The following is a 57,164-nucleotide window of genomic DNA, read 5'->3' on the forward strand; positions in this document are numbered from 1 at the left end:
GGATCGCCGCCAACACGTTCCAAGAGGTGGGTCTGTTCAGCGAAGCGGCGGACTACCACGACGTCGTCGCCGAGAACTTCCCCAAGTCGCAGCACCACAAGGACGCGGCGTTCAACTCGGTGCTGCTCCGCACCACGGTCGGTGAGACGCAGAAGGCCATCGACAGCGGCAACCGCTTCCGCAAGACCTACCCCCGGGACGAGAGCACCGAGGAGGTCACCTTCCTGATGGGAAAGGCCTACGAGAAGGCCGAGAAGTGGAAGGATGCCGCCGGCATCTACGAGCGCTACACGGGCAACGCCAAGACGCCGAGCGGGCAGATCGAGGCCTACGTGCGGCTCGCCACCGTGCGCGTGAAGCTGGGGGAAGAGAAGAGCGCCGGCACTGCGCTGTCGCGCGCCATGGACACCTACAAGCAGCGCAAGGGCCAGCTCGACGACAGCGGCAAGTACTTCGCGGCCAAGGCCAAGTACATGCAAGGCGAGCGCATCCTGGCCGAGTTCGAGGCCGTCAAGATCGAAGGCGACGTCAAGCAGCTGAAGGACCGGCTGAAGAAGAAGGGCGAGCTCTTGAAGAAGGCCGCGGACACCTTCCTGGGCACGGCCGAGATGGCCGTCGCGGAGTGGACGACCGCGTCGCTCTACCAGATCGGCTTCACTTACGAGACCTTCACCAAGTCGCTGTTGAATTCGCCGCCGCCGCCCAGCTTGGGCAAGGACGACCAGGAGCTCTACAAGCAGCAGATCGACGAGTTCGTCGTGCCCATCGAGGAGCGAGCCCTCGAGGCCTACGAGAGCGGCTGGAAGAAGGCGCTCGAGCTCGGCATCTTCAACAGCTGGACGGCCAAGATGCGCGCCGCGCTCGGTCGCTTGAACTCGGAGCTCTACCCGCCGCTGAAGGAGATCGGCTTCGAGCTTCAGAGCAAGGGTCCCTCGCCGCTGCCGGCGCTGATCGATGGCACTCGGCGCACCAAGGAGAACCGCAGCGAGCCCTACCTGATTCCGCCCCCCGAGCTTCCCGAGAAGAAGGACAAGGACGAGAAGAAGGACGAGAAGAAAGACGAGAAGAAGGGCGACAAGAAGGCCAAGGACGAGAAGAAGGACGAGAAGAGCGCCGACAAGAAGCCCGACGAAGAGAAGAAGGACGAGAAGGCGGACGAGAAGCCCACGCTCACGGGCAAGGGCGTGAAGAAGGGGGGTAAGAAGTGACCGGCAGGGTCTCGCTCCGCTCCCGCCTCTGCCTCGCGGCGGTCATAGCGCTCTTCGCCTTGGCTTGCGGAGGCTCCGCCAAGGTCAAGCAGGCGCCGGCGCTGCCCCCGGCCAACCCGCAGGCGCTCGGCAAGATGGCGCAGGCGGTGCAGAGCGCGAACGAGAAGCAGAAGGCGATCGCCCTCCTCCGCGACGCGGTCAAGATCGATCCGAACCTGTGGGAGGCCCGCTACAACCTGGGCGTGCTCCTGGCGCAGGTGGGCGACCTGACCGACGCCGAGCTCGAGCTCTCGAAGGCGCAGGCGCTGGCCCCGAACGCCGAGGACGTGGTCGTCGCCCTGGGCGAGGTCAGGCGGCGTCTCGAGGACCCGAAGGGCGCCGTCTCCGTGCTGGAGCCGTTCTGCAAGGCGAACCCCAAGGCGGTCGCGGCTCGCATCGAGCTGGTGAGCGCGCTGCGCGAGGCCGGCGAGGTGGAGCTGGCGATTCGCTACGCCCGTGAGGTGCTGGTCCGGCGCTCCAACGACCCGAACGCTCTGGCGGAGCTCGCCATGAGCCACCTCGAGCGCGGTGAGGTCGACGCGGCGGAGCTGTTGGTCAAGGAAGCCGAGAAAGCGGCGCCCAACAACGCCATCGTGGCGCGCACCTCGGGGTTGGTCTCGCTCAAGCGTGGGGACGACGCGGTGGCGTTCAGGCAGTTCGCCAAGGCGAGCGAGCTCGACCCGAAAGACACGACCGCGCGGCTCAACACCGGCACAGTGCTGCTCCAGGCCGGCATCTACGACAAGGCCGTCGAAGAGTTCCGCGGCGTGCTCGCGGTGAACCCCGACGACACCATGGCGGGCGTCGGCTTGGCCGCGGCGCTGCGCGGCACCGGCAGCCGCGACAAGCAGGGGCCCTATCTGGAGGCCGAGAAGATCCTGAAGCAGGTGCTCGAGCGCGAGCCCAAGAACGTGTCCGCGCTGTTCAACCTGGGCGTGCTCTACGCGGACTTCTTGAAGAAGCCGGCCGAAGCCAAGCCGCACCTGACGAAGTTCCTGGACTTGTCACCCAAGAGCCATCCCGCCCGGCCCGAGGCCCAGAAAATCTTGAGCGGGACGAAGTAGCGCCCCGCTCACTTGATCGGGGGCGGCAGGTCGGGGACGCACTCGATCGACACCGATGTGCTCGAGGGAGCCCACGCCAGGCTCAGCGGATCGAACTGGAGCCCCGCCGGAGAGGTGATCTTGCTCATGTTGGTGAAATCGGCCTGCGTCACCACGCCTTGGTAGTCCATGACCGCGAGCAGGCCCTTGCCGTGCACCGAGACGAACTCGCCGAGCTCCTTCGACCAGTCGTTGGTCCAGGGGATGCGGAACCCGCAGAAGACCACCACGTCCCACTCCTGCGCGAGCAGCGCAGCGTTGCCCTTGTACTTCGCCGGCAGGTCTTTGCCCTCATACGAGAGCTCGGCGGGCAAGGGGTTGTCGATGATACCGCCGGGCTTGCACAGGTACTCGTCGCCGAACGCGAGCACCTTCGGCGGGGTCTTGGTCTGACCCAGGTAGCCGGTGACGTTGAAGGCCGCGAGGAGCTGCGGCAGGCGCGTCGAGTCGCACCAGGCGATGACATGTCCTTTGCCCCAGCGGTCCATGGCGAAGACGCGATGGTTCTGCCCGCCCACGTTGATGAAGCCTTCGCCGTCCACCTGGAACCCGGGCAGGATGGAGATGGCGCACGACTGCTGGGTGTCGATGCTGAATTCGAGCTTGCCGCAGGCGCAGCCAGGGTCACCCGGGACGCCGCCGTCCGGGCAGGAGAGCGCGTCGCTCGGGGAGTCCGGCAGCGACACGTCGAGGCCGACGCCGCCGCCGCTGCCGCCGCTCGGGTAGCCCCCGCTGCCGCCGGCGCTCGAGCCCCCGACGCCGCCCGTCCCGCTGCTCGTACCGCCCGCCCCAGCGGGACCGCCGCCAGAGTCGCTGGTGCCACCGCAGCCGTAGCCCGGGAGCGCCGCCAGAGTCAGCCCCGCCAACGCCAATACCCACCAGCCTGCGCCCATGCTCCCAGGAGTAGCAGCGAATCCCGAAGTGTTCTACCGACACGGCGTGGAACCGGGGAAGCTCCCGTCGCTCTCCAGCTACCTCGAGCGCTTGCCGCGGGGGCTGGACTCGTACCCGGACGTCGTGGTCAAGGCGTCGGTGTACCGCGACTCGCTCGCATCCCTCTCGCTCGACGATTGCCTCGGCGTGCTGCCGGACGAGCTGCGCGAGCTCGTCACGCACCCGCTGCCGGTCACCGCCTGGGTGCCGGAGGTGCGCTCGCTCTCGATCCTGATCGCGGTCCGGGACCGGCATTTTCCCCAGACCGAGGCCGGCGTCGACGCCTACGAGGAGTGGGTCTTCGAGCGCAACTACCGCTTGCTGCGCCGCCCGCTCTACCGCGCGCTCTTCATGTTGTTGAGCCCCGAGCGCCTGATCTCGGGAGTGGAGCGGCGGTGGAGCGCGTTCCGGCGTGGGACCTCTCTCCGGGTCGTCGAGCGCTCCGAGGGGCGAGCGGACCTCGCCATCACTCATCCCGAGAACCTGTTCGACCACACCGTGCGGCGGGGGATGTGCGGCGCGTTCCGAGCGGCATCGGTAGCGGCTGGGGCCCGCGACGTGACCGCGGAGGTCGTGGACGTGGCAGAGCGCGAGACTCGGGTCCGCGTCTGCTGGCGCTAGGGCCCCTTCATTTTTCCACCCGCCTCTCGCCCCTGCCTCCACTGAGCCCGCAGCCGAGGAGAGGCAGGCCAGATGAAGACCGGGAAAACCAGGGGAATGGTGGGCTTTTTGCGGTTCGGCGCGGTGATGGCGCTGCTCTCGGGCCTCGGGGCGGCCTGCGCCAGCTCGGAGGACGAGCTCGGGGCGAACCAGCCGGGAGGCCCCAAGATCGACTTCTGCTCGACCGGCGGCGACGGCTTCACCTGCAGCGGCGCGGTCGCCGTCGACTGCTCGGACAAGAGCAAGAAGGTGGACTGCGCGGCGCAGGGAAAGACCTGTCATCAGGGAGTCGGCTGCGTCACCTGCACTCCGGGTACGGGGAGCTGCGAGAACGGCAAGGCCAGCGTGTGCCGCCCGGACGGGGCGGGCTACCTGAGCTACGACTGCGACGAAGCTCAGGGCATGGCCTGCACGCCCGGGGGCTGCATGGGCGCCTGCGCCTGGGGCTCACTCGGGTCGAGCTACCTCGGCTGTGACTACTACCCGACAGTGACGCTGAACAACGGGCTCTGGAAGGGCTTCGAGTTCGCCGTGGTGGTCTCCAACGTGGGCCAGAAGCCCGCCAACGTGCTGATCACCAAGGGCAGCGAAGAGGTCCAGAAGCTCACCCTCGAGCCGGGCAAGCTCGAGGTCGTGCGCCTGCCCTGGGTCAAGGAGCTCAAAGGGCCCGACCCGAACTTCATGGGTCAGCCCCAGCCGCCGGGCAACAGCTCGCTGGTGAAGCAGGGCGCGTACCGCGTGCGCAGCGACCAGCCCATTGCCGCCTACCAGTTCAACCCCCTCGACTACGAGATCGACCCCATCCCAGCCGACTGCCCCGATCCTGCGGACTCTCCCGGCTGCTTCTCGTACTCGAACGACGCCTCGCTGCTCCTGCCGGCGCACATGCTCAGGGAGCGCTACACCGTGGCGACCTGGCCGACCTTGGGCTGCAAGGCGGCGTTTTACACCATCACCGCCACGCACGACGACACGGAGGTCCAACTGAAGACGCGCGGGAACATCGTCCCCGGGGGCGGGTTCGACTCCACGGGTCAAGGTTACGCCAAGCTGAACAAGGGCGACGTGCTCCAGATGATCTCGACGCCCACCGGCGGCCCCTTCTGCTTCGACTCGCCTGGCAGCGACGTTACGGGCTCGGTGGTCGACGCCTCCAAGCCCGTGCAGGTCATCGCCGGCCACGGCTGCGCCAACATCCCCGCCCCGGAGACTCAGGCCTGCGACCACATCGAAGAGGTGATGTTCCCCGACGAGACCCTGGGCAAGGAGTACGTCGTCGCGCCACCAGCCACGCCGAGCGGTCCGAACCCGGAGGCGCAGCAGACTCTGCGGATCATCGCGGTGCAGGACGACACCGAGGTCAGCTTCGACCCGCCCGGCGTCCACGAAACCATCGTGATTGGTCGGAACAGCCCGCCCATCGAGCTCCGCTACCTGCGGGACAGCGTGCGCGTCAAGGCCGACAAGCCGCTGATCGTCGCGCAGTTCATGCAGGGCACGGACAAGAACGGGGACGAGAGCGTGAGCGGCGATCCGGCGCAGTCGATGGCCATTCCTACCGGGCAGTACCGGAACGAGTACACCTTCCTCGCTCCGGAGAACTACACCTCGAGCTGGGTCGACGTCGTCGCCAGGGTGGGCGCCAAGGTTCAGGTCGACGAGCAGGTCGTGAGCGACTTCGCGCCCATCGGCGAGAGCGGCTGGGGAGTGGCCCACGTGAAGCTCGGACCGGGCAGCGTTCACCACGCGAAGGCCGAGAAGGCCTTCGGCATCACCGTCTACGGCTACGGCGACTGGACCAGCTACATGTACCCGGGCGGCCTGAACCTGGGGACCATCAACCCGAGCGTGAAGTAGCTCACTGGATCTGCACGAGCTGATACAGGGTGTAGTCCCAGGCGTAGAGCTTCTTGGCGACCGAGTCGAAGCCGAGGCCGTAGGAGCTGGTGCTGGTGCCGTAGTTCGCCAGGATGTCCGCGTAAGGCGTCGTGCCAGCCGGGTTGCACACGTAGTAGACCTCGCTCTTGTTCCCCTTGAAGTAGAGGAAGTCCGCGGTGCCGTCGCCGTTGGTGTCGTGCGCGTGAATGGCGTTCGAGTAGCTCGAGGTGGCCAGGTCGAAGGCGTTGGTGATCAGCGTGACCGTCTTGGTCGTCCGGTCGACGCGCACCAGGCGCTTGTTCGTGCCGCAGGCGGTGTAGAAGTACTTGTCGTCCACTGCCAGGCCGCTGCAGTAGGCCTCGCCGGTGAAGGTGCCCTCCGCCGTCGCCGTGTTGGGGAAGGTCGGCGGCGCGGCGTTGGCGGACCAGAGCTCGTGGTTCGCGGTCGCCAGGGACTCGGTGGTCATCAGGTAGACCTTGCCCTTGTAGGTCACGCCCGAACGGATGTAGTCGCCCGGAACCTGCGGGAAGGTCACGAAGTCCTGGGCGGCCCAGTTCGCGCCGGGGATCAGCTTGTAGACGTAGCCCGTGGTCCCCGTCAGCGTGTACTCGTTCGTGAACGGATCGTTGCCGTTCATGAACATGTTGTAGCCGAGCCACGACGTGGAGACGCCGGGCGCGGTCTGCTGGATCCACGTCCCCTTGCTCATGCGCCAGAGCGTGCTGGTGTTGCCCAGGTACACGTAGCCGTTCGGATCCTGATCGGCGGCCACGTAGTACCAGAGCCCGCTCGGTCCGGCGACCTTGGTCACGCCGCCGCCCAACATGCCGCCGGTCCCGGGGGCGCACGGCGGGGTGATCACCGTGAAGCCCCAGGTGGGCTTGGTGACGGGCTTCGAGCACTTGCTGTCCGTCAAGCCGGTCACGTCCACCGTGACGACCTCACCCGCCGGGAAGGTGATCCCGGGGTTGATGTTCATGGTCTTGTTGGAGTTCGTCCAGGTGACCGCCGAGTTCGGGGCGGTGAACGTGAGGTTGGTGCCCTTGTTGCCGGTGACCTTGACGGTCCAACCGGTGGTCAGGACCGGCACGTCGAAGTCGGCGCTCAGCGTGGGCTTGAGCGTGCTCGTGGTGGCGCCGTTGCCCGGCGTCAGGGTCACCGCGCTGGCCGAGAACGTCGTGCAGTCCACCTCCGCCAGCGTGATCACCAGCGGGTTCGACAGCGGGGCCGTGCCGGAATTCAGCTTGCCGACGTAGAAGAAGTAGGTGGTCCCGCTGGTGACGTTCAGGCTGCCGCTGGTCGAGGTGAGCGAATAGTCCTTGAGCCCGATGCAGGTGAGCGGGCTGCCCACCGTTCCGCAGGTGCCGCTGGAGACCGCCACCACGTAGTAAGAGCTCAGCGGCTTCTCGACGGTGAACTCCAGGCTGCCGGTGAAGCCGGCCTGGTAGACGAGCACCAGGTCGGGGCCCATCACCGTATAGGTGGAGGTGGAGCAGCTGGAGGGGATCGGGCTCAGGTAGTCGTTCTTCGTGGCGGTCCAGTTGATGGTGTTCTTGCCGGCCTTGATCGGCACGACTCCGCCGCAGTCTTCACCCGTCAGGTTACCGGCGACGCAGGAGTAGTTGCTGCCGCTCTGCTCGCACTTCTGCCCTAGCGGGCAGGTGGTGGCGACTTGCCAGTCCTGACAGCCGTTGATGCCGACCTTGCACTCCTGAATCAGGTTGGCGTTGCACTTCTTCTCGTTCAGCGTGGGACAAGGATTCGTGCAAATGCCCTCGCATTTGGCCTTGCCCGCCCCGGCCAGCTTGCAGAACTTGCTGGTCGCCGAGCAGTCCTCGGTGGCCGTCCAGTCCAGGCAGCCGTTGGTGTCCGTGGAGCAGGTGGACAGCACGTTGCCCACGCAGTTCTGCGTGCCGACGGCGCTGCACTTGTTGTTGCATGCAAACGTGCACTTCGCCACGCCGCCCGGGGTCGTGCAGGACTGGCCCTGCGCCGCGCAGTCAGTGGTGGTCACCAGCGCGAGACAGCCATCGGCGCCTTGCTCGCACGTGCGCAGCACGTTGCCGCTGCACTGGGTGTCGCCGGCCTTGCTGCACTGGTTGTTGCAGGCCGCGCCGCACACGGCGATGCCGCTGGTGGCATCGCAACTCTGTCCCTTCGCCGTGCAGTCGTCGATCTGCTTCCACTCGTTGCAACCCTTGGCGGCGTTCTTCTGGCAAATCTCGATGGCGCCGGCGTTGCACTGAGTGCCGCCGATAGTCGGGCAGGCGTCGACGCAGGTCGAGGTGCAAGCCGCGTTGCCGCCCGTCGCATCGCACTGCCCGCCGCTCAGAGCGCAGTCGGCGGTCTGAGCCCAAGCGCGGCAGCCCGAGGCCCCTTGTGTGCAAGTCTGGAGCACCGTCCCCTGGCACTGCGTGTCGCCCACGTTGACGCAGGTGTCGGTGCAGCAGGTGTTGGGGTCGAGCTGGCAGCTGGTGGCTTGGCACGACAGCGCGCCGCCCTTGAAGCCGAGGATCTGGCAGGTGATTCCCCCCAAGTCCTTGCCGTCGCAGGCCTCGGCTCCGTCCTTCACGCCGTTGCCGCAGGTGCCGCCCTGGTTCCCGCTGTCACCACCGGAAGCGCAAGCGACCAGGACATACCCACACAGCGCGGCGAACACCGCTGCCAAAGCTCGTTTCACGATAAGCCTCCTAGCCCGACCAACCCCAAGCGTAGCTCAGGCGCCGGGGCCCTAGCAGCGCCCGCACGATCCGGCAATGGTTTCCGAGGCTCAGGCCCCGTGGGAGCGCAGCGCGAGGACGCGCTGGAGCAGCTTCTGGCCTGCGCCGCTGGTGGCGGCGGGCGCCTGGCGGACGGCGTGCTCGGCCTCGGCGCCGATGGCAGAGAGCGCCCGAGCGTCCCGCTCCAGGGCCTGCTCGACGGCGTCGGGCGCCCAGCGCCCGAGGTCTTCCAGCGACTCTGCAATGCGCGGCAGGAGCGCGGTCACGACCCGCTGCGACGGGTAGCTCCGAGACAGCCCGAGCACCAAGCGCCAGTTCACGCCGGCGGCAGCCTCGAGCAGCTGCTCCCGCGCCGTGTGGCCGACGAGGGGCAAGAGACCTTCCAAGAGCAGGTCGAGGCGCGAGACGGGCTCGGCTGCCCAGCGAGGCACCAGGCGTCGCCGGCGCAGGTCGTCCAGCAGGGCGTCCCGGCGCGCCTCCCCGACGCGACTCAGGAAGCGCGCGAAGAACGGCTCGAGCGCCGGAGCGGACAATGTGCCTTGGGCGAGCGCGTCGAGCGCCGGGCTCGGTTCGGCGCCGGCCTTCTCGGCGGCAAAGACGGCGGCAGCCACCAGGAGGCCCGCGCGCGTGGCGTGCTCCACTTCCGTCGCGAGCGCGACCGCCCTTCGAGCCACGCTCTCCGGATCGCGGGCGACGGCGTTCTCCAAGAGGTCGAGCGCGAGCTCGATCTCACCGGCGAGCGCCAGGGCTGCATCGACGGCCACACCTCCGGGAAGCTCCAGCGCGCAGAGCGTCTTGCGCAGCGAAGGAGAGGCCAGGGACGGCCTCTCGCCGACGAGCGCGAGCAAGCGCCCGAGCCGTGGGTCCAGCGCGGGCGCGCGGTCCGGTCGCGACGTGAGCAGCCAGAGCAGGGTGGGCAAGGCCCGAGCTGCAGCCGCGTCACAATCGAGCGCGCCTGCCCGTGCGCGCTCGAGCAGCGAGAACAGCAGGCGTTCCACCTCGGGGGCGTGGGCGGGGAGGCGCGCGCGCAGCGCCAACACGCCGAGCGAAGCCAGATCGCCGTCGTTCCAGGGAATGCCGGCGACCGGCGCGCAGTCCGTTGCGAGCAGGCGTTCGATCCCGGCGAGCGCCGCCAGCGAAGGCTCGTCACCCTGCCCGTAGAGCGCGATGCACGCCGCATGGCACACGGGCGGTGGCTCGCTCAGCTTTGCGGCGAGGAGCGGCGCCGACGCTTCTTCGTGCAGGTAGTGATCCTGCAGCGCGAGGGCGAAGAGCAGGCTGGAGATCACCCTCGGGTCGCGCTCCCGGTCGAGCGCCCGTGCGAGCGCTCTCTGCACGCGCGCCGCGGAGTGCGCGAACCACGACACGCACATGGCCGCGTTGCTGCGCACCAGAGGGTCTGGGTCCGCGAGCAGCGTGAGGAGCGCTGGCAGGGCGTGCTCCACCGCGGCGTAGCGCTCGGCGAGGGCCGGCGCGCGATCGAAGTAGCCGCTGAGCAGCGGCGCCTCGAGGTCGAACCCTTGGAGCGCCCAGTGGGCGGAGACCGGAACGCACAGGTCGCTCAAGAGCCGGACCAGGAACGCGCGCTCCGGGGCGGCGGGGTCGCAGGCTTGCTCGACCAGCGCACCGACGTCCAGAGCGCACAGCTGGTCGAGCCCCCGGAGGAGGTGGGCGCGAGCATCCGCGCGGATCGCCGCGTCGCCGGCGCGGAGGTCGGTGAGCGCGCGGGGCGCGAGCCTCTGGCTCGGAGTCCGAGCGCCGTCGCGCTCGAGCTTGGCGGCGAGCCTGGGGTAGCGGCGCGCGAGCAGCGGGCGATTCGGCCTGCCGTCGAGGCACATGCCCTCATCCTCCCCGAACGGCGCGTCGTCGATCTCGACGTCCGGCAGTCGCGCCAGGAAGTCGTCGCAACCGGTGCGCTCGAGCCAGGCCGCGCGGGCCGCGGACAAGAGCTCCGGCAGCTCCGGGGTACGCTCCCACTCGAGCTCGGCCAGGCTGTCCGGGTCGGCGAGCACCCGAGCGAAGGCGCCCGGGCCCTGGGCGATCAGCCAGGCACGAAGCTCCGCGAAGCGCTGCTCGGAGCAGGTTCCGAGCACGAGGTAGGCGGCTCCTGCGAGCTCGGCCCGGTCCGACAGCGCGAGCTTCTGCTCGAGCTCGTGCTGAAAGCCAAACAGGGCGGCGTCTTCGAGCTCGACCAGGAGCGCGCCGAGTGAGTCGGCGAACTGTCCGCGCGTTTCGCGGGCTCGGTCGATGAGCTGCCAGAACCGGGGCTCGTCCAAGGTCCCTCAGCGCTTCTGGAACAGGAGCAGGTAGTTGAAGCCGCGCAGGAAGAAGCCGCCTTCGTCGGCTGCCTTGCGGTAGTTGCCCATCTGCAGGGTCTTGTTGTGGCGGGCCACGGCGACGATGTCGTGGGGAGTGAAGTGCCGCTTGGCCAGCTCGAACAGCTCGAACCCCAGCGGCCAGAAGCCCTTGTCCTTCTTGAAGACGTCGCACACGTAGATGGCCAGCATGCGCTCTGCCCTCAGCACGCGCGCACACTCGTCGAGCACCAGGCGCATGGCGCGCTGGTACCGACCGTCGGCCTTGAGCTTCCCGATGCAGCGCTCGTCATCGGAGTATTCGAGGTTGTCCGCGTAGGGCGGGTCCATGAAGATCAGATCGATGCTCTTGGCTTTGAGCGGCAGGCTGCGGGCGTCGGCGGCCTGGATGTCCGGGCGTGTCGGCGAGAGGTCGAAGCCCAGGCCGTTGCGTCCGAGATCGCGACACACGTCCAGAGTCGTGCCGCTGCCGCAGAAAGGGTCGAGGACCTCGTCACCGGGCTTGCTGAAGCGGTGGACGACGTTCCAGACCACGTAGCTCGGCGTCGCGCCGCGGAACGCCGAGCTGCCCTGCTGCTCGTTGCCGTAGTGCTGCGACGGATACTCCCAGAGCGTGGTGACCTCGGGCCTGAGCGGCGGCTTGACCAGGCGGGGACGGCGGGACGTTCGGGAGCGCATGACGATCGAGCGAAGGCTACTCCCCCCGGGCTCAGGCCGCCTCGCGCTCGACGCGGGCCATGGCGCGCGTGCGCGCGCGGCTGGCCCACCAGGCGATGGAACGGAAGACCACGAACATGAGCGCGGCCGCTCCGGCGGAGAACGCGCACCCGAAACAGGTCTCCATGCCGAAAGAGCCTAGCGCGGCGATGGCGGCGCGTCAGGCCTCGGTGGAGGTCTCGGCCTCGTGGGCGGTGCGCGCCGCGTCGGCGTCGGGCCGCCTGGGCAGCAGCGCCGCGCCCAGCCCCAGCCCGCCGATCGCCGCGACACCCGAGCCGACCAGGACCGCGAGCTTCGCGGTCTCGAGCGTGGCTCCCGCGGGGAAGGCCAGCCCCGCCACGAACAGCGACATGGTGAAGCCGATGCCCCCGACCAGGCCGACGACCAGCACGCCGCTCCAGCGAACGCCGCGGGGGAGCATGGCGAGCCCGGCCCGCGCGGCGAGCCACGACGCGCCGGCGATGCCGATGGTCTTGCCGGCGACCAGGCCCAGCGAGATGCCCAGGAAGAGCAGCACGCCGTTGCCCGAGATCGACACCCCGGACAGCGCGACGCCCGCGTTGGCGAGGGCGAACATGGGCATGATGCCGAAGGCGACGCTGCCGTGGAACTGGCGCTCCAGCCGCTCCACGGGGGAGCCCTCCTCGCCCGTCCAGGCGCGCACCGGCGTCATCAAGCCGACGGCGACGCCGGCCAGCGTGGGGTGGACGCCCGCCCGGTACGCACCGGACCAGACCACCAGCGCCGGCACGACGTAGGCCAGGGGCGCACGCACGCCGAACCCCTGCATGACGACGATGCCGGCGATGCCAGCGCCGGCCAGCGCGAAGCCGAGTGGCTCGAGCCCCGACGAGTAGAACACGGCGATCACGATGATCGCTCCCACGTCGTCGATGACCGCGAGGGCCAAGAGGAGGACCCGCAACGCAGGTGGAACCCGGCGCCCGAGCAGCGCCAGCACGCCCACGGCGAAGGCGATGTCCGTAGCCATCGGAATGCCCCAGCCTCGCGCCGTGTCGTGCCCGTGGTTCAGGCTGGCGAATATTGCGGCGGGGACGAGCATGCCGCCGAGCGCAGCGACCAGCGGCAGCGCCGCGCGCTTGAGCTGGCTCAGCTCGCCTTGGTGCATCTCGCGACGGATCTCCAGCCCGACGACGAAGAAGAAGATCGTCATCAAGCCGTCGTTGATCCAGAAGTGAAGATCGCGCTCGAAATGGAACGGCCCGACCTTGAGCCCGATGGGCGTGTGCCAGAGCGCGCTGTAGGCGCTGCTCCAAGGGGAGTTCGCCCAGACGAGGGCGATGACGGCCACGCTCAAGAGCAGGATCCCGCTCGCGGCTTCGATGGCCAGGAAGCGCTCGACCGGGCGCAGGATGCGGCGCGCGATGCGGCGCGCGGGACGCCAGGTCCCCGGCTGGCGGGTGCTGGTGGCAGACGTGTCGGTGATGGACGGGGTGGACATCGACGCTCGCGTTCTCCGCGCGGCTGGCGGCCCGACCAGCCCAATCCTGCAGCGGCGCCTCCGCTGCACCCGTTCGAACCACCACTATTTGGGCTTGGACCGTATCGGGTCAAGCCTCATCTGGAGGGAAAATCGAGGCCCCGCGCCACTTCTCGTCGCGCAGGGCCCGATTCTGGCTCGACGCCGCGCTCAGTTGCAGAACCAGTTGTTGCTCACGCACACGCACTGCAGGCCGCCCCAGGTACAGACCTGGCCGGCACCGAGGTTGCAGCTGCTGCCCGGCTGGGGTGGTGCCGTGGGGCAGGAGCTTCCCCCACCGCAGGACCACTGGCCGTTGTTGCAAGTGCATTGCGCGTTGCCGTACATGCAGCGGATCCCCGAGAGCACGCCGCAGCTACCGGTCGGCTGGGTCGTGGGACAGGTCCCGCAGTCCCAGTCGCCGTTGAAGCACATGCACTGCTCTGTGCCGTAGAAGCACTGCGGGGTGTCGTTCCCGAAGCTGTTGCAGTTGGAGTCGTTCGCCGGCTTGTTCGTCGGGCACGGGTCGCAGTCCCAGCTGCCACCGAAGCACGTGCACTGGTTGTTGCCGAACGTGCAGTTCATCAGCGGGTTCTGACACTGACTGCCGCCCTGCGGCTGCGCAGTGGGACAGGTCGCCGTGCCGCCGCCAGTGCCGCCGGTGCCGCCGGTCGCGCCACCAGTGCCGCCGGTCGCGCCACCAGTGCCGCCGGTCGCGCCACCAGTGCCGCCGGTGCCAGCGGACGCGCCCGCGGCGCCGCCAGTCACCGAGCCCGCGGTGCCGCCGGTCGCCGAGCCAGCGGTGCCACCGGTCGCCGAGCCCGCAGTGCCACCGGTCGCCGAGCCCGCGGTGCCGCCGGTCGCCGAGCCCGCGCTGCCACCGGTCGCCGAGCCCGCCGTCCCGCCGGCCGCCGCGCCCGCGGTGCCGCCGCTGCCACCTTTGCCGCCGCCGGTGCCACCCTTGCCGCCGGTCGAGCTGGCGTCCTCTTCACTGTCGCCGCCGCAGGCCGTCGCGACCAGCATCGCCGCGAACACGCTCGCGAGTCCCATTCGAGAAAGCTTCGCCATCCAATCCTCCTACCCGCGCAGGAAGGTAGCGCGAAAGCGCCTCCCGGCAAAATCCAGAAGCAGCAGCGAAGCTCCGTGCCACCCGGGCCTGGCGCGGAGCTTCGGCGCGCTTGGCTCAGTTACAGAACCAGTCGTTGTTCACGCACGTGCACTGCAGCCCGCCCCAGGTGCAGATCTGGCCCGTCGGGGCGTTGCACGTGCTGCCGGGGCTGGGCGGGTTCGTGGGGCAGCCGGGCTGGCTCGTGCACTGCCACTGGCCGTTGTTGCAGGTGCACTGGGCGGTGCCATAGAGGCAACGCATGCCGGTCAGGGCCCCGCAGCTGCCCGTCGGCTGGGCGCTCGGACAGGTCCCGCAATCCCAGGTGAAGTTGTAGCACATGCACTGCTCGCTTCCGTAGAAGCACTGGGCGCCCGTCGATTGACACGCCGCCGGGGTGTTGGGCTTGGAGCCGGGGCAGGGATCGCAGTCCCACTGGCCGCCGAAGCACGTGCACTGCTGGTTGCCGTAGGTGCAGTTGGTGAGCGGAGTGACGCCCGTACACTGACTGTTGTCCTGCGGCTGACTGCTCGGGCAGGCCGCGGTGCCGCCTCCCGTCCCGCCGGTTCCACCGGTCGCGCCGCCGGTTCCGCCGGTTGCGCCGCCGGTGCCACCGGTTGCGCCGCCGGTTCCGCCGGTCGCCGCGCCGCCCGCGCCGGCCATGCTGCCGCCCGCGCCGGCCGAGCTGCCTCCCGCGCCGGCCATGCTGCCGCCTGCGCCGCCCGCGCCGGCCGCGCTGCCGCCCGCACCAGCCGTGCTGCCGCCGGAGCCGCCGCTCGCGCCGCCCGAACCGCCGCTGCCGCCCTTGCCGCCGCCGGTGCCTCCAGTGGATTTACTCTCTTCTTCGCTGTCACCACCGCACGCGACTGCGACCATCATCGCCGCGAGCACGGTCGCGATACTCGTCTTCGTGAGCTTTGCCATCACCGCCTCCTGCCCAAGCCCGAGGAGCTTAGCCCGTCGAGGCCCACCAGCGCCACCCCGCAGCCGGCCACATCCGTCCGGAATGACCCGGAATTGTCCCGCAGGTTTGACTCGGTCGCGGTCCTTCTGCCAAACCTTCCGGGCTCGTCGCGGCCTCTTCGAGCGTTTGGCCGAAGACCGGAGCACCCGAAATGTTCGGACCCCACTCGAGAATCCCTGCCGCCATCGCGCTGGTCGCGTCGGGCCTCGGGCTCACCTTCGCTTCGAGCTCGACCCTCGACTACGCTGCGCACCTCGATCGCCGCCTCCACGATCTGCACTGCAGCTTCGTGCCCGGCGCCCCCCCGACGGACGCCGCCGAGGCGTGTCGCACGGCGATGTACAGCCCGTACGCGGCCTTCTTTCGCGACAAGTACTGGGGCGGGATCCCGATCTCGCTGTTCGCGCTCGGCGCCTTCGCGTTCTTCGCCGGTTTCGCGCTCTACCTGCTCTTGGCCGGCGATCGGGCGCCCCGCCGCGCGGTGGGCTTCTTTGCCTGCGTCGGCGTCACCCCGCTCCTGGTGTCGGCGGTGATGGCGGTCATCAGCGCGACGCAGCTCGGATCGTTCTGCAAGACCTGCATCGGCATCTACATCGCGTCGTTCCTGCTCGCGCTCGGCGCCCTGCTCGGCGCGCTCGGGCTCCGGCGCGACGCGCACGTCGATGCACCGGTTCGGCCGCAGGGCAGCTGGCTCGTCCCGCTCGCGTTCCTGCCGGCGCTGGGCGCCGTCTGCCTGGTACCCGCGGCCGTCTACGCCAGCACCGTCCCGGACCACCGACCCTACCTCGACAAGTGCGGCACGCTGAAGAAGGACCCGGTCGCCGGCGACTCGCTCTTGCGGATGACCGGCACGAAGCCGGTCAAGCCGGCGCTGTTCTTCGAAGACCCGCTGTGCCCCACTTGCCGGGCGTTTCACCAGCGCTTGGACGCCGAGGGTGTGCTCGAACGCCTGGACGTACAGCTGGCGCTGTTCCCGCTCGACAGCGAGTGCAACTGGATGCTCTCGACCGCCATGCACCCAGGCGCGTGTGTGGTCAGCAAGGCGGTGATCTGCGGCAAGGATCGCGCGCGTCAGGTGCTGGAGTGGGCCTACGACGAGCAAGACGCGCTGACCCGCGCAGGCAAGGCGGGGGCTCCCACGCTGCGCGCGTTGCTCGAGAAGCGCTGGGGCGCCGGCACGCTCGAGTGCATCGACTCGAACGAGACCAAGCAGACCCTGAACAAGCACCTGCACTTCGCCGCGGACAACGCCGTCGCCGTGTCCACGCCCCAGGTTTTCCTGGGAAAGCAGCGGATCTGCGACGAGGACACGGACATGGGGCTGCGCTACACGTTGCGCATCTTGGCCCCGGAGGTGGTCGAGTGAGCAGCATGGCTCGGGTCATCGCGCCGGCGGCGGGAGCGATCGTGACCCTGCTCACCCTGGGCGGGCTGTCCCTGTCGGTCAGCGCGGGCGTCAAGAGCGCGGGGCAACGCCTGACCACGCCCGAGGCGGAGAAGCCCAAGGTGGCGACGGCGGAACACGCCGAGGTGCCGTATTGCACACCGCGCTTCAAGCAGGTGCTGGAGCGCGTGCTGCACTCCTGCGGGCTGTCCGGCGGGGAGAACCGCAGGGGCTGCAAGCCGGCGGACGTGAAGACCTTCGCTTCGATCGACGACAAGGACTTCATCGAGCTGTTCACCCCGCTCAAGGAGCGGGGCGGCGTCGTGCTGTTCGACACCGCCAAAGACGAGCTCGACGCGGAGGCGAAGAAGCTCCTCACCGACCGCTGGACCGATCGGAAGGGAGCACGCTACTTCTTCGTGGTCGCCCGCGCGTCGAAGACCGGATCGGCCGACAAGAATCGGGCGCTCTCGCACCGCCGCGCCAACTCGATCATGTATTTCCTGAAGGAGATCTCCAAAGATCCGGAGATCGAGAAGAAAGTGGGGCTGCTCTGGCTCGGCAACGAGTTCGCGCAGCTGCCGAAGGAGTACTGCACGTGGCCGAACTCCCGCGCCGGGAAGAAGTGCGACGACGAATCCATCAACCGCTCGGCGTTCGTGTCGTGGGTGGACTGCCGCTTGTAGCGCTCGGCGCGCTGCTCGCCGTCGCCTGCACCGAGGACAAGAAGCGCGAGCCCAGCGCGACCGGTCAGCGCAGCCAGGCGGTGGCGGCGACCGCCGAGCCCGCGAAGAGCGCGGCGCCGTCGGCCGCGCCGGCGCTGCCGAAGAAGCCGCCACGGAAGCTGTGCGCCGGCGAGCTGGGGAAACCCGGGCGCAAGCTGCCCGAAAAGGCCATCTCCCGGGCCAAGGCCGCCGGCGAAAAGGACCTCCCGGCGAAGCTCGCGGGGAGCGCCGGGGCCTGGACCTGGGTGAACTTCTGGGCGGCCTGGTGCGTTCCCTGCAAGGAGGAGATGCCGCGGCTGCTCGGCTTCGAGAAGAAGCTGGGACAGAAGCTCCGGCTCGTGTTCGTCACCCTCGACGACGACCCGCGTCAGCTCGACGAGTTCCTCGCGGCTCAGCCTCAAGGCGGCGTGCGCGCCAGCTACTGGCTGAAGGAGGGCAAGGAGCGGCAGGAGTGGCTCGAGGCCGCGGAGATCGAGGAGGATCCCGAGCTCCCGACGCACCTGCTCCTGGACCCGGAGGGCAAGGTGCGCTGTCGGGTCAAGGGCGCGGTCGAGGACTCGGACTTCGCGTCGCTCGCCGAGATCGTCGGGGGCTGAGCGATGGCGCGCGTTGCGCTGCTGACCGGTGCGACAGGAGCCATCGGCCGGGCGATCGCCCGAGGGCTCGGCCGCGAGCCGGGCGTCGAGCTGGTCCTCGTCGTGCGCGACCGCGCGCGGGGCGAGCGCCTCGTCGGGGAGCTCGCCGCCGAGGGCCTGACTGCCCGGCTCGAGGTCGCGGACCTGTCTCGCAAAGCCGCGGTGCGTGAGCTGGCCGAGCGCTGGGAGGGCCCGCTCCACGTCCTGGTGAACAACGCGGCCGTCGCGCCGCTGGCGCGGGAAGAGACCCCCGAGGGCATCGAGCGCCAGCTCGCCACCAACGTGCTCGGTTACCTCTGGACGACCGAGTTGCTCCGCCCCGCCCTGCGCCTGGGCGCGCGCGACGCCGGTGAGGCCCGCGTCGTCAACGTCGCGAGCTATTGGGCGGGTGACCTCGCGCTCGACGATCTGGAGTTTCGGCGGCGCCGTTACGACAACGACAGCGCCTACCGGCAGTCGAAGCAGGCCAACCGCATGCTGACGCTGGTACACGCCGACATGCTCGCGCCCGATCAAGTCAGCGTGAACGCGTGTCACCCCGGCGACGTGAATTCGACCCTGTCGAACGCGCTGGGATTCGGCGGCAGCGAGAGCCCCGAGCACGGCGCCGACACGCCGGTCTGGCTCGCCGTCAGCGCCGACCTCCGCGGCGTGACCGGGGGTTACTTCGAGCGGCGCGCTCCGGCGCGCTGCCGCTTCGCGAGCGACCGAGCGGGCATCGCGGAGCTCTACCAGCGCTGCGCGGGGTACTGAGATGCGTTCACTCGAGCTCGAGCTGCCGCGCTTCCTGGAGGCGCCGCTTCGTGCGGGTCACCCCTGGGTGTACCGCGACCACGTCCCGCGGGAGTTTCGCGCGCCCGCGGGCGCCGTGGTGCGCATTCGAGCCGGCAGCTTCACGGCGTTCGCCCTCTGGGATGCCACGTCGCAGATCGCGCTCCGGGTGTACTCGACCCGGGAAGCACCGAGCGCCGCCTGGGTGACCGAGCGCGTGCGGCAGGCCTGGGAGCTGCGCGCGCTGGTGCGGTCCGAGCGCACCTCGGCGTTCCGCTGGATCTTCGGCGAGGGCGACGGGCTGCCGGGCGTCGTCGTCGATCTCTACGGCCGCTTCGCGGTCATCGCGCTTTACGCCGAGGGTCTCGAGCAAATCGCGGACTGGGTGGCACAGGCCCTGCGGGAGACGACGGAGCTCTCGGGCGTCGTCCGGCGCAAGCGCGAGTCCGAGGAGCGCCTGGAGCTGGTCTGGGGTCGAAAGCCGCCGCCCGACCTGCTGGTCGAAGAGCACGGCGTGCGGCTGCGAGCGGACCTCGAGCTCGGCCAGAAGACCGGGCTGTTCCTGGACCACCGGGAGAATCGCCGCTACCTAGGCACGCTCTCCGCGGGCCGGAGCGTCCTGAATCTGTTCTCGTACACCGGTGCGTTCTCGCTCCATGCCGCGCGGGGCGGCGCCAGCCGCGTGACGAGCGTCGACGTGGCGGCGCGCGCCATGGACACCGCCCGGGAGAACTTCCGGCTCAACGGCCTCGACGCCGACGCCCACGACTTCGTCGTCGCCGACGTGTTCGAGTACCTCGAGCAAGCGCGCCGCGCGGGAAAGACGTGGGACCTGGTGATCTCCGACCCGCCCAGCTTCGCGCGCAGCAAGCAGCAGCAGAAGCAGGCGCTCCGGGCCTACGCCAAGCTCAACTCGATGGGCCTGTGCGTGACCGCGCCCGGTGGCCTGTACGCGGCGGCGAGCTGCACCTCGCAGGTCGGGCCGGACGCGTTTCGGCAGACCTTGGCCGAAGCCGCCGAGCGCGCCAAGCGGCGCCTCCAGATCATCCACGAGGCGGGGCAACCGCCGGATCACCCGGTGCTCGCCCAGCACCTCGAGGGCAGGTACCTCAAGTTCGTGGTGGGGCGAGCGCTAACGCCGGCGTGACAAAAGGAAGAAACCGCACCGGCGGCGGGGTGGACGTCCGTCGCGGGTGCGGCTCTTCGGGACTCGGGATCGGCTCGGGCTTCAGGCGCCGAGCGCGCCACCTCCTTGGCTCTTGGCGACCGGCTCACGGTTAGCGCGACGCTTCGTCGGGCTTTCTTTGGGCTTGGTTCTCATCGGGCTTGGCTTGTCTTGTTTTTTGGGGACGAGCGCGTCGAGACGGCTTGCCGTGGGTCGGTGCGGTTTTCGTAGCGGTGAATTCGGGCGGGAGGTCAGTTGAGCTGGGCGAGCACCTCCGTTCTGCTGCCGTCTGGGCGGTCCATCGAGGCGATGACCACGTGCTGGCCGGCGCTCATGCGCACGCCGGCGTTCACTCGAGCCTCGGTGGAGGGAGCTTTGGGGACGCGCACGCTCTTCCTGACGTCGAAGCGGAGCGGGGCGGACGCGCCGCGACCCTCGCGGTGCACGGAGATCCGCCACTCGGCGTCGCCAACCTGCGTGTCGATGCGGGACGACGAGCCGAGCTCGCCGAGGGGGAGCGTGAAGCGCTCGATGCGAGCGGGCGAGCCGGCGACGATCTCGCGGATCTCGATGGAGACCATGGTTGGGCTCGAGGTGCTCGCAACGGCTGCGGGTGCCGGACGTGTCGGGGGTGCCGGCGCCTTCAGCTGCGCGGGGACTCGCGGGCGCGAGTAGGCGGCAGGCTTCGTCGCTGGCGGCGGGAAGCGGCGGGACCAGGGCAAGACGTCGGGCTCGCGCGCCGGCGCCACTGCGGAGCGCGGGGGGGGAGGGTCCGCATGGGCGTCGGGCGCGCCGAGCGAGAGGGCGGCGAAAGCCAACGGGGCTGCCAGTGACGACACGATGTGGACCGGGCGAATGCTCATTCAGTGCTCCTTGGTTGCGTGATTTCGACTAGAGCAACGCCCGTGCCACGCCGCGGTCATCGCGCAATGCGCGGGAAATCGCGGAAACTCGCCCGCGCTGCGCCGCGCCGAATTGTCACGCTGTCGCCGGCCCGCGGCGCGCGCTGACGGGCTGGCAAAGTGCTGCTCAGAACACGTAGCGCAGCGAAACGCCGCCGGTCCAGGCCAGCGCCTGCTCGCCGCCGCGATCACGCCCGAGCACGTCCTGGTAGTTCTTCACGCCGCCGTTCAGCGCCAACGCCATGTGCGGATTCACTTGGTACCACTCCAGGCCGAGCTGCCCGCCCCAGTACAGGCCGAGGCGGTCGGCGTTGCGGTAGCCATAGTAGAAGAGCACGTCCTCGCTGATCTCGGCGGCGCCCGCGCTGCCCTGCACGTAGATGCCGAAGCGATCCGTCGGCTTGACGGTGAGGCGCAGGCCGCCACCGAAGCCGTACAGCGCATAGGTGCGCGGGTCCGGCGGGCGGTTCGCGTAGGAGGTATTCGAGAACACCAAGTCACCTTCGGCGAACACCATCAGGAACGACAGCGGCTCGAAGCCGAAGTGCAGATGGAACCAGGGTGAGGTGGGGGAGACGTTCTTCAGCGGGCCCAGGTGCCCCATGGCCCCGATGGTGGACTCGACCACGAAGCCGTGTCCGCGGGGCGGAGGCGGCGGCGCCTCTTCCTGGTCGTCGGCCTCCACCTGATCCCGGCCAGCTTGCGGGTCGCTCGAGAGCCAGGTGTCGATCTCCGCCTCGGTCATCTGGCGGCGCTCGGGCTCGTCGGCGGCCCGGGACTGCCCGGCCCCGAGCGCGAGCGAGAGCGCCGAGAGCGGGACCAACGCGAGACGGGAGAGGCGCGGCATACGAGGCGGGCCGCACGTTAGCGCGCCCGCCCCCGGCCGTCATCGGGCTTGTCCGGGGACAAAAAGCCGAAGCCCCACGCCTTCTGCGGCGCGGGGCCTCGCTTCGGCCCATTACGGGCCGTTCGTCGGGCTCACTGAGTCTTGGCGCGGTAGTGGATGCCGCAGCGGTAATAGGTACCTTGGATGTTGGCGTCCTTGCTCGAGGCGCTGAGCTTCACGATCAGCTTCGACTGGCCCGTCGGGGTAGTGAGCTGGCTCAGGACCGCGTCCTGCGTCGCGGTCTCCACGATCGAGCCGCCGGTGACCGCGGAGCCGTCCTCCTTCAGCAGGGCCACGGTGAAGTTGCGCAGGCCCGAGCCCGAGCGCTCCGCGCCGCACGCCACCGACACCGTCTCCCAGGCCGTCGACGGCACGTTCGCCGAGAAGTGATCGACGTCCGTGGTGCTGGTGATGTCGCCCTCGATGAAGTAGCTGCCGGGCTGCGAGGTGGCTACGGTGAGGGCCTCCGCCGTGCCCAGCGTGTCGTTCGCCGACTCGTTCTTCTCGACGGGGTTGCCCGCGCCGAAGCCCGACAGGTCGAAGTAGAAGTCGTTGCTGCCGGTCGGGCTCGCCGCGCGCTTGTAGAACGCGACGTACTCCTTGCCCGCGATCAGCGGCACGTCGATGCTCTGGCCCTGGCTCGACTTGGTGTCCTTCTTGGAGAAGTCCACCTTGGCCAGGACCACGGTCGGCGCGGCCTTCTCCGCGATCCAGATCTCGCTCGGCGAGGTCGTGGAGCCGTTGCCGTCCACGCCGCCCTCCTGGGTGTAGAGGCTGCCGTTCAGGCGGCTGCCGCTGGCGACGGTGATGTCCGTCGGCACGGTGAAGCCGTAGGCGTCCACGTCCGTCGCGCTGCCGAAGGTCCCCATCACGGTCGTCAGGTAGTAGCTGCCGGCCTGGTTGGGGTTCTTCTTGTAGGTGAGCGGAGTGGCCTGAGTCTCGTTCTCGTTCGGCTCGACCTCTTTCACCTCGCCCTGGTCGGTGAATTTGATCTCCGTGATGTACATGCTGTAGTTCTTCTTGGTGATCTTGGCGACGGGCGCGCAGTTCGACGCCCCGCCCTTCTCCCAAGCGGTGCACTCGACCACGCGCACGTAGTAGGTGCCGTCCGCCGGCAGCACGGTCATCAGGAACGGGTCGTTGCTGGTGCGCGGGTTCGGATCGTCCTGCTCGGCGATCTTCTTGCCCGTCGAGTCGTACATCGTGATCACGAGATCGACGTAGGTCGGGTCGAACTTGTCCGTGCCGGTCTTGGCGGCGGTGATGATTTGCAGAGCCTGGCCCGCCTTGCCGTCGAACTTGTACCAGTCCTGATCCGTGGCGGCCGGATCGAGCGCGCCCGCTACCGAGTCGTTCTGCGGATCGGTGCCGATCTTGGTCTGCGTCGCCGTCTCCTTGGTGTCGTTGCCGTCGGGCTTCGCGCCGCCCGTGCCGCCCGCGCCGCCGGTGCCGCCCGCGCCGCCGGTGGTCCCTCCGGCGCCGCCGACGCCACCGCCGACGCCGCCCGCGCCGCCGATGGGCCCGCCGCCGATGCCGCCCGAGCCGCCGCTGCCGCCGGTGCTGGAGCTGCCGCCGCCGTCGTCACCGCCGCAGGCGGTCACGGTCGTGAGCCAGCCCGCGCTGGCGATCAGAAGTGCAAGAGAGGTCCTGGTCTTCGAAGTCATGTTCAATCCCCGTTCGGTTGTCGTGGCGCGGCGGCGTCGTCCCCGAGCACCTTCGCGGCCGGGCAGCATAGAGGGGCGCCGCAGCTTTTCAAGGCGAGCGGGTTTCTCGCGCCCCGACGCGGATTTACCCGCGTCTGGACGCACGTGGGTCCGGCGGCAGGTCCCGCTCAGCCCATGAAGTCGCGCTTGGCGCTGAGGCTGAAGAGGGGGAGGCCGGCTTGCCGAATCGTCTCCGCGCCGCCCTCTTCTCGGTCGACGACGGCGAGGATGCCGATCACCTTCGCCCCCACCGCCTCGAGCGCCTGCACGGCCTTCAGGCTCGAGCCGCCGGTGGTGATCACGTCCTCGAGCAGGGCGACCCGCAGCCCGGGGCGGAGCGACTTGTCGCCCTCGACCAGCTTGGCGCTGCCGTGGTCCTTGCGCTCCTTGCGCACGTAGAGCGCAGGCAGCGGCCGACCCGCCTGGAAGCTCACCAGGCTGACCGCGCTCGCCAAGGGGCAGCCGCCGAGCTCGACTCCGCCGACGGCGTCGCACTCGGGGAGCTCCGCCAGGGCTTGGAACATCAGCTCACCCACGAGCGCGTGGCCCTCGGCGGTGAGCACGCTCTGCTTGCAGTCGATGAAGAAGTCGCTCTCGCGACCGGAGGCGAGGATGACCTTCTTCTTTTCGAAGCTGCGCTCGCGGAGCAGCGCCACGAGCCGCTGACGCTTGCCCTCGTCGATCACGAGCGCTTCGCCTTCTTCTTCCCTCGAACGCCCTTGCCCAGCGCGGGCACGACCGGCGCGGGCGGTCCCGCGGGCGGATCCGCCGCCGCGATCGGGACCGAGACCTGCGCTGGCGGGGGCGCCGGTGCGGGCTTCGCGGCCGCGGGCGCCGTCGCCGGCTTGGGGGTCGCGGTCAACGCGGGCTTCGCCTTCACGCCGCTGAAGCTCTCGCCGACCCGTCGCGTGGGCACCACCGCAGCGCGGCGCGGCGCGGTGGGCTCGCCCTCCGTGCGCACGCTGCCGCGCACGAGCGCGCCATCGGCGATGCCGATGCGCGGCGCGACAAGATCGCCGACGACGCGGGCGCCGCGCTCCAGCATCACGGCTTCGCTGCCGGTCAGGTCGCCGGCGACCTGGCCGGCCACCAGGATCTGCGCGCCGCTGACGCTGCCGTTCACGGCGCCGTCTTCGCCGATGGCCACGTCGCCGTCCACCTGGACGTCGCCCTCGACCCGGCCACGGATCTCGATGGAACCGGCGCCGCGGACGTTGCCGCGGACCGCAGTGCCCTGCCCGATGATGGTTGCTGCCGCCATCGCCCCGTCACACGTCCATGTCGACGCTGCCCTTGAACGAGGCACCGTCCGCGATGGTGAAGCGCGCCGACTTCACGTCGCCCACCAGACGACCGCCGGCCTGGATGTCGACGCGCTCCTGCGCGGAGACGTTGCCCGTGACCTGCCCGGCGATGGTCACCGAGCTCGCCGTGAGGTCGGCCTCGACGACGCCGGCCGAGCCCACGGAGACTGCGTCCGTCGTGGTCAGCGTACCGCGCACCGTGCCGTGGACGACGACCTCGTCGTCCCCCGTGAGCTCGCCTTCGATGGTGAGCCCCTCTCCAATCACCGTTCCCGCCATGGTCGCTCCAGCTTCGGCGGCTCAGCGCCGCCCTTCGAGTTCCAGAGTGAAGTCCGTGTCGAGCCGAACGTCGACTCGCGAGCCCGGCTCGATGGTCACGCTCGAGCCCTTGAGGTCCCCGCGCACCTCCGCGCCGGAGCGCACGATGATCGGGCCCTGGCAGCTCACGTCGCCGCGCAGGCGGCCTGTTACTTCGAGCGCGGCGCCGCTCACGTCGCCGTCCACGCTGCCGCCCGAGCCGATCTCGACCGGCCCGGAGACCGCGACGTCACCGCTCAGCGTGCCCTCGACGCGAAGGCCGCCGCTGCCGGAGACCCTCCCGGTGAGCTGGGAGCGAGCGCCGATCACGCTGGTGTCCGAGGTGTGCCGCGCCATGAATGCGGGCGCACGCTAATACAGGCCGGCCGGGCTGTCACCACGGGGAAAAGCGTGGAGAATATCAGCGCCGCGCCGCCAGGATCTCTCCCGCGCGGTTCACCGTGGCGTAGAGCCCGCGGGCGTAGAGCTCGCGCTGCCGCGAAGCGTCCAGGTCTCCGGGCCGTCCGGCCGTGGCGGCCGCCAGCAGGATGGCCGCGGACACGCTCACGTTCAGGCTCTCCACGAAGCCCCGCATCGGGATGCGCACGGAGCGGCTCGCAGCGCTGGCGAGCGCCTGCGAGATGCCGTCGTGCTCGTTGCCGAGCACCAGGCACAAACGCGGCAACCTCGCGAGGTCCTCCGGGCGGAGCTCGCCCTGCGGGTGCGTCGCGACGAGCTCGAAGCCCCGATCTCGGAGGGCGGTGACGGCCTCGTCCGGGCTGGCGTGCCGCGTCACGTCCACCCAGCGCTCGGTGCCCTTGGCCACGCCGCCGGAGACCAGGAACTCCTCGTGGCGCGGGACGACGTGCACGCAAGAGACGCCGAAGGCATCGGCGGAGCGCAGGATGGCGGCGCCGTTGTGGGGGTCGTGCGGCGCGTCCATCAGCAGGGTGACGCTGTCGAGCCGTCCAGCGATGACCTCCCCGAGCCGCGCTCGCCGCGCCTCGAGCACCAACGGCTCGAGCAGCTCGATCACCTGCTCCGCGCTCCACTCGGGGCCCCAGGGCAGGGCTGGGGCGCTCGGCGCGAAGACGCCTTCGGACTCGCGGCGCATGCTCAGCCGAGGGGCTGCCCGAGCGCCGCGGCGACCTTGCGCACGTCGCTCATCATCTCGGTGAACATGTCGAAGGTCAGGGCCTGGGGCCCGTCCGACAGCGCCTTGCTCGGATTGGGGTGGACCTCGACGATCACGCCGTCCACGCCCGTGGCGGCGGCGGCGCGCGCCATCGGCGCGACCGCCTTGGCGACGCCGGTGCCGTGCGACGGATCGACGACGATGGGCAGGTGGGTGATGGCTCGGAGCAGAGGCAACACCCCGAGGTCGAGCGTGTTGCGGGTCAGCGTCTCGTAGGTGCGAATGCCGCGCTCGCAGAGCATCACCTGGTAGTTGCCCCGGGACACGATGTATTCGGCGGCCATCAGCCACTCGTTCACCGTGCTGGCGATGCCGCGCTTGAGCATGACCGGCTTGCCCAGAGCGCCCACGGCCTCGAGCAGCGAGAAGTTCTGCATGTTGCGCGCGCCGATTTGCAGGATGTCGGCGTGCTCGGCCACGACCTTCAGCGTCTCGGTGTCCTTCACCTCCGTGATCACCGGCATGCCGGTGGCTCGTCGCGCCTCGGCGAGGAGCGCGAGCCCTTCTTCGCGCAGGCCTTGGAAGTCGTAAGGGCTGGTGCGGGGCTTGAACGCGCCGCCGCGCAGGATGCGGGCGCCCTGCTCGCGCACGTGCCGGGCGGTCGAGAGCACTTGCTCGCGACTCTCCACCGAGCACGGCCCCGCCATCACCACGAGAGCGCCGCCGCCGATCTTCACGCCGCCGACGTCGATCACCGTGTCGTCGGGCTTGACCTCGCGGCTCACCAGCTTCCACGGCTTGCTGACGGCGACGGCTTCCTGCACGCCCGGCAGCCGGTTGAACAGCGCCGGATCCACCGCGCCCTTGTTGCCGGTGATGCCGATGGCGACCCGCACCGCGCCCGGGATCTCGTTGGGCGTGAAGCCCAGCTCGCGGATGCGGTCGCAGACGCCGCGGACCTGGTCCGGCGTGGCGTTCGAGCTCATCACGATCAGCATGGGCGGGCCTCCGAAGGGGGCGGATCCTCTAGCACGGGTGCCCCGCGCCATGGGCCGAGGACCGCGAAAACCTGCGGTAATTGCCCGCGCCCGGGCCTGACCCGTTCCGCCGCGGCGCGGCCGTGCTTATGTTTCGCGCTCACCCCCGGAAACCCTCATGGCATCCAAGAACGTCCAACATTTCAACGACGTCAATTTCGACCAAGAAGTCCTGAAAGCCGACAAGCCCGTGCTGGTCGACTTCACGGCGACCTGGTGCGGCCCCTGCAAAGCGCTGGCCCCCATCGTCGATCAGCTCGCCGACGAGCTGGGCGAGAACGTGAAGGTGGGCAAGCTCGACATCGACGAGTCCCCCGTGACCGCTGGCAAGCTCGGCATCCGCGGCGTCCCCACCGTGATGGTGTTCAAGAACGGTCAGCGCGCGGCGCAGCACGTCGGGCTGACGACCAAGGCGAAGCTGAAGGAGCTCATCGGCGTCTGAAACGCCGGCGTTTCCTGATTGCCGTTCACCTGGTGACCGCCGTGGCGCAGCTCGCCCCGGCGCTCGCGTGGGCTGCGCTCTTCCCCTGGTGGCTCGCCCTCGGCCTCACGCTCGGGGCATGGGCGCTGACCGCGCGGCGGGTGCATCGGCTGTTCGGGGATCCGCGTAGGCCGCGCTGGGTCACGCGGCTGGTGGACGAGCCCGTGTTCCTGCACTGGGGCGCGGGCCTCTTGGCCCTGCCGCTGTTCTGCGTGGGCGCGCTCGGGCTCGGCGCTGCGTCGCTCGGCGGCTGTGCGCCCGCGGCGGGGCCCATCGGCCTGGCGGCGAGCCTTCCCCAGGCGGCGCTGGCTGCCTTCGGCTCGGGTCTCTGCATCGCGGGCTGGGGGCTCTGGGGCCGGCGGCGCTTCGTGCGGAAGCGCACGATCGAGGTGCCGATCCGGCGCTTGCACCGCGATCTGGACGGCTACCGCGTCGTGCAACTCTCGGATCTGCACATCGGAAGCTACGACGACGTGCGGCGCGGGCTCGAGTGGGCGCGCGCGGCCAACGCGCTCGCGCCGGATCTGATCGTCGTGACCGGGGATCTGGTGACGAGCGGCACCGCCTACTACGAGGACGTCGCCGAGGTGATTGGCGCGCTCCGCGCCAAGGACGGCGTGTTCGTGGTCATGGGCAACCACGACCAGTGGGACAACGCGGCGCTCACCCGGGCGGTCGAAGCCCGAGGCCCGCGCGTGCTCAAGAACGAGCACGTGCGCATCGAGCGCGGCGCCGGCGCGTTCATCCTGGCGGGGGTCGACGACGCCTACAGCGGCAGCGACGACATCGAGCGCACGCTGGCGGGTCGCCCCGAGGAGCTTCCCACGCTGCTCCTCGCCCACTACCCGGACTTCTTCCGCGAGGCGGCGGAGCACGGCGTGGAGCTGACGCTGAGCGGCCACACCCACGGCGGGCAGTTCGGCGTGCCGTTCCTGGCCGATCGCCTCAACCTGGCGGGCGCGCTCGGTCAAGCCTCGCGGGGGCTCTACCGGAGCGGCGAGAGCGCGCTCTACGTGAACGCCGGGCTGGGCACCACGGGACCTCCGATCCGCCTGGGCGTGGCTCCCGAGATCGCGGTCCTGGTGCTCGGGGCGGGCGAACCGGAGTAACATCGCCGGCGACGATGCGCGCTTCTCCGACCACCCGACGGGCTCTGCGCTGGGCCGGCGTCCTCGCAGGCGGCGCGCTCTGGGTGGCCGCCTGCAGCCGGGCACAGGGCCCGGCCCGCCCGCGGGATTCGCTGCTCGACACCGCGCGGGCGCAGGGCACGTTCGCGTCGCCCGCTACCTGGCGCTACCACCCGCGCAGCGAAGCGCCGCTCTTGGCTCGGGTCGAGCTCTCGGACGGCACGTTGCTCTACGCCGGCGAGCGCGGCGAGCGCTGGCAGTTCGACAAGAAGAACGGGAGCGTCCGCGCGGCGGCGCGTCTGGCGCCGGAGCCGCTGATCGCGATCCTGCACCTGGACGACGGCGGCTGGCTGTTCGTGGGCCAGAGCGGAACCGGCTACGAGTCCCGCGAGCCGCTCGGTCCGTTCGTGCGCACGAGCGCTCCGGTGGACAAGCTGGCGCGCGTCAGCGCCGCGGGCACGAGCGTGGTCGGCATCACCCGCGAGGGTCAGCTCGTGCAGAGCCCCGACGCTGGCGCGACCTGGAAGCCGGTGGGCCCCGACGGCACTCGCTTCGTGGACGTGATGCTCGCCGACTCGAAGAAGGGTCTGGCGCTGGCGGTGCCGGAGGCGTTGTTCGAGACCAAAGACGGCGGCCAGAGCTGGGGCAAGCTCGACACGCCGAGCATGGGGGCGCTGGCGCTCGGCTGGGACGACCAGGCCGGCGTCGCCGTGCAGACCGCCATGAAGTGGAGCCGCTGGGATGCCGCGGGCGGCACCTTCCCGGATCTGGGGCGCGTGCCGGCGAAGGGTCGCTTCAAGCTGGCGGCTCGCCCTTCCCGGGGACCCGACGCGGGCGCGCTCGCCGAGGGGCGCGCCGTGGTGCTCGGCGGGGAGTACCTGGAGGCGGCGCGCGAAGAAGGGACCGGGTCTAGCTCGAGCTGGCGCACGGGCGGTGAACGCTGGCTGCTCTGGCGTGGCCCCGTGGGCGGGCTCCTCAAGTCGAGCTCGCTCGAGGCCGCCAGCGGCTGCCAGGCGGTGCGCATCGCCGGCTCCGGCCGCCACGTCTACCTCGCCTGCTCGCGCAGCGGAGCCGGGGTCAACCAGAGCATCTCGATCCACAAGAGCATCGACTCGGCGAAGAGCTTCGAGCGGGACAGCTACGCGCTCGAAGGGCGTATCGGCGAGCTCGCTCTCGCGGTCGGCGCGAACGGCGCGCTGGCCGTGACCGGGATCTGCGCGCAGCACACCACCTCCCGAGGCTGCCTGCCGCAGGGCATTCACCATCGTCGCGTGGCGCAAGTGGACGCGGGCGCGGAGGGCGGAGCCCCGAAGCTGGACGCCGGGGCGAAGCACGCCGACGCGGGCACCGGCGCCAAGGGCAAGAAGGACGGCGGCGCCGACGACCGAGAGTGGGAGCTCGCGCCGTCCGCCACACCGTCGCTCAAGGGCTCGGCGTTGGCGATGGCGTACTCTCCGGATGGCCGCACGCTCCTGGCAGTGGGGCGTCGCACCAAGGACACCGGGCTCGCCGTCTTCGTCTCCAAGGACGGCGGGGAGTCGTTCCAGGGTCGCGAGCTCGAGCAGGTCCAAGGAGGCTTCGACGAGCCGCCTGCCGTGGAGGACCACTGGGCCCGCCCGCCGCCGACTCCGGTCACCAACATCGGCTCGATCGGGCCGGCGGAGGACGGCACCTTCGCCTTGGTGTTGAAGAGCAGTGGCGCCCCGACCGTCGTGGTGGTGGACGACGAGGGGCGCGTGATCTCGCTCTCGCGGGCGCCTGGCGAGGCGAACAACGTCGGTGCCGTCGGCACCCGCGCCGTCGCCTTCTCCGACACCTCGCGGATGGCGTGGGAGTCGCTGGACGGCGGCGCGACCTGGGACCCCATCGGCCGTCTGCCCGTCAGCATGTGCAAGCCCGGCTCCTACGGCTGCACCTCCACGGTACGCTGCCACGTCGGCGGCTGCGTCATCGGCAACGAGCTGTCGCGGGTCGGCTGGCGCGGGCAGTCCGACGACGACCAGGGCGTGTTCACACCCAGCGAATCGGGGATGGGCGACGTCTTCGATCGCAAGCTGCGCACGCCGTTCGCCTGCACTCTGGACGAGAAGCCGTGGGCGGTCCTGGAAGCCGTGGCCGGTCCTCCGACCGCGAACCAGGCCGCCATCGGCAAGGTCGCCTGGTTCGCCCTGGCGCAGGACGCCCGCAAGGCCAGCGCCAGCGTCTACCACGGTCACGGTGGGACGAAGCCACGCGTGGAGACGGTGCAGTTGCTCGCGCCGGCCGTCAAGCCGAGCGACGTCGCGTTCGCGGCGAGCGCGCAGGTGGAGGGGGCCGCCGCGCTGCGCTACTCCGCGCCCGAGAGCGGCATCACCTCGCTGAAGAACGTCGAAGTCAGCTGGGACAACCTGGTCGAGGGCAAGGTGGTGCGCCAGCGCATCGCCGACGCGGGGCCGGCGGGCGTGAACGACTACTCGCGCACCGGGTTCGGTGCGCAGCGCGCGCAGTACAACCTGCTCAGCATCGGGAGCGGGGGCATCTACTTGCGCATCCACTACTCGCAAGGGGAGTCACAGCCCACTCTCTTCCTGGACGGGCGCGGCACCACCAGCGTGCCCGAGGTGCGCTGGCCCGGTTCGTCACCGTATGGAACCCGCACGGAGATGGCCCACGTCGGCGGCGCCCACGTCCCGGTGATGATGGTCGGCTCCGGCGCGGCGCTGGTCCGCGCGCGCAGGGACGGCAACGGCTGGGCGTTCGATGCCTTCGCGACCGGGCTCGCCGAGCCGACGCGCTTCGGGCTGACCCAGGCGCGCGATCTGGCCTACTCCAAGGGGGTCGCGGGGCTCCAGGTCACCGTCTGGGACAGCGAGGGCACGCGTCGGGAGAACCTCTTGTTCCCGTTCCGTGCGAGCGGCGCGGTGACGGACCCGCCCATTGCGCTTCCGACGCAGATCGACTCCGGCGACAAACCCAATCGCTGCGGCAGCGCTCACAAGAGCGACACGCCGCGTGTCGTCGTGCCCTACCAGGGAGGCACGCGCCACCCGATCGTCGTCACGGACACCACGGAGCCGATGCGCGTGCTGCTGACCGGGCAGGCGGTCATGCACGGCACACCCAAGGAACCTTGCACGGCGGCCTTCGACGCCGAGGTCGTCAACATCGACCCGAGCATGGGTACGCCGGAGCAGGAGCGAGCCATCATCGTGATGGACGACCTGGAGCGCTCGTGGATCTTCCGCACGACCTACGGCACGATGGGTGAAGCGCGGGTCGAGTACCGCGTGATGAGCTGCCGCTTCGACCCCAGCCTGGAGCCGCCCGCAGAGATCTTCGGGCACCCGGGCACGCGCGTGCGCCGGGCCAAATGATCCAGCGCCGATCCCAGCGGCAGGCCAGGTGGACGCGGCGCAGGGGACGCGTTAGGCCTGCCGCCGATGATCCCGCGTTACGCGCCCAAGGAGATCGCCGAGCTCTGGTCGGATCGGAACCGCTACGCGGTTTGGCTCGAGGTCGAGCTGTGCGCGTGCGAAGCGATGGAAGCAGCAGGGGTGGTGCCGGCGGGCACGGCAGCGGAGCTCCGTGCGCTGGGCCTTCGCCCCGACCCGGACGAGATCGACCGCATCGAGAAGACCACGCGCCACGACGTGATCGCGTTCCTGACGCACGTCGAGGAGAAGGCCGGCGCTCCGGCGCGCTGGCTGCACCGCGGAATGACCTCGAACGACGTGCTCGACTCGAGCTTCGCGGTGCTGCTCACCCAGGCCACGGATCTCCTGCTTTCGCGGGCGGACCGCCTGGTCTCCGCGCTCGGCCGCCGCGCGGAGGAGCACGTGAAGACGCCGATCATCGGCCGCTCCCACGGCATCCACGCCGAGCCCGTCACCTTCGGCATCGTCCTCGCCGGCCACCTGGCGGAGGTGAAGCGCGGCCGCGCCCGGCTTCGCGCCGCGCGGGCCGAGATCGCCGTCGGCAAGATCGCGGGCGCCGTCGGGACCTACGCGCACCTGTCGCCGGAGATCGAGCGCGCCGCCCTGGCAAAGCTCGGCCTCGAACCGGAGACGGTGGCGACCCAGGTCGTGGCGCGGGATCGTCACGCCGCCTTTTTCTCCGCGGCGGCGCTCCTGGCGGCGGCCATCGAGCGCCTCGCCACGAACATCCGGCACTGGCAACGCACGGAGGTGGGCGAAGCGGAGGAGCAGTTCGCGAAGGGGCAGAAGGGTTCGAGCGCGATGCCCCACAAGCGCAACCCCATCCTGAGCGAGAACCTCTGCGGCCTGGCCCGCGTGGTGCGCGCGGCCGTGGTCCCGGCGCTGGAGAACGTCGCGCTCTGGCACGAGCGGGACATCTCCCACTCGAGCGTCGAGCGCATGATCGCCCCCGACGTCACCGCGACGCTCGGCTTCATGCTGGAGCGAGCGGCGTCGGTGGTCGAAGGACTGATGGTCTACCCGGAGCGCATGCGCCAGAACTTGGAGCGCTCGGGTGGCCTCTTCTTCAGCGAGGCGGTGATGCTGGAGCTGGTCGGGAAGGGGCTGGCGCGACAGCGCGCCTACGAGCTGGTGCAGCGGAACGCCATGGCGGCGTTCTCCGGTAGCGGGGACTTCAAGTCCCTCTTGCTCGCGGACGCAGAGCTCACGGCGCTGCTCGGAGCTGCCGAGATCGAGCGTTGCTTCGACCTCGACCACGCCCTGCGCTTTGCCGAGACCTTGGTGGCTCGGGCGCTCGCGGCCGAGTAGCCGAAAATTGGCCTGGAGGCCCGGTATGGCGCTAACCGACACCTCCCACCATGCCGATCCTGACCCGCGCGGAGCTGGCGCGTTACCCCGGAAACAACCCCACCGAGCAGGCGCTCGCTCAGCATTCGGAGCAGGCACCGCGAGCGAAGGCCTTGCCGATCCGCCGACTCTCGCCGAGCAGCGGCGCCGTCTCGCTGCCGCGGGTGCTGGACCTCCGGCCCTTTCCGGGTCGCGATCGCACCGAGCGCGTGATGGCCTGGTTGGTCGCCCACACGCCGCGCGCGGCGAGCTGGTCCGACGAGTCGCTCCGCGAGCTGTCCGAGCGCATCGCTGCGAGCGGACGCGTCGTCGAGTGAGGGCCCTGAGCGCGGCGCTCGCGGCCTGCCTCTTCGCCGCCGGGCCCGCGCGCGCGGCCGGCGAGGTGGACGTGGCCGTGGGCCCCGGCGTGGCGACCAGCGGGGGCGACGACTGGAGCGGCGACGGCGCCATCCCGTCGGCGGCGCTGCGCTTGGCCTATCGCTTTCCCGTCGGCTTGGCGCCCGTGTTCGTGGGGCGCGAGGGTTACGCGCAGGTCGATCAGCGCTTGCTCACGCTGGTGTCGCTCGGCGTTCAGGGTTGGCTCGACCTCGACGGCGTGCAGCCTTACGCCCGGGTGGCGTGGGCGCACCAGCACGAGGAGTCCTGGGCTTTCGCCAAGGAAGAGCCGTTCGGCGTGCTGTTCGGAGTCGGGCGTGGGATCCGTCACCGAGGCGGGCTCGACCTCGGAGTCGGAGCCGACGTGCCCGTCGCCGGCTCGAAGCGCTTGCGCTGGTTCCTCTTCGGCGAAGCGTGGCTCGACTGGCTGTTCGCCAGCGAGGCGCCGGGTCCAGCCTACTACGCCGGCGGCAGCGTCGGCGTCGGGCTCGACTGGGCGCCATGAGCTGGCGAGCAGGACTCTTCGCGCTCCTGCTCCCCGTCGGGGCGTGCGTCCACGTCGATGAGCTCGATGACTACGCGTGCCCCGACGGCGGGACGTCGCTCGACTACGCGAGCTTCGGCGAGCCCTTCCTGGAGAGGTGGTGCAACTCGTGCCACTCCGCGGGCGAAGGGGACCGCCAGGGCGCGCCGGCCGACGTGCGCTTCGACTCGGTCGAAGAAGTGCGGCGCTGGCGCGAGCGCATCTTCGCCCGGTCGGCGCTCGGCAACGATTCCATGCCGCCCGGATTGGGCGATCCGCCGACGGCAGAGCGTCGCCGGCTGGCGGAGTGGCTCGCCTGCGGCGCCCCGTGAAGAAAACGGCGAGCGCGCCCCCCGGTCCGCGCTCGCCTTCCCCCGAGCTCTGCGCTTACTTGATGCCGAGCTCGTTCCGCACGGCGATCAGGCGCTCGACGGCCTGCATGACCGCGGGGCCGGTCACCGTGTGGCTCACCGACACCGGCACCACGTGTGCGGCGCGGGTCAAGAGGCGCTTGTAGTCCTCCGTGTCGATCAGCTTGCGAAGCTGCGCCACGGAGCCCTCCACCAACATGTACCCTGCCTGCTTGGAGAGCTCGCCGACCTCGGTGATCCCGACCTTGAACTCCTCGATGTTCCCCTTGGACTTCTGGTCCTGGAAGAAGCCGATGGCGCCCTGAAACACCGAGAGTCCCATGGTCTCGCGACCCGGGAACACCGCTCCCCACGTGGTCAAGATGGATGCATCTGCCATTTCTCGAATCCCACCCTTTCTGGTGGCGGCGGGACCTCCGCCGCAGCGCCGGAGCATCGGGGCGCGCTGAGCCGATCGCAAGCTGTACAGGTGAGTCGGTGATATGTTGACTAGATGAGGGGACCGTCCAAGTCGAGTCTGGTGCTGCTCGTCGCGCTGGCGTCGGCGTGTGCAGAGGACGAGCCGTCGGGCGTCGCCGGCGGCGGGGCCGGCGGAACCTCTGCCGGCGGAGGCGGCACGGGTGGCACGCCGAGCGGAGGCACGGGCGGCGGAGGGGCCGGCGTTGGCGGAGGAGCCGGCGTGGGCGGAGGAGCCGGCGTGGGCGGAGGAGCCGGCGCCGCGACCGGGGGCAGCGGCGGGGGCGACGCAGGCGCCCAGAGCTGCAAGACCGGCAAGGAGACCTTCCACTACGTGGTGTCCTCCTCGGAGCAGTTCAAGCGCATCGCGCTGCCACTCGACGTGGGGGTCGAGTACCGGCGGGTCGAGCTGACCTTCGGTTACACGCCCGCGGCCTGGAGCCCGACCTGTTACAACCCCGCCGCTGGCGGCTCGACGAAGAGCGGGTTTCCCGCGTTCGAGTCCCTGGTCGCGCTCAAGCGCGGCTCCCATTGGTGCAAGGGGGGCAACCTGTTCGAGCTGACGCTCCAGGGGCCGGCGCCGGGGCACGGCGCGAGCAACAAGGCGCAGGCGGAGACCTACTACAAGCAGCAGTACCACTCCGGGAGCGGCTGCGGCACGACGGACGTGGAGGCGAAGCTGTTCGCTGGCACGCACGGCATCAGCGTGGGTGCCAAGTACAGCGCCACGGTGGTGTTCGACGCGGAGCAGGGGACGCTCAGCGCCGACCTCGGCCCCACGCAGCACCAGGGCGCGATCCCTGCTTCAGCCAAGCTGGTCGCGAATAACGGTGACACCTGGTACGTGGTGCTCAGCTTCGATGGCGGCTCCCTGGAGTGCTACGACGCCTCAGGTCAGGAAGACCCGACCGCGCCGTGCTGCTGGCTCCCCAGCTTCGGCTGGGTGTTCGACGACCTGACGTGGAAGATCTGCGCCTGACGCCGCTCAGCGGCGCCGCCGCAGCGTGCCAACGGGCCTCGTGCCGGAGCGCGGCGGCGACTCGCTCATCGCTTCGAGCACATCCATCGCGGTGATGAGCCCCGCGAGCCGCCCGTCCGGGCCCACGACCACGAAGAAGTCGCGGTTCTCGTCGAGCAGTGAAGTGTGAACGGCGCCGAGCGTAGCTGTCTCCGGCATGAACCGACCGCCGGAGCGAGCGGCGTCGAGGGCAGTCGCGGTCTCGAGCGCCACCGGACCGAGGCGGTGCGCGAACGAGAGCGCGTCCGACGGGGTGACGATGCCCAGCGGTCGCCGCCGCTCGTCCACGACGACCGCCAGCATTGCTCCCGGCCGGAGCAGCAACTCGGCCGTCTGCGCGAGCGGCGTATTCGCGGTGACGACCGTTGGGAACCGCATCGAGCTCGACACCGGAGCGTCGATCTCGGAGTCGTCCGGTTCCTGAAGGCCGGTCGCCCGCGCTCTCCACGCGGTCTGTCCCATGCTCTGGGTCATCTTCCTCTCCTCCTCCGTGGCAGCGCCGCAAGGGGCGCGACAAGATCCAGCCAGCAAGAGCCGTTCCAGCCCACATTCGCCGTTCGTGCCAGCTCTCGGCCGCGATCGGCCGTCGCAAGACGCCGCACTGGTGCGCAATGCGGCGTGGGCTCGGGCGTGATGCCGCCGCTTCTTCGCCGTGCTCGCCTCCGCCGGCTTGGCATGCCGCGTGCTCGAGGTCCAGCATGCCGTCGCACTACCACTCCAATCGGGTGAGGCCGTGATGCGGTCCGCGAGAACCGAGCGGGTGCTCAGGCTCGTCCCCCCTCGGACACACGCCGCTCCGGTTCCACCCAGCGACGCCGAGCCGGTCGTCTCGCAACGTCGGCCCATCGAGCGATTCGCGCAGTACGCCTTGCGTGAGGTCATCGCGCGCGGCGGAATGGCCACCGTGTGGCGGGCCAGCGCTCCCGACGGCACGGAGGTCGCGCTCAAGCGCATGCTGCCTTCCCTGGCCGAGAGCCCGCGGGCGGTGCTCATGTTCTCCGACGAGGCGCTCCTGGGCATGCGGCTCGATCACCCGCGCCTGGTTCACACCTTCGAGCTCGGCGTGTTCGAGAACGAACCCTTCATGGTCATGGAGCTGGTGGACGGCCCCTCCATGTCGGACGTGCTGAGCCGTTCCGTCACGCTGATGCGTCCCGCGGCGGCAGTCTACGTCGTCGAGCAGCTGCTCGAAGGGCTGTCCGCTCTCCACACCATCCTCGACGACGACGGCGTCGAGGCCGGAGTGGTCCACCGCGACGTCTCGCCCAACAACCTGCTCGTGACCTGGGACGGAGAGGTGAAGCTGGGGGACTTCGGGATTGCTCTGGTCACTCGCGGCGGCACGCCACACGCGCCCGGCGTGTTGCAGGGGAAGGTCGGTTACATGGCGCCGGAGCAGCTGGCCGGTGACGCGCTCGATGCGCGCGCGGATCTGTTCGCCGCTGGGGTGGTGCTCCTGGAGCTGTTGACGGGGCGCCGGGCCTTCGCCCGCGACCACGAGCTCGCGACGCTGGCCGCCAACTACGCCGGGTATTCGAGGAGCCTCGACGGCAGCTTGCCTGGCCCGCTCGCGCGGATCATCCGGACGGCGCTGGCGCAGCACCGCGAGGAGCGCTTTCCTTCGGCGCGGGCGTTCGCCGCCGCCCTCGGAGAGGCGCGGGCGGAGCTCTCGCTCGGCGCGGGACGAGAGCAGCTGGTGCAGTTCTTGGGGGAGATCGCGGGCACGCTTCGTCCCGGCTTGCGGACCACCGTGCGTTCGGCGACCGGCGCTCGGCAGAGCGCCGACCACCGATCGTCACTGCCTGCCGGCGCGGGGCTGGCATCCCGCATGGCAGGTCGAATCGCACGCGACGCGCGCTCACTGGCGACCGGACGCCGAACGCTCTGCCGTGCTTCGGAGGCACCCGGGCTGGCTCGCCAGCGAGAGCTCTTCGCCTACCGATTCGGCGAGCCCCCGTGCTTGCCCCAGCGGGCGCTCTTGACACCAGCCGCGACGCGGGCCGTGCTGACTCGGCTCGCGCGCCGGCGGGCCTCCGGCCTCTTGGTCGCGCGCTCCGGCGACCGGGAGATGCGCGTCTTCTTCGACGACGGAGCCCCGGTGTTCATCGCGTCGAGCGAGCACGAGCACCTGCTCGGTGAGCGCCTGGTTCGGCTGGGCCACCTCTCCGCGTCAGAGGTCGAGCTGGCCGTCGAACGAGCGGCGCGCTGGGACTGCCCGTTGGGCGAAGCGCTGGTCGACATGGGGTTCGTCAGCGCCCGCCTCGTGTTCCACGAAATCATGGAGCAGATGCGCGCGCGACTCCGCGACCTGGGAACGTGGTCCGGAGGTGAGCTCGGGTTCGTCGAGCAGGCGCGACCTGGCGTGTCCGCGGTTCGACTGTGCCCGTCCGACTTCGAGCTCCCGCTCGGCGGTGCTTGATGCAAACTGCGACACTGGCTCGAGGTTCGACCCCGGCTTACGCTGTGCACGGGGTGGGCCAGGGTGCCATGACTTCTCGACCTACGCTCCTCGTCGTCGATGATGACGACGCGATCCGGGAGGCGCTCGCGGAGGTGTTGAGCGACGAGGGCTACTCGGTCGTGACGCGGCGAGGTGGCCATGAAGCGCTCGACTACCTCCGCCGAGGGCACCGGCCCAGCGTGATCATCCTGGATCTGTGGATGCCGCAGATGGACGGTTGGCGCCTCAGGCGTGAGCTCCTGGCGGACCCCGAGCTCGAGCACATTCCCGTAGTCGTGCTGACCGCAGCGTCGAGCGACGCTCCAGAGCCACAACGTGTCGCAGGGGTCCTCAGGAAGCCAGTGGCGTTGCAGGCGCTGCTGGGACTGATCGAGGCGACCCGCTCGTGACGGGAGACCGAGTCGCAGTGCAGGAAGCCACGGCCGTTGCGCCCGGAAGGCCGATGACCAATGGTTCCAGTGTGACCCCCGAGAGCCGCAGCGCCCCGGGCAGGGCAGGGGCCCCCGCCACCATCCTGGTCGTCGAGGATGACGAAGACACGCGTTCGGCGCTCTGCGACACGCTCGCGGATCTGGGCCACGTGCCGCTTCCTCGCCCCGACGGAGCAGCGGCGCTCCGCGAGCTCGACGACGCCGAGTTCGACCTGGTCTTGACCGACATGAAGATGCCCGGGATCGACGGCATCCAACTGTGTCGCCAGTTGGTGGGCGATCGGCCCAGCGTGCCGGTGGTGGTGATGACGGCCTTCGGCGACGTCGACGCTGCGGTCGGTGCGTTGCGCGCCGGGGCGTTCGATTTCATCACCAAGCCGGTGAGCCTGGCCCAGCTCGACGCCACCGTGACCAAGGCGCTGGAGCGAGAGCGCGCGAGCCCGGTGGTCCTGCGCCTAGAGCCGCTCGAGCCGGTCGAAGCCACCACTCACGGGCTGCTCGGGCCGAGCAGCCTGATGGCGAAGGTGCGGGATCAGCTGACGCGGGTAGCCGCCACCAACTCGACCGTGCTGGTCACCGGCGAGAGCGGGACCGGAAAGGAGATCGCGTCACGCGCCATCCATCAAGGGAGCGATCGGCGGGATGGACCCTTCGTGGCGGTGAGCTGTGCCGCGGTCCCGCACGACATCCTCGAGTCCGAGCTGTTCGGGCACGCCAGGGGCGCGTTCACGGGGGCCTCCGAGGCGCGAGTCGGGCTGTTCCAACGAGCCCACGGCGGCACGCTGTTCCTGGACGAGATCGGCGACATGCCCCTCGACCTGCAGCCCAAGCTCTTGCGGGCGCTCGAGGAGCGGCTGATCCGCCCGGTGGGCTCCGCGCAAGAAGTCGAGTGCGACGTGCGTATCGTCGCGGCGACCAACAAGAACCTCCAGCACGCCGCCCGGCTCGGTCAGTTCCGGGAGGACCTCTACTTCCGCATCAAGGTGCTCCACATCCACATGCCGCCGCTGCGCGAGCGCGGGGCCGAGGACGTTCTGGCGCTGGCCCGGCACTTCCTGGAGAGCTCCAGCGGCGTGCCCTACGTGCTGGCTCCCGAGGCGGAGCGATTGCTGGTGAGCTACCACTGGCCCGGCAACGTGCGCGAGCTCGAGAACACGTTGAACGCCGCCATGGCGCTGGCGGAGGGTGGCCGCATCGGCTTCGAGGAGCTGCCGACCGCGGTGCGCTCGCCCCGAAAGGCGGGTAGGTCCGAGCTCCTCGACGTGACCTCCCTCGAGGAGGTCGAGCGGCGGCACATTCAAGTGGTGCTGCGCGCGGTGGGGGGAAACAAGGTGCAGGCCGCGCGCAGGCTGGGGATCGATCGCGCCACCTTGTACCGGAAGCTCGAGCGTCTAGGGCTCGAGCGTGAGCGCCGCTGAGCTTCTGCGCTCACACTCGGGTCTCGGTCCGGGCCCTCCGCGCCGCGTCGGTGACGCCGTACTGCTTCAGCTTGCGGTAGAGCGTGCTGCGGTCCACTCCGAGCAGCTGCGAGGCCCGCGCGCGGTTGCCGCCGACCGACTTGAGGACGGACAGAATGTAGCTCTGCTCGACCGCGGCCAATGGCAAGAGCTCGCTCTCGTCCGCCTCTCGGGCGCAGGGCTCGGGCCGCAGCTCTGCAGGCAGGTCGGCGGCGCGGATGTGGTCGTGCCGCGCGTTGGCCATGGCTGCGACGATACAGTGCTCGAGCTCGCGCACGTTGCCGGGCCAGGAGTGTGCCAGCAAGGCACGGGCCGCGCCCGGAGTCAGCCCGACGATCGGTCGCGACGTGCTCGCCGCGCGGTGGATGAACTGTTGAGCGAGCAGGAGCACGTCTCGCCCCCGATCGCGGAGCGGTGGCACGCGAACCTGGAGCACGTTCAGGCGGAAGTACAGGTCCTCGCGAAAGCGCCCCTCGGTCACCTCGCGCTCGAGGCTCTTGCCGGTGGCGGCGATGACGCGAGCGTCGAACGCCACTTCGCGAGAATGTCCGAGCGGGCGCACCGTGCGCTGTTGCAGCGCGCGGAGGAGCTTCGCCTGGAGGTCCAGAGGCATGTCGCCGATCTCGTCCAGGAAGATGCAGCCGCCCGATGCCTGGACCAAAAGCCCATCCCGATCGCGCGTCGCGTCGGTGAACGCTCCCTTCATGTGTCCGAAGAACTCGCTCTCCAGGAGCTGCCTGGGGATGGAGGAGCAGTTCACGGCGACGAACGGCTGCCCGTTACGGCGGCTCCGAGCGTGGATGGTGCGGGCGACGACCTCCTTGCCGGTCCCGCTCTCACCGCTGATCAGCACCGTGACGTCCGACGCCGTCACTCGGGCGAGGCGCTTCTTCAGCTGCTGCATCGCCGGGCTTTCGCCGGTGAGCTCCACCGTGTGCGGGAGACCCTCGCTGGTGGCGCGCAGGCGGTCGAGCTCTCGGCAGAGGGCGCTCTCCTCGAGCACCGCCGTGAGGCGCTCCAACACGACCTCCGGGTCGTCGCCATCCGGCACGAAGTCCGACGCGCGGGCGCGCAGGGCCTTCTGCGCGTCGTGCAGCCCGCCGCCTTGGGACAGGACCACGGTCTCCGAAGCCAGGCGGGTCTGCCGGACGTGGCTACAAGCGGCGAAGGGGTCGCGCCCTCCAGGCGCGATCAGGGCGACGTCGAAGCTGCCACAGACACCTTCCAAGCTCGACACGCGAACCACGTCGAAGCGTCGAGTCACCGCCGCCAACACCGCCGGCGCGACTCGATTCGCCTCGTCGAACAGGAGGATCGTCTTCGCCACTGCATCGTAGGCTCCCACCCCACGCCGCCCAGCGCAACGGACGCAGGGCGCGACATGTCGCAGATTGCGATCCACGAAGAAGCGCGATTGCGCGATGGAATTCCCGGGTCGCAGCTTGGCACGAAGCGTGCTCGGTCTTAGGTCGATGAGTCGGGAGGGTGTGAGCTCAATCGCTACCGCCCAGCGTCGTCGCGGCGTGCTCGTCGTAGGGTCGAGCGCGCCCGATGCACTCGGCGCAGAACACCACGGCGCCCCCTCGGGCAGGCAGTCTCAGTCCGTGCGTCGCTCCGCAGGCGGCGCAGGCGTCGAATCCCGGCGAGCCCGGCAGCGCCCCTGCCTCTCTGAGGTCGCGGCGCGTCACGACGCCGGAGAGGCGGCCGAGCTCGTCGAGGACCGGCAGGCAGCCGACGCCGCAGCCGAGCATCGTTTCGGCTGCCGCGTCGATGCTCGCACCGGGCGTGACGAACACGAACGGCGACTGCATGCGCGAAGAGACGAGCTCGTCGTCGGCTGCGCTGGCGAGATCGCACTGGCAGATGACGCCCACGAGCGCCTGCTCCGAGGTGACCATCAGGTGATGGACACCCCAAGCTTCCGCCAAGCAGCGCGCCTCCTCGGCGGAGTCGTCGGCGCCGACCACGACCGGCCACGTCTGCATCACGTCTTGTACGCGGGTCATGGCCAGCACCCAGTGCAAGCGGCGTACCCGTGTGATCCGGGCGGAGTGGTGCGCGCGCGCTCGAGTCCAGACGTGGCAGGGCGACGCATGTGGCGTTTTCCCACTCTGCGCGGGACGCCATGAACCGTCGCGCCCGCCGCCGGGGACCGGTGCCGGCGCCGCCGCCACGCGACGTGCTTCCGCCGCGGGAGCTCTTGCGCACCCTGCGGGCCTTTCGTAGCGGCGACTTCGGCGCCTCGGTGCCGGCGGTCTACACGGGCGTCGCCGGCGAGATCGCCGACGAGCTGAACCAGGTCATCGAGCTCAGCCGCGCGCTCAGCGAGGAGCTCTCCAGGGTCAGCAAGGTCGTCGGCAAAGAGGGGAAGGTCGGCGTGCGCGCCTCCCTGGGGGACCTCGGCGGATCGTGGTCCTCCTCGGTCAGCTCGGTCAACGAGTTGATCGAGGATCTGGTGCGCCCGACGACCGAGGTCGGGCGCGTGATTGGCGCGTTCGCTGCGGGCGATCTGAGCCAGACCATGCCGCTGGAGTTCGATGGGCGCCCGCTGCGCGGAGAGTTCCTGCGCACCGCAAAGACCGTGAACGGGATGCTGGAACAGCTGGGATCCTTCGCCAGCGAGGTGACCCGGGTGGCCCGCGAGGTCGGCACGGAGGGCAAGCTGGGGGGCCAGGCCAGGGTGCGCGGCGCGGCCGGGACCTGGAAGGACCTGACCGACAGCGTCAACTTGATGGCGAGGAACCTCACCGGGCAGGTGCGAAACATCGCCGGCGTGACCACCGCGGTGGCGCGGGGTGATCTGACCAAGAAGATCACCGTCGACGTCAAGGGCGAGATCTTGGAGCTGAAGAACACCATCAACACCATGGTGGATCAGCTCAACTCGTTCGCGAGTGAGGTGACGCGCGTGGCGCGCGAGGTCGGCACCGAGGGCAAGCTCGGCGGTCAGGCCGAGGTGCCGGACGTGAGCGGCACCTGGAAGGATCTGACCGACAGCGTGAACTTCATGGCCGGCAATTTGACCACTCAGGTGCGGAACATCGCGGAGGTCACCACCGCGGTGGCACGGGGTGACCTGTCCAGGAAGATCGCAGTGGACGTCAAGGGCGAGATCTTGGAGCTGAAGAACACCATCAACACCATGGTGGACCAGCTCAACTCGTTCGCGAGTGAGGTGACGCGCGTAGCGCGCGAAGTCGGCACCGAAGGCGAGCTGGGCGGGCAAGCCGAGGTTCCGGGGGCCGCCGGCACCTGGCGCGACCTGACCGACAGCGTCAATCAGCTCGCGGCCAACCTGACCACGCAAGTCCGCGCCATCGGCGACGTGGCCACGGCGGTGACCAAGGGAGATCTCAACCGTTACGTCACCGTCGAGGCTTCGGGAGAGGTCGCGACGCTCAAAGACAACATCAACGAGATGATCCGGAACCTGAAGGAGACGACGCAGAAGACCACCGAGCAAGACTGGCTGAAGACGAACCTGGCGCGCTTCACCCGCATGCTCCAAGGGCAGCGCGACCTGGTGGCGGTCGCGCGCCAAACGCTGTCGGAGCTGGCGCCGCTCGTGTCGGCGCAACACGGCGTCGTCTACCTGACCGAGATGGACGGGCACGGAGAGGTGCGGCTGAAGCTGCTCGCGAGCTACGGTTGCGCCGATTCGGCGCGCCCCGCCCTCTCTCTTGGCGAGGGGCTGATCGGCCAGGTGGCGCTGGAGAAGCGCACGCTCGTCGTCGACCCCGTTCCCGAAGGCTACGCCACCGTGCGATCGGGGCTCGGAGAGGCCCCGCCCCGGAGCTTGACGGTTCTGCCAGTCTTGTTCGAAGGGCGGGTCAACGCCGTGGTCGAGCTGGGGTCCTTCCGCTCGTTCAGCGACATCCATCAGGTCTTCCTCGCCCAGCTCACCGAGAGCATCGGCATCGTCATCAACACCATCTCCGCGAGCATGCGCACCGAGGCGTTGCTCCAGCAGTCGCAGTCGCTGACCCGCGAGCTGCAGATCCAGCAGGAGGAGCTGCGTCAGACCAACGATCGCCTGGAGCTTCAGGCAGCTACCCTGCGCGAGTCGGAGGAGCGCCTGAAACAGCAACAGGAGGCGCTCCAGGTCACCAACGAGCAGCTAGAGGACAAGGCAGAGTTGCTCGAGCTGAAGAACCGCGAGGTCGAGCTGGCCAAGGCGGAGATCGAGGAGAAAGCGGAGCAGCTGGCGCTAGCCAGCAGATACAAGTCCGAGTTTCTGGCCAACATGTCCCATGAGCTTCGCACTCCGCTCAACAGCCTGCTCATTCTCTCGACGATGTTGGCTGAGAACGCCGAAGGTACGCTGAGTGCCAAGCAGGTGGAGTTCGCTCGGACGATCTGCGCCTCCGGCACCGACCTCCTCGAGCTGATCAACGACATCTTGGACCTCTCCAAAGTCGAGTCGGGTACCGTGGCCATTCGACCCGGCGAGGTCGTGCTCGCGGAGCTCAAGGAGCACGTGGAGAAGAACTTCCGCCACGTGGCCGAGCAGCGCGCTCTCGAGTTCCAGGTCGAGCTGGGCGCGGGGCTCCCGGCGCTGATGACGACCGACGAGCAGCGGCTCCAGCAGGTACTGAAGAACCTCCTGTCCAACGCCTTCAAGTTCACCGAGCGCGGGAGCGTTCGCCTGGTGGTAGGCGCACAGAGCTCGGGCTGGACGCCGGGTCACGAGACGCTCGACGCCGCCGACACCGTCATCGCCTTTGCCGTCTCGGACACGGGGATCGGCATTCCCGAGAGCAAGCAGCGCATCATCTTCGAGGCGTTTCAGCAGTCCGACGGCACGACCGTCAGGCGCTACGGTGGGACGGGGCTCGGTCTATCCATCAGCCGGGAAATCGCGCGCTTGCTGGGCGGGGAGATCCGCGTGTCCAGCAAGCCCGAGGTGGGCAGCACGTTCACGTTCTACCTGCCTCGCCTCTACTCGACTCCCCCTGCCGTCGTCCGTCAGGAGCGCACCCGCGCGCGCTCACCGGCCGTATTCTCTGCGGAGGCGGTGCGCCTGCCGGCGAGCCGCCTCGACGACCTTCGCAGCCTGTCGCCGGGCGATCCCGCCGTACTGATCGTCGACGACGACGTCGAGATCGCCCATCTCGCCTTGGACGTGGCACATCGCCACGGCTCGAAGGCCGTCGTGGCGAGTGACTGCTCCGCCGCCCTGGCGTTGCTCGGGAAGGTCAACCTCTCCGCAGTGGTGCTCGGTTTCCCGGACTCCGATGCCTGGGCCGTGCTCGACCGGCTGAAGCACGACGCCGAGCTGCGACGGGTCCCGGTGGCGGTGTTCGCAGGCGAGGACGCTCGGGCACGGGCCCTGGCGCTGGGCGCTGCCTGCTTCTCGGCCAAGCCCGTCGACGGGTCTCGGGTGGAGGACGCGGTCGCGCGCATGCTCGAGCTGTCGGCGCGCACCCCAAAGCGCTTGTTGCTCCTCGGTGGCGACTCCGGTTGGGGCGGGCACCTGCGGGAGCTCCTGGGAGGGCAAGACGTGGAGGTCGAGGTGGCCGAAGGCGGCGAGCTCGCCGACGGCTGGGACCCCGAGTGTCGGGTGGTCCGCGTGCAAGGGGAGGTGGCTGAAGTCTTGGAGGGGCTCTCGAACGGGGGCGCGGCGCGAGGCGTTCCGACGATTCTGCACGTGGACCGGACCCCGTCGGAGGGTGAGCGCCAGCTCCTCAGGCGAATGGCGCTGCCGTTCGGTGTGCGCTTCGCCTCGAGCGAGGCGGCGCTGCTCGGCCTCTCATGCATCTTCCTGCACAGGCCGGAGGCGACGCTCAATCCCCTTCAGCGTACGCTGCTGGAGTCGAGCCGTCGATTGGTGGAGGAGCTGGACGGAGCAGAAGTGCTCGTGGTCGACGACGACGTCCGGAACATCTTCGCCGTCACCAGCGTGCTGGAGCGCCACCGAGCGCGAGTGGTGTATGCTGACAACGGACGGGACGGTCTGGCACTCCTGGATGAGCACCCGGAGGTGCGGGCCGTCCTGATGGACATCATGATGCCCGAGATGGACGGCTACGACGTGATCCGTCGGATACGCCAGCAGACGGCGCACGCGGCGCTCCCCGTGATCGCCCTCACGGCCAAGGCCATGCGCGCCGACCGCGAGAAGTGCCTGCAGGCCGGCGCCAGCGACTACATCGCAAAACCCGTGAACGTGGAGCATCTGCTCTCGACCCTGAGGGTCTGGCTCTCGCAATGACCGAGCGTGAGGTCGAGCCCGTCGACATTCTGGTCGTGGACGACCGACCGGAGGACTTGCTCGCACTCGGTGAGACCCTGAACGTCCCGCACTACCGCTTGGCCCTGGTGGACTCGCCCCGGGAGGCGCTGAAGCACCTCCTGGAGCGGGATTTCGCCGTGATCTTGCTGGACGTTCGGATGCCGGAGATCGACGGCTTCGAGCTGGCTCGGCTGATCCGCGAACGAGATCGGACCAGCGTCACGCCCATCATCTTCCTGACCGGCGCCGACGCGAACCCGGGGCAGATCTACAAGGGCTACGCGGCGGGCGCCGTGGACTACCTGCAGAAGCCCGTCGATCGCGACGTGCTCCGCGCAAAGGTGGGGATCTTCGCCGAGCTCTACCGCAAGGACCTGCGCATCGCGCAGCAAGCCCGGGCGCTGCTCGAGGCGGGCCGGCGAGAGCGGGAGCTGAAGCTGGCCGAGCTCCGGGTGCTCGCCGAGAGGCGCTACGCCAACCTGGCCGAGGCGATTCCCGAGCTGGTGGTGACGTTGGATGCGGCGGGCTCGCTGGAGTACTGCAACCGGCGCTGGCAGGAGTACACCGGGCTCTCGGCCGACGAGTCGCGAGGCGAGGGCTGGGTGGTCGCCATTCACCCGGACGACAAGAAGCGCGCCATCCGCGCCTGGGAGCAGTCGCTGGCGTCCGGGGAGGTGCTGGAGGTCGAGTGCCGCCTGAAGCGGGGCTTCGACGGTGCGATGCGCTGGCACACCTGCCGCGCGCTCCCCGAGCGAGACGAGGACGGAAGCGTCACGGGTTGGCTCGGGACCTACTCGGACTCGGAGGATCTGAAGCAGGCGATCCGAGCCCGCGACGAGTTCCTGTCGATCGCCTCCCACGAGCTCCGGACCCCGCTGACGGCGCTGAAGCTCAGGCTGGAGAGCTTGGCGCACACGTCGGCACCCGACGAGCGCGCGCAGCGCAAGCTGGACGGCGCGATCCGACAGACCGAGCGGCTCGAGCGATTGATCGACCACCTGCTGGATGCCTCGCGGATCACCGCCGGCCATCTGGTGCTCGAGCGCGACACGGTGTGTTTGGACGAGGTGGTCCGCGAGGTCCTGGAGCGCGCGCGGGAGCAGCCCGGCACCGGCGGCCAGGCCTTCGAGCTGGCCCTGGACAGCGACGTGACCGGGCTCTGGGACCGGCTACGCATCGAACAGGTCGTGGACAATCTGGTCAGCAACGCGCTCAAGTACGGCGCGGGCAAGCCGATTAGGGTGTCGGCGCGGTCGCGCGGCGAGGTCGCGGAGCTCTTGGTCGAGGACCGCGGGATAGGCATCGAGCCCGTGGACTTGTCGCGCATCTTCGATCAGTTCGAGCGCGGCGCCTCCAGCCGAGGGCGCAGTGGCATCGGCATGGGCCTGTACATCACGCGCCAGATCGTGCACGCGCACGGCGGTGACATCGACGTCGTGAGCCGTCCCGGCGAGGGCTCGGAGTTCCGCGTGGTCTTGCCCAAGCGGCCGCGGCCCGTGACGCCGGCGCGCTGAATGGCCTAAGCTCCTTGCGTGGCGCTCCGTGCTCGGCTGCTCTCTGCGCTCGTCGTGTTCTGGTCGCTGCCTCTCCGCGCGGAGCCCGACCGCCCGCTGGAGATCGCGGAGGACCCCGAGCAGCCGACTCAGGTGGGGTACCACGGCGGCGACGCGCCGCCGCCTTCGCATCCGCGCCGCCGCGGGCACTTCCCCGAGGGTCTGTTCTTGCCCGTCGGGCTCGGCGTCGCCGGGGCGGCTCATCCCAACCTGCCCACCGCGGTGAGCTTCGGCGCCGAGGCGAGCGTCGTGGCCTTCCCGGTCGGACACGGCAACTGGGTCGGCGCCTACTCCGACCTCTACCTCGAGCCCAAGAACGAGCTCACCCGTGCCTCGCTCGGCCTCGAAGCGGGGTTCATCTTCATCGGCGTGGACGGTGGTCTGCTGATGCAAGCCTCCGAGAGCGGAACGCACTGGGGGGGAGTGGTCCGACCCATGTTCACGCTGGGGTTTCTGAGCGTGTTCGCGCGCTGGGGTTGGCTGAAGGGCGACGAGGACTTCCGCGAGATCGGCTGCCTGGTGAAGTTCCCGATTCACCTCATGGAGCTCGACCTGGACGAGCCACCTCCGGCACCGCCTGCGCCGCGCCGGTGAGCAGGGCGCGCTCTTCGACCAAGCCGAGCGCGGCCCTCCTCAGCACGACCATCGCGATGACCCCGACGTGCCAGGGCCGAAGGCCGCTCGACTCGTCGCCGTAGACGGGCCGCACTGGGACTTCGGCGACGCGAAACGCGCCTTGCGAGAGCAGTCCCAAGAGATCGTTCGGGTATCCGAAGCGCGGCCACACGGCTCCGAGATCGAGGCGCTCCAGGGCGGCGCGGCTGATGGCCGTGTAGCCGCACTGCGTGTCGTCCACGTCGAGGCCCGTCGCCGCGCGGGTCAGCGAGGAGAGCGCTCGGCTCCCCCAGCGGCGCAGTCGCGGCATGTCCATGGCGGAGGGGTGCAGGAAGCGATTGCCCTTCACGTAGTCGGCCCGTCCTCCCGTGATGGGCTCCAGCACCCGCGGCAGATCCTCCGGATCCATCTGGGCGTCGCCGGCCATCACCGCCACGACGTCCGCGCCGGCGGCGAGCGCGCGGAGGTACCCGGTGGCGATGGCGGCCCCGACGCCGCGGTTCTCGTCGTGCCGCACGAGCCTGACCCGTGGGTCCCCGACGGACGCCGCCGCCTCCGCGGTTCGATCCGGGCTGGCGTCGTCCACGACCACGATCGAGTCGACGAAGCCCGGGATGCCGCGCAGGGTCCGCGGGAGCAGGCGCTCCTCCCGATAGGCCGGCACCACGACCGCGACGCGTGCTCCCTGGAACATGAAGAACCAGTCGCTAGCGTGGATTGTCGATGACGTCCATTGGGTTCGCGGCACATTCGCGCTAGATCCGCCCCGCCTTGAAGCGTCGGCGCCTGCTCGGGCTGGCCGTGGTGGCCATCCTCCTCGTACCCGCCGGGTGGTTCGCCTGGTCGTGGCGCCGCTTCCCGAGCGACCGCACGCCGGAGGGTGCCTACCTGCGCGTGGTGCGAGCGGTGAACTTGGGGCGGCCCGAGGAGTTCTTCGCCTACACCGAGACCCAGACCCAGCACGCCTGCTACACGATACGCACCTATCGCAAGCAGGCGAGGGATCGGGTGCTCGAGGCGTACCCCGAGCCCGAGCGCACCCGGCTCAGCGAGGCCTACGCTGCCGAGGCCCTGGCGCCCGACGGCGCCGACGTGTTCGCGCTGCACGCTCGACAGCGCGGCTGGATCGATCGACTGCGCAAGGATCTGTCCGGGGTCGCCAAGATCGAGGTCGTGGGGGAGCGCGCCACCGTCGAGACCGTGAAGGGCACGCGCTACCCGTTTCGCAGGCGCGAGAACGGGATCTGGGGGCTGACGCTGTTCTCGGCCGTGCTGCACGCGGAGGCGGAGAAGGCCGCCCGCGACGCGGCGCTGATCGAGAAGAACGCCGCGGACTACCTGCGCGTCCGTGAGCAAGAGCGGGCATCGGGCGGCGACGGCGGCTGAATTGCGATCTCACGCTCGACCCGGGTATCCTGAGAGGGCGTGTCGTCAGCCGAGCCCGAACCCCCGCCGAGTGAGGACGCTCCCGAGGGAGCGTCCCAAGAGGCGTCGCCCAGCGCGGCAGACGAGACGGTGGACGGCCTGTTGCGCCGCTTCCTCAGCCTGCCGCCGATCCAGGTCACGGCGCCGCCACCGCCGGATCCGCTGATTGATCGCAACGCCTCGACGCTGCCCGCGCCGGGCAAGACCCCGAACCTGACCAGCTTCGACGAGAAGCTCGCCGACGTCGAGCCGCTGCTCGCCACCACCAACTGGGAAGGCGTCGTCGAGGTGCTGTCGAAGCAGGAGACCTTGCCGCCTCCGCTGGCCTTGCTCTACGCGGTCGCGCTCAAGGAGCGCGGTGCCAAGGGCGACCCCGAAGGGCTGGCGATTCGCTCGGTCGCGGCGCTCCTGTGCGTGCCGGAAACCAGCGAGACGGCGCTCGTCGTCGCCAAGCGCCTGCTCCGGACCAATCCCGTCACCTGGCAGACGCGTCGCGCGCCGTCGGCGAAGGTCTCCATCGGCATCGCTCTGGCCGTCGCGGTGCTCGGCGCGCTGCTCGGGTTCTTGCTCGGCCCGGGAGCGCCGGTGTTCCGCTAACGGGGCTCTCGAGTCTTCGCGTCCTCGTAGCACTGGCCGGCGGGCTTCCCCAGCTCGACGGGCAGACCTTCGGCACGCCATCCGGGGGTCATGCGTCCGAAGGCGTCACGGCTGCCCTCCCAGCCGGTGAACAGGTTGGCCACGTCGGTGTAGCCGGCCTGCACCAGCATCTCTGCGGCGCGCAGCGAGCGCTGGCCCGAGCGGCACCCCATCACGAGCTTTTCGTTCTTGCCGAAGCAACGCTGCATCACCTCGAGGAACTCCGGGTTCGGCACCATGCCGGCGCCACCCGCGTGGAGCAGCGGCACGTTGAAGGAACCCGGTGGATGCCCGGCCTCGAACTCGGGCTCGCTGCGCACATCCACGTAGACGGCTCCTGCTTCGAGCAAGGCTCGGGTTTCCTGAGGCGATACGCTCTTGACGCTCACGGTTTCCTCCGGTTCGCGCCCGGAACGTAGTCCCGACCTCGGCGCTCGGCTAGGCTCCTTCCCCGGAGCGAGCTTTGACCCTGCGCATCGTGCCCTTGGGGGGCCTTGGCGAGATTGGCATGAACTGCCTCGCCATCGAGCAGTCCGACGGCATCTTGGTGGTGGACGCGGGCACCAGCTTTCCCCACGACGACCTGGGCATCGACGTCTTCCACCCGGATTTCTCCTGGCTCTTCCAGAACGCCGAGCGCGTGGCGGGCGTCTTCCTCACTCACGGCCACGAAGACCACATCGGCGCGCTGCCCTACCTGCTCGACGGCCTGGACGTCCCGGTGTTCGGGCCCCCCCACGCTCTGGGGTTGGCCAAGCGGCGCCTGGCGGAGCACGACTTCGCCGCCCACGAGCTCGACCTCAACGAGGTGCGCGCCGGCTCGCTGACCCGAGTCGGCCCCTTCGAGGTCGAGGCCATCCGGGTCGCACACTCCATCGTCGAGGCGAGCGCGCTGTGCATCGAGACCGCCGAGGGATTCGTGCTGCACAGCGGCGACTTCAACTTCGACGCCGATCCGCCCGACGGTGAGCCCAGCGACGAAGCGCGCCTGGCGGCGATCGGAGCGCGCGGCGTCGAACTCCTGCTCAGCGACAGCACCAACATCGACACCCCCGAGCGCGCAGGCTCCGAACGCGCCGTGGGCGCGGCGCTCGAGCGTATCGTGTCCGCCGCCTCCGGGCGCGTCGTCGTCGCGCTCTTCGCCAGCAACATCCAGCGTCTGATCCTCCTGGGCGAGATCGCCCAGCGGACCGGGCGCAAGCTCTGCCTGCTCGGGCGCAGCCTGAGCTCCCAACGGGAGATCGCCACCGCCATCGAGCGTCTGGCCTGGCCCAGCAACCTGGTGGTGGCGCCGGAGGACTTGCAGAGCCTGCCGCGAAGCCGGGTGCTGGTGCTGGCGGGCGGCACGCAGGCGGAGCCGAACAGCGCCATGAGCCGGCTCGCCGCGGGGGCGCACCCCTACCTCTCGCTGGATGAAGGGGACAGCGTGGTGTTCTCCTCGCGCGTGATCCCGGGCAACGAGCGCGTCGTACTCGCGCTGATGAACGATCTGTTGCGGCGCGGCGTGGTGCTCCACACGCGCTTCACCGATCCGGACGTGCACACCAGCGGCCACGCGGGCCGCTCCGAGCAACGCCGCATGCTCGAGCTGACGGCGCCGCGGGCGTTCCTGCCGGTTCACGGGACGCTGGCCCACCTCAGGAGTCACGCCGAGCTGGCCCGCGAGATGGGCGTAGAGCGAACGCTGGTGGTCGAGAACGGGCAGGCCGTGCGCTTCTCCCGCGAGCACGGCCTTGCGCTGGACGAACGCGTCCAGTCCGGGCGCGTCGCGGTGGCGCCCGGCGGCGCGCCGCTGAGCGCGGAGACGCTCAAGCGGCGCGCCGAGCTCGGACGATCGGGGATCGTCTGCGTCAGCGCCGTCATCGACGACGAAGGCGAGGCCGAGGTCGCGCCCTGCGTAGTGGCGCGGGGGGTACCGCTGGTGGACGGCGACGACGCGGCACTCGGCAGCATCGCGCGGGACGTGCTGGCGGCGCTTTCTCGCGTGCGCGGCTGGCGCAACGTACAACTGGAGGACGAGGTCCGGCGCGCGGTCCGTCGCCGGGTCGCCGACATTTCGGGCGCTCGGCCGGTGGTGGAGGTCCTGCTGCTCCGGCGGGAGCGTTGAGCTAGGCTGCGCGGACGATGAGTTGGCGCAAGCGGCCGATCATCGCCAGTGAGAGTCGAGCACGAGCCACGCCCAACGTAGGGTTCCGCTGCGCGCGCGACGCCGATCGAGAGGCGCCCCTCTTCAGTTGCAGTGGTCCTCTTGCCCTGCTGGTGCGGCGTAGCAACCGTAGGCGCAAATGACCTGTCCGGTCGTCTGCTGGTTGTTGCAGGTGTAGAGCGTGTTCAATGCGTTGCCGCTGAGCGGAACCGCCAGGTTCGAGCCACAAGCGACGCCGTTGTAGGGATTGTTCATGCAGGGGTTGCTCGCGCTGTTCTCGCAGTAGTCGGGCTGCCCAACGGCGCCGGCGTGACATCCGTAGGGACACGTCACGCTTCCTGCCGTCGTGTTGCCGGAGCACAAGTACAGCTTCTTCGAGTCGGCTGTCGCGGACAGGTTCTCCCCGCAGGCGTATCCGTCAGGGTAGGGGTTGCAGCCGCAGGGATCGCTGCACTTCTTGCACAGACACGTCTTGGAACCCGAGCTACCCGTCCCACAGCCTGTAGTCGTGTCGTACCCGGCATTCACGCACGCGGTCTTGCACACGCTCGTCGTGTACGTGCCGCCGGAACAGTACGCGAGCGTGGATGAGTCGATGCAATAACTGGCAGTGCAGCCCGAGCTGCCACCCCCTCCGCCGCTGCCCGAGCTTCCTCCGCTCGCGGTGCCACCGGAGCCGCCTCCACCAGACCCGCCGACTCCACCGAATCCGCCGCTGCCACCGAATCCGCCGCTGCCGCCGCCGAATTCGCTGCTGCCGCCGCCGAATCCGCTGCTGCCGCCTCCACCAGACCAGCCGCCGCCGCCGAATCCGCCGCCGTCGGAGCCGCCACCGCCGGTTCCCGCGCCCGCCGCGCCGCCGGACGCCTCGGGACCGCTCGACGAAAAGCAGCCCGTGGTGGCAACTACGAAGAGAGGCGCAACCGAAAGAACGCCATGAGCCATTGGGCGCCAACCCCTTGCCGCCATTCCCAAGCTCCCTGCGAGTATCCTCGTTGGACCCCAGCGAAGCGTCAACCTCAAACAGAGGCTGGCTAGAATTCACCGATTCGATTACTCAGAGGTCACCGCACAGAGGTGACATGGAGGGAACGCGGCAATCGCGGGTACTTCGGTTCTGCGCATGGACGTGCTTTGCCGTGCAGACTGGCTGCGCTTCGATGTTCCTCAATGGAGGACGCTTCGCCGACGGGAGCGAGAAGGGCCGCGTCATCGCGAAGTACAAGGTCGAGAGTTGCGTCGGCACCGATGGCTCGCCGATGCAGGCACCGGACGCCGAGTACTGGTTGCTGAAGGAGCCTTCCGGGGCCCTCGCCCTCGCGGAGATGGACGCGCGCGGCGAGGGTACGGTCATCACCAACACTTGGGCGAGTGCAGATGGTGATCACTTCTTCACGTGGGTGATGAGCTCCGGCTGGGAATTCGTGATTCCGCGCGACCTGAACCAAGCAGGCACTCGCATCGTCTACGTAGGTGTCGCCAACACGAAGTCGGGCGAAGTAACGAAGCCCACGAGCGCGCCCAGCGCCAAGTGCGCGATGCCCCGGAGCGATGCAGCGACGGCCGGCGCCGGGGTCCCCGTGGTCGGCCCAGCCCCGGCCCCAGCCCCTGCCTCGCCTCCCACTCCGCCTGCCGCGTCTGCCGCGGAGGGTCCCACGGCCGCACCTGCAAGCGGAGACAAGACCTGCTTCCCAGCGTGTCGTGCTGGGTTCACCTGCGTTGGCGGCGCTTGTGTGAGCGCGTGCAACCCGCCGTGCGCCGCGAGCGAGACGTGCACGGAAGGCGGGGAGTGTGTCCCAAGGGGCGGAGCCGCCGCGCCGGTGCCGGCGCCGGCGCCGAGCCCCGCGCCGGCACCCACCCCCGCGCCAGCGCCGCGACCTGCACCGGCGGTCAAGGAGCCTGCACCGGCGGTCAAGGAGCCTGCACCGGCGGTCAAGGAGCCTGCACCGGCGGTCAAGGAGCCTGCACCGGCTGCTCCCGAGCCGGCCGATCAACCCAAACCAGCGGGACATCCCCAGCCCACGGTGGAGTCGCAGCGGGAAGGGGAAGGGGTCCATGGTCATCTGTTGATTGCGCCGGGTCTAGGCCTCGGACTCGCGCTGGGGGACGCCATGGACCCCGTGCCCCAGTCGGACTTGATCGCATCCCCGGGGTTAGGCCTCTCCCTCGACGCGGGCTTTGGACTCTCGCGCGCTCTGGTGTTGGGGCTTTGGGCTGAGGCGTCGTTCTACGGGGCAGGAGACACCGGTTGCGTCGCAGGTCCCGGTGTCGACTCGCAGTGCATCACAACCTTGTTCGGCGTGGGCCCACAGCTCTCCTATTTCGTTCCTAGTCGAGGCAGGAGTCGTCCTTGGTTCGGGGCGGGCCTCGGGTATCGCTGGTTACGACAAGCACGCATCGACTCGGCTGGAGGGGCCGAGGCCGCTCGCGTCGAGGTGCTAAGCGGGTTCGAGCTCTTGCGAGCTCAAGGTGGAATCGACTTCAAGGCCTCGAATCACGCGTGGATCGGGCCATACCTCGTGTTCAGCGTCGGCACCTACACCGAGTACTCGATCGATGGCGACCAGCTCGCCTGCGGCGGATCGGGCAACTGCGCCCTCCAGCCGGTGAGCGAGTCCGGGGAAATCGAATCGGATGCGCGAGGCACCCACCAGTACGTCTTTCTCGGTGCACGGGTTCTGTTCGACTTCTTGGGACGGGCTTCCACCGGCACCGCGGCGAGGGAGTGAGCAATGAAGCTGACGACACTGGCGATCACCTTCGGCATGGCCTTGTCGAGCACTCTCGCGCGTGCGCAGGAGTGCGTCCCGAAGTGCCGCACGGGTTACACATGCTCGGCAGGGAAGTGCATCGCCGCCGCGCCGGCATGCGATCCTGCGTGTGCCGCCCACGAGCTTTGCTCGCCCCAAGGGAAGTGCGTGTCGGCGTGCAACCCCCCTTGCCCGGCGGGCGAAGTGTGCACACCTGAAGCGCAGTGCGTGTCCGCGTGCAACCCGCCTTGTGCTGCCGGTGAAGAGTGCAACGCATCGGGAACCTGTCAGGCCGCGGCGTCGGCTCCCGCGCCTCCACCGGCCCCAGCGCCTGCCGCCGCGGCTCCACCCACGTCTCCGTCCGAGCCGGCGCCACCGGTCGTACAGGCCGCTCCTGCGCAACACCCCGGTTTCCTACAGGCGGGCGTGCTGATCGGCCGATACTCTTACTCTGGCGAGTGGGACAACGGTGACTCGATCGAAGGCTCGGGAATGGCGTATGGAGTCGAAGCCGCTGGTGGGCTCCAGACGTCACCCAAGTTTCGAGTGGGTGCCGGCCTTCAGTTCTTCAGCATGCCGGACCCCGAAGGCACCAGAAACGGCCAGAGCGCGAACACCGACACTGGGAAGGGTGGTGTGGTGGGCGCCTATCTCGCGTGGGGTGGGAACGGTGGGCTGCTCGTCGACGGCATCTTCGGTTACGGAGGGTCTGGCACCGAAGACGCTTTCGGCGGGTGGGGGCCGGGGCTATTTCCGGGGATCGGCTATCAAGCCGCGGGGCCGCTTCGTTTCACGATAGGCGGACGTTTCTATGTGATGGCGACCGAAGCAGACAGCGGAGAGAGCGGCACGTTCACCGGCTTCCAAGTAGTCGCGAGCATGGGCTCATTCTGAGCAGCGAGGGCCTAGATTTGACCCCGACTACCAACTAGGCTGGACACCTGCTGGCTACGGAGTGCGGGCCGGTGGGAGGGTCAATCGAGCGGTGAGGAAGCTTTTCGCAATTTCGGTGTTGTTCATCGGCTGTGTTTCATCGAGCTCGGGCGACGATTCGGGCGGAATCGGAAACTACCAAAGCTGTACTCAGGACTCGCAGTGCCCGTCAGGTGAGGGGTGTGACACCGAAGGCGGCAGCCTGTCGCTCGGGTACTGCACGCCGCTCTGTGACACCGACAGCCAGTGCCCGACGGGTTTCGATTGCCCCAGCGGGACCAAGAATCAGCCGGGCGAGTGCGACGAGGTCGGCTCTCACTCCGGTCGCGGGATCTGCGACCAATTCGA

At 69.7% G+C, this 57,164-nt stretch carries 51 protein-coding genes and 2 pseudogenes (1 of these 53 only partly in view); 28 read left to right on the forward strand and 25 right to left on the reverse strand.

What is annotated here, in order from left to right:
- A protein-coding gene (locus HS104_35945) for a tetratricopeptide repeat protein (GenBank protein ID MBE7485348.1) crosses the window boundary here: on the forward strand, positions 1-1,208 show its 3' end. The gene continues 2,230 nt to the left of window position 1, outside the view; only the last 1,208 of its 3,438 coding nucleotides appear in the window; the start codon falls outside the window, past its left edge; its stop codon occupies positions 1,206-1,208.
- Positions 1,205-2,311, forward strand: coding sequence for a tetratricopeptide repeat protein (locus tag HS104_35950; GenBank protein ID MBE7485349.1), 1,107 nt, complete (start codon positions 1,205-1,207; stop codon positions 2,309-2,311). Before HS104_35945 ends, HS104_35950 begins: the two co-directional genes overlap by 4 nt.
- 8 nt (positions 2,312-2,319) lie before the next feature.
- Here HS104_35950 and HS104_35955 read toward each other — a convergent pair whose 3' ends face one another.
- Positions 2,320-3,243, reverse strand: a complete 924-nt coding sequence (locus HS104_35955; GenBank protein ID MBE7485350.1) for a hypothetical protein — start codon at positions 3,241-3,243, stop codon at positions 2,320-2,322.
- A gap of 28 nt (positions 3,244-3,271) precedes the next feature.
- On the opposite strand from HS104_35955, the gene HS104_35960 reads away from it, so the two are divergent.
- Positions 3,272-3,904: a hypothetical protein gene (locus tag HS104_35960; GenBank protein ID MBE7485351.1), complete on the forward strand. Its 633-nt coding sequence runs from the start codon at positions 3,272-3,274 to the stop codon at positions 3,902-3,904.
- 72 nt (positions 3,905-3,976) lie between these two features.
- Positions 3,977-5,800 carry an IgGFc-binding protein gene (locus HS104_35965; protein ID MBE7485352.1) on the forward strand — a complete coding sequence of 608 codons (1,824 nt, stop codon included), beginning with the start codon at positions 3,977-3,979 and terminating at the stop codon, positions 5,798-5,800.
- Position 5,801: 1 nt separating this feature from the next.
- Here the strand turns inward: HS104_35965 and HS104_35970 are convergent, their stop codons facing one another.
- The 6 genes from HS104_35970 to HS104_35995 form a co-directional block, all read right to left on the reverse strand.
- Positions 5,802-8,501 carry a hypothetical protein gene (locus tag HS104_35970; protein MBE7485353.1) on the reverse strand — a complete coding sequence of 900 codons (2,700 nt, stop codon included), beginning with the start codon at positions 8,499-8,501 and terminating at the stop codon, positions 5,802-5,804.
- A 90-nt stretch (positions 8,502-8,591) separates the two neighbouring features.
- Positions 8,592-10,817 carry a DUF4240 domain-containing protein gene (locus HS104_35975; protein ID MBE7485354.1) on the reverse strand — a complete coding sequence of 742 codons (2,226 nt, stop codon included), beginning with the start codon at positions 10,815-10,817 and terminating at the stop codon, positions 8,592-8,594.
- A 6-nt stretch (positions 10,818-10,823) separates the two neighbouring features.
- Positions 10,824-11,534: a DNA methylase gene (locus tag HS104_35980; GenBank protein ID MBE7485355.1), complete on the reverse strand. Its 711-nt coding sequence runs from the start codon at positions 11,532-11,534 to the stop codon at positions 10,824-10,826.
- A 199-nt stretch (positions 11,535-11,733) separates the two neighbouring features.
- Positions 11,734-13,035, reverse strand: coding sequence for a Na+/H+ antiporter NhaA (gene nhaA / locus HS104_35985; GenBank protein MBE7485356.1), 1,302 nt, complete (start codon positions 13,033-13,035; stop codon positions 11,734-11,736).
- Positions 13,036-13,224: 189 nt separating this feature from the next.
- Positions 13,225-14,103: a hypothetical protein gene (locus HS104_35990; protein MBE7485357.1), complete on the reverse strand. Its 879-nt coding sequence runs from the start codon at positions 14,101-14,103 to the stop codon at positions 13,225-13,227.
- Positions 14,104-14,236: 133 nt separating this feature from the next.
- On the reverse strand, positions 14,237-15,082 hold the full coding sequence (locus HS104_35995) for a hypothetical protein (GenBank protein ID MBE7485358.1): 846 nt from the start codon (positions 15,080-15,082) through the stop codon (positions 14,237-14,239).
- A 191-nt stretch (positions 15,083-15,273) separates the two neighbouring features.
- Between HS104_35995 and HS104_36000 the strand changes: the two genes are divergently transcribed.
- The 5 genes from HS104_36000 to HS104_36020 are packed head-to-tail and all read left to right on the forward strand — an operon-like array spanning position 15,274 to position 19,784.
- Complete coding sequence (locus HS104_36000; GenBank protein MBE7485359.1) at positions 15,274-16,488, forward strand: hypothetical protein; 1,215 nt, start codon at positions 15,274-15,276, stop codon at positions 16,486-16,488.
- Positions 16,489-16,505: 17 nt separating this feature from the next.
- A complete protein-coding gene (locus HS104_36005) occupies positions 16,506-17,192 on the forward strand; it encodes a hypothetical protein (GenBank protein MBE7485360.1) in 687 nt (228 codons plus the stop codon).
- Entirely contained in the window at positions 17,171-17,827 is a 657-nt protein-coding gene (locus HS104_36010; protein ID MBE7485361.1) for a TlpA family protein disulfide reductase, read from the forward strand. Before HS104_36005 ends, HS104_36010 begins: the two co-directional genes overlap by 22 nt.
- Before the next feature lie 3 nt (positions 17,828-17,830).
- Entirely contained in the window at positions 17,831-18,619 is a 789-nt protein-coding gene (locus tag HS104_36015; protein ID MBE7485362.1) for an SDR family NAD(P)-dependent oxidoreductase, read from the forward strand.
- A 1-nt stretch (position 18,620) separates the two neighbouring features.
- Positions 18,621-19,784: a class I SAM-dependent rRNA methyltransferase gene (locus tag HS104_36020; GenBank protein MBE7485363.1), complete on the forward strand. Its 1,164-nt coding sequence runs from the start codon at positions 18,621-18,623 to the stop codon at positions 19,782-19,784.
- Between the two features lie 269 nt (positions 19,785-20,053).
- Here HS104_36020 and HS104_36025 read toward each other — a convergent pair whose 3' ends face one another.
- The 9 genes from HS104_36025 to aroF form a co-directional block, all read right to left on the reverse strand.
- Positions 20,054-20,665, reverse strand: coding sequence for a hypothetical protein (locus tag HS104_36025; GenBank protein MBE7485364.1), 612 nt, complete (start codon positions 20,663-20,665; stop codon positions 20,054-20,056).
- 166 nt (positions 20,666-20,831) lie between these two features.
- The gene (locus tag HS104_36030; GenBank protein ID MBE7485365.1) at positions 20,832-21,551 is read right to left on the reverse strand and encodes a hypothetical protein; all 720 of its coding nucleotides are present in this window, start codon (positions 21,549-21,551) and stop codon (positions 20,832-20,834) included.
- A gap of 131 nt (positions 21,552-21,682) precedes the next feature.
- Positions 21,683-23,254, reverse strand: a complete 1,572-nt coding sequence (locus HS104_36035; protein ID MBE7485366.1) for a pre-peptidase C-terminal domain-containing protein — start codon at positions 23,252-23,254, stop codon at positions 21,683-21,685.
- Positions 23,255-23,421: 167 nt separating this feature from the next.
- Positions 23,422-23,979, reverse strand: coding sequence for an orotate phosphoribosyltransferase (gene pyrE, locus HS104_36040; protein ID MBE7485367.1), 558 nt, complete (start codon positions 23,977-23,979; stop codon positions 23,422-23,424).
- Positions 23,976-24,554: a polymer-forming cytoskeletal protein gene (locus tag HS104_36045; GenBank protein ID MBE7485368.1), complete on the reverse strand. Its 579-nt coding sequence runs from the start codon at positions 24,552-24,554 to the stop codon at positions 23,976-23,978. The genes pyrE and HS104_36045 overlap by 4 nt, the downstream gene beginning before the upstream one ends.
- A 7-nt stretch (positions 24,555-24,561) precedes the next feature.
- Positions 24,562-24,876, reverse strand: a complete 315-nt coding sequence (locus HS104_36050) for a polymer-forming cytoskeletal protein (GenBank protein ID MBE7485369.1) — start codon at positions 24,874-24,876, stop codon at positions 24,562-24,564.
- Positions 24,877-24,897: 21 nt separating this feature from the next.
- Complete coding sequence (locus HS104_36055) at positions 24,898-25,251, reverse strand: polymer-forming cytoskeletal protein (protein ID MBE7485370.1); 354 nt, start codon at positions 25,249-25,251, stop codon at positions 24,898-24,900.
- Between the two features lie 64 nt (positions 25,252-25,315).
- Positions 25,316-26,008, reverse strand: a complete 693-nt coding sequence (locus HS104_36060) for an RNA methyltransferase (GenBank protein ID MBE7485371.1) — start codon at positions 26,006-26,008, stop codon at positions 25,316-25,318.
- A gap of 2 nt (positions 26,009-26,010) precedes the next feature.
- Positions 26,011-27,027: a 3-deoxy-7-phosphoheptulonate synthase gene (gene aroF, locus HS104_36065; protein ID MBE7485372.1), complete on the reverse strand. Its 1,017-nt coding sequence runs from the start codon at positions 27,025-27,027 to the stop codon at positions 26,011-26,013.
- Positions 27,028-27,184: 157 nt separating this feature from the next.
- Between aroF and trxA the strand changes: the two genes are divergently transcribed.
- The 7 genes from trxA (at position 27,185) to HS104_36100 (ending at position 34,664) form a co-directional block, all read left to right on the forward strand.
- Entirely contained in the window at positions 27,185-27,508 is a 324-nt protein-coding gene (trxA, locus tag HS104_36070) for a thioredoxin (GenBank protein ID MBE7485373.1), read from the forward strand.
- Between the two features lie 41 nt (positions 27,509-27,549).
- On the forward strand, positions 27,550-28,656 hold the full coding sequence (locus tag HS104_36075; protein MBE7485374.1) for a metallophosphoesterase: 1,107 nt from the start codon (positions 27,550-27,552) through the stop codon (positions 28,654-28,656).
- A gap of 14 nt (positions 28,657-28,670) precedes the next feature.
- Positions 28,671-32,027 carry a hypothetical protein gene (locus HS104_36080; protein ID MBE7485375.1) on the forward strand — a complete coding sequence of 1,119 codons (3,357 nt, stop codon included), beginning with the start codon at positions 28,671-28,673 and terminating at the stop codon, positions 32,025-32,027.
- A gap of 66 nt (positions 32,028-32,093) precedes the next feature.
- Positions 32,094-33,395 (forward strand): adenylosuccinate lyase, encoded by a 1,302-nt coding sequence (locus HS104_36085; protein MBE7485376.1) that lies wholly within the window; start codon positions 32,094-32,096, stop codon positions 33,393-33,395.
- 50 nt (positions 33,396-33,445) lie between these two features.
- A complete protein-coding gene (locus HS104_36090; protein ID MBE7485377.1) occupies positions 33,446-33,751 on the forward strand; it encodes a hypothetical protein in 306 nt (101 codons plus the stop codon).
- Positions 33,748-34,314 (forward strand): hypothetical protein, encoded by a 567-nt coding sequence (locus HS104_36095; protein MBE7485378.1) that lies wholly within the window; start codon positions 33,748-33,750, stop codon positions 34,312-34,314. Before HS104_36090 ends, HS104_36095 begins: the two co-directional genes overlap by 4 nt.
- On the forward strand, positions 34,311-34,664 hold the full coding sequence (locus tag HS104_36100; protein ID MBE7485379.1) for a cytochrome c: 354 nt from the start codon (positions 34,311-34,313) through the stop codon (positions 34,662-34,664). The genes HS104_36095 and HS104_36100 overlap by 4 nt, the downstream gene beginning before the upstream one ends.
- Before the next feature lie 55 nt (positions 34,665-34,719).
- Here HS104_36100 and HS104_36105 read toward each other — a convergent pair whose 3' ends face one another.
- Entirely contained in the window at positions 34,720-35,082 is a 363-nt protein-coding gene (locus tag HS104_36105; GenBank protein MBE7485380.1) for a hypothetical protein, read from the reverse strand.
- 114 nt (positions 35,083-35,196) lie between these two features.
- On the opposite strand from HS104_36105, the gene HS104_36110 reads away from it, so the two are divergent.
- Positions 35,197-36,138: a hypothetical protein gene (locus tag HS104_36110; protein MBE7485381.1), complete on the forward strand. Its 942-nt coding sequence runs from the start codon at positions 35,197-35,199 to the stop codon at positions 36,136-36,138.
- Between the two features lie 6 nt (positions 36,139-36,144).
- On the opposite strand, the gene HS104_36115 is transcribed toward HS104_36110, so the two are convergent.
- Complete coding sequence (locus tag HS104_36115; GenBank protein ID MBE7485382.1) at positions 36,145-36,651, reverse strand: CBS domain-containing protein; 507 nt, start codon at positions 36,649-36,651, stop codon at positions 36,145-36,147.
- A gap of 262 nt (positions 36,652-36,913) precedes the next feature.
- Between HS104_36115 and HS104_36120 the strand changes: the two genes are divergently transcribed.
- The 3 genes from HS104_36120 to HS104_36130 all read left to right on the forward strand — a co-directional run bounded on the left by HS104_36120 (position 36,914) and on the right by HS104_36130 (position 40,487).
- Positions 36,914-38,596, forward strand: coding sequence for a serine/threonine protein kinase (locus HS104_36120; protein ID MBE7485383.1), 1,683 nt, complete (start codon positions 36,914-36,916; stop codon positions 38,594-38,596).
- A 68-nt stretch (positions 38,597-38,664) separates the two neighbouring features.
- Entirely contained in the window at positions 38,665-39,027 is a 363-nt protein-coding gene (locus HS104_36125) for a response regulator (protein MBE7485384.1), read from the forward strand.
- Between the two features lie 53 nt (positions 39,028-39,080).
- Complete coding sequence (locus tag HS104_36130) at positions 39,081-40,487, forward strand: sigma-54-dependent Fis family transcriptional regulator (GenBank protein ID MBE7485385.1); 1,407 nt, start codon at positions 39,081-39,083, stop codon at positions 40,485-40,487.
- Between the two features lie 10 nt (positions 40,488-40,497).
- Here HS104_36130 and HS104_36135 read toward each other — a convergent pair whose 3' ends face one another.
- The 3 genes and pseudogenes from HS104_36135 to HS104_36145 form a co-directional block, all read right to left on the reverse strand.
- Positions 40,498-41,853, reverse strand: coding sequence for a sigma-54-dependent Fis family transcriptional regulator (locus tag HS104_36135; protein MBE7485386.1), 1,356 nt, complete (start codon positions 41,851-41,853; stop codon positions 40,498-40,500).
- 166 nt (positions 41,854-42,019) lie between these two features.
- Entirely contained in the window at positions 42,020-42,424 is a 405-nt protein-coding gene (locus tag HS104_36140) for a CBS domain-containing protein (GenBank protein ID MBE7485387.1), read from the reverse strand.
- Positions 42,365-42,532: pseudogene (locus HS104_36145) on the reverse strand (hypothetical protein). The gene HS104_36140 and the pseudogene HS104_36145 overlap by 60 nt, the downstream one beginning before the upstream one ends.
- A 119-nt stretch (positions 42,533-42,651) precedes the next feature.
- Here HS104_36145 and HS104_36150 point away from each other — a divergent pair.
- From HS104_36150 to HS104_36160, 3 genes are read left to right on the forward strand one after another with little or no spacing between them, the layout of a single operon-like run.
- The gene (locus tag HS104_36150) at positions 42,652-46,737 is read left to right on the forward strand and encodes a response regulator (protein ID MBE7485388.1); all 4,086 of its coding nucleotides are present in this window, start codon (positions 42,652-42,654) and stop codon (positions 46,735-46,737) included.
- Complete coding sequence (locus HS104_36155) at positions 46,734-48,272, forward strand: response regulator (GenBank protein MBE7485389.1); 1,539 nt, start codon at positions 46,734-46,736, stop codon at positions 48,270-48,272. Before HS104_36150 ends, HS104_36155 begins: the two co-directional genes overlap by 4 nt.
- A gap of 18 nt (positions 48,273-48,290) precedes the next feature.
- Positions 48,291-48,905, forward strand: a complete 615-nt coding sequence (locus tag HS104_36160; GenBank protein MBE7485390.1) for a hypothetical protein — start codon at positions 48,291-48,293, stop codon at positions 48,903-48,905.
- On the opposite strand, the gene HS104_36165 is transcribed toward HS104_36160, so the two are convergent.
- Complete coding sequence (locus HS104_36165) at positions 48,850-49,620, reverse strand: glycosyltransferase family 2 protein (GenBank protein MBE7485391.1); 771 nt, start codon at positions 49,618-49,620, stop codon at positions 48,850-48,852. The genes HS104_36160 and HS104_36165 overlap by 56 nt on opposite strands.
- A 92-nt stretch (positions 49,621-49,712) precedes the next feature.
- Between HS104_36165 and HS104_36170 the strand changes: the two genes are divergently transcribed.
- Both HS104_36170 and HS104_36175 read left to right on the forward strand, forming a co-directional pair.
- Positions 49,713-50,312, forward strand: coding sequence for a hypothetical protein (locus HS104_36170; protein ID MBE7485392.1), 600 nt, complete (start codon positions 49,713-49,715; stop codon positions 50,310-50,312).
- Between the two features lie 39 nt (positions 50,313-50,351).
- Positions 50,352-50,948, forward strand: coding sequence for a hypothetical protein (locus HS104_36175; protein ID MBE7485393.1), 597 nt, complete (start codon positions 50,352-50,354; stop codon positions 50,946-50,948).
- On the opposite strand, the gene HS104_36180 is transcribed toward HS104_36175, so the two are convergent.
- Positions 50,945-51,376, reverse strand: coding sequence for a rhodanese-like domain-containing protein (locus tag HS104_36180; protein MBE7485394.1), 432 nt, complete (start codon positions 51,374-51,376; stop codon positions 50,945-50,947). The two genes, HS104_36175 and HS104_36180, sit on opposite strands and share 4 nt — an antisense overlap.
- Positions 51,377-51,495: 119 nt before the next feature.
- On the opposite strand from HS104_36180, the gene HS104_36185 reads away from it, so the two are divergent.
- Positions 51,496-53,094: a ribonuclease J gene (locus HS104_36185; GenBank protein MBE7485395.1), complete on the forward strand. Its 1,599-nt coding sequence runs from the start codon at positions 51,496-51,498 to the stop codon at positions 53,092-53,094.
- A 123-nt stretch (positions 53,095-53,217) separates the two neighbouring features.
- On the opposite strand, the gene HS104_36190 is transcribed toward HS104_36185, so the two are convergent.
- Positions 53,218-54,078, reverse strand: a complete 861-nt coding sequence (locus HS104_36190) for a hypothetical protein (protein MBE7485396.1) — start codon at positions 54,076-54,078, stop codon at positions 53,218-53,220.
- An 857-nt stretch (positions 54,079-54,935) separates the two neighbouring features.
- Here HS104_36190 and HS104_36195 point away from each other — a divergent pair.
- Positions 54,936-55,085 (forward strand): annotated as a pseudogene (locus HS104_36195) (OmpA family protein).
- A 584-nt stretch (positions 55,086-55,669) separates the two neighbouring features.
- On the opposite strand, the gene HS104_36200 reads toward HS104_36195, so the two are convergent.
- Positions 55,670-55,900 carry a hypothetical protein gene (locus HS104_36200; protein MBE7485397.1) on the reverse strand — a complete coding sequence of 77 codons (231 nt, stop codon included), beginning with the start codon at positions 55,898-55,900 and terminating at the stop codon, positions 55,670-55,672.
- A gap of 409 nt (positions 55,901-56,309) precedes the next feature.
- Here HS104_36200 and HS104_36205 point away from each other — a divergent pair, with 409 nt between their 5' ends.
- Positions 56,310-56,777 (forward strand): hypothetical protein, encoded by a 468-nt coding sequence (locus HS104_36205; protein ID MBE7485398.1) that lies wholly within the window; start codon positions 56,310-56,312, stop codon positions 56,775-56,777.
- Positions 56,778-57,164: the final 387 nt, after the last annotated feature.

This window comes from Polyangiaceae bacterium (assembly GCA_015075635.1).
Lineage (GTDB): Bacteria > Myxococcota_A > Polyangia > Polyangiales > Polyangiaceae > JADJKB01.

Bases quoted from the DNA above. Each gene is read 5' to 3' on its own strand.
- HS104_35955 (MBE7485350.1), bottom strand. From the start codon at position 3,243: ATGGGCGCAGGCTGGTGGGTATTGGCGTTGGCGGGGCTGACTCTGGCG.
- HS104_35965 (MBE7485352.1), top strand. From the start codon at position 3,977: ATGAAGACCGGGAAAACCAGGGGAATGGTGGGCTTTTTGCGGTTCGGC.
- HS104_35980 (MBE7485355.1), bottom strand. From the start codon at position 11,534: ATGCGCTCCCGAACGTCCCGCCGTCCCCGCCTGGTCAAGCCGCCGCTC.
- nhaA (MBE7485356.1), bottom strand. From the start codon at position 13,035: ATGTCCACCCCGTCCATCACCGACACGTCTGCCACCAGCACCCGCCAG.
- HS104_35990 (MBE7485357.1), bottom strand. From the start codon at position 14,103: ATGGGACTCGCGAGCGTGTTCGCGGCGATGCTGGTCGCGACGGCCTGC.
- HS104_35995 (MBE7485358.1), bottom strand. From the start codon at position 15,082: ATGGCAAAGCTCACGAAGACGAGTATCGCGACCGTGCTCGCGGCGATG.
- HS104_36000 (MBE7485359.1), top strand. From the start codon at position 15,274: ATGTTCGGACCCCACTCGAGAATCCCTGCCGCCATCGCGCTGGTCGCG.
- HS104_36015 (MBE7485362.1), top strand. From the start codon at position 17,831: ATGGCGCGCGTTGCGCTGCTGACCGGTGCGACAGGAGCCATCGGCCGG.
- HS104_36020 (MBE7485363.1), top strand. From the start codon at position 18,621: ATGCGTTCACTCGAGCTCGAGCTGCCGCGCTTCCTGGAGGCGCCGCTT.
- HS104_36025 (MBE7485364.1), bottom strand. From the start codon at position 20,665: ATGAGCATTCGCCCGGTCCACATCGTGTCGTCACTGGCAGCCCCGTTG.
- HS104_36030 (MBE7485365.1), bottom strand. From the start codon at position 21,551: ATGCCGCGCCTCTCCCGTCTCGCGTTGGTCCCGCTCTCGGCGCTCTCG.
- HS104_36035 (MBE7485366.1), bottom strand. From the start codon at position 23,254: ATGACTTCGAAGACCAGGACCTCTCTTGCACTTCTGATCGCCAGCGCG.
- HS104_36045 (MBE7485368.1), bottom strand. From the start codon at position 24,554: ATGGCGGCAGCAACCATCATCGGGCAGGGCACTGCGGTCCGCGGCAAC.
- HS104_36050 (MBE7485369.1), bottom strand. From the start codon at position 24,876: ATGGCGGGAACGGTGATTGGAGAGGGGCTCACCATCGAAGGCGAGCTC.
- HS104_36055 (MBE7485370.1), bottom strand. From the start codon at position 25,251: ATGGCGCGGCACACCTCGGACACCAGCGTGATCGGCGCTCGCTCCCAG.
- HS104_36060 (MBE7485371.1), bottom strand. From the start codon at position 26,008: ATGCGCCGCGAGTCCGAAGGCGTCTTCGCGCCGAGCGCCCCAGCCCTG.
- aroF (MBE7485372.1), bottom strand. From the start codon at position 27,027: ATGCTGATCGTGATGAGCTCGAACGCCACGCCGGACCAGGTCCGCGGC.
- trxA (MBE7485373.1), top strand. From the start codon at position 27,185: ATGGCATCCAAGAACGTCCAACATTTCAACGACGTCAATTTCGACCAA.
- HS104_36080 (MBE7485375.1), top strand. From the start codon at position 28,671: ATGCGCGCTTCTCCGACCACCCGACGGGCTCTGCGCTGGGCCGGCGTC.
- HS104_36085 (MBE7485376.1), top strand. From the start codon at position 32,094: ATGATCCCGCGTTACGCGCCCAAGGAGATCGCCGAGCTCTGGTCGGAT.
- HS104_36090 (MBE7485377.1), top strand. From the start codon at position 33,446: ATGCCGATCCTGACCCGCGCGGAGCTGGCGCGTTACCCCGGAAACAAC.
- HS104_36100 (MBE7485379.1), top strand. From the start codon at position 34,311: ATGAGCTGGCGAGCAGGACTCTTCGCGCTCCTGCTCCCCGTCGGGGCG.
- HS104_36105 (MBE7485380.1), bottom strand. From the start codon at position 35,082: ATGGCAGATGCATCCATCTTGACCACGTGGGGAGCGGTGTTCCCGGGT.
- HS104_36110 (MBE7485381.1), top strand. From the start codon at position 35,197: ATGAGGGGACCGTCCAAGTCGAGTCTGGTGCTGCTCGTCGCGCTGGCG.
- HS104_36115 (MBE7485382.1), bottom strand. From the start codon at position 36,651: ATGACCCAGAGCATGGGACAGACCGCGTGGAGAGCGCGGGCGACCGGC.
- HS104_36120 (MBE7485383.1), top strand. From the start codon at position 36,914: ATGCGGTCCGCGAGAACCGAGCGGGTGCTCAGGCTCGTCCCCCCTCGG.
- HS104_36125 (MBE7485384.1), top strand. From the start codon at position 38,665: ATGACTTCTCGACCTACGCTCCTCGTCGTCGATGATGACGACGCGATC.
- HS104_36130 (MBE7485385.1), top strand. From the start codon at position 39,081: ATGACCAATGGTTCCAGTGTGACCCCCGAGAGCCGCAGCGCCCCGGGC.
- HS104_36140 (MBE7485387.1), bottom strand. From the start codon at position 42,424: ATGGTCACCTCGGAGCAGGCGCTCGTGGGCGTCATCTGCCAGTGCGAT.
- HS104_36150 (MBE7485388.1), top strand. From the start codon at position 42,652: ATGAACCGTCGCGCCCGCCGCCGGGGACCGGTGCCGGCGCCGCCGCCA.
- HS104_36155 (MBE7485389.1), top strand. From the start codon at position 46,734: ATGACCGAGCGTGAGGTCGAGCCCGTCGACATTCTGGTCGTGGACGAC.
- HS104_36165 (MBE7485391.1), bottom strand. From the start codon at position 49,620: ATGTTCCAGGGAGCACGCGTCGCGGTCGTGGTGCCGGCCTATCGGGAG.
- HS104_36185 (MBE7485395.1), top strand. From the start codon at position 51,496: ATGAACTGCCTCGCCATCGAGCAGTCCGACGGCATCTTGGTGGTGGAC.
- HS104_36190 (MBE7485396.1), bottom strand. From the start codon at position 54,078: ATGGCTCATGGCGTTCTTTCGGTTGCGCCTCTCTTCGTAGTTGCCACC.
- HS104_36200 (MBE7485397.1), bottom strand. From the start codon at position 55,900: ATGCCGAAGGTGATCGCCAGTGTCGTCAGCTTCATTGCTCACTCCCTC.